Raw genomic sequence first — 56,957 nt, forward strand, 5'->3', positions numbered from 1 at the left:
GCAGTTCGGTCTGCGGGTTGATCTGCCAGCCTTCGTTGGCGGTGCGATTGAGGTGGATCGCCAGGTTCGGGATCACCGCGATCGGCAGCTTGAAGTCGATCAGCTGGCTCTCGACCTTGCCATCACGGCGGAAGGTGACCCGGCCGGCCAGCGACAGGTCGCGGTCGAACCATGGGGCGAGCAGGGCACCGCCGTACACTTCGACGCCCAGTTGCAGGAAGCCCTGGCGTTGCAGCTCGGGCTGCGGCTTGACCCGCAGGCACGGGCTGTCGGTGTGGGCGCCGACCATGCGGATGCCGCCCAGCAGCGGCGAGAGCTTGCCGAGCTTGATGGCGATGATCGAGGAATCGTTGCGGGTCACGTAGTAGCGACCACCGGGCACGGTGGCCCAGCTGTCGCGTTCGTCCAGGCGCTGGTAGCCAGCGGCCTCGAGGCGCTGCGCGAGGCTGGCGGTGGCATGGAAGGGCGTCGGGGAGGCCTTGAGGAATTCGATCAGGCCGGCATTCAGGGCGTCGCGCATAAGTCACTCCAGACAGCAGTGGCGCGAGTTTAGCGTAAATACTCGAAAATTTGTGTCGGCCCGCTCGCGAGGCATGGGAGCGGGCCTGTGTCTCAGAACGGCGCCGGACACTCGAACTTCAACCGCTCACCCGAAACTGGATGGGTAAAGCTCAGCATCGATGCATGCAGGCACAGCCGTTCATGGGCCGCCAGCGCTTCGGGGTTGGCATACAGCCGGTCGCCCAGCAGCGGGTGGCCGATCGACAGCATGTGCACGCGCAACTGGTGCGAGCGCCCGGTGATCGGTGTCAGCTCGACCCGGCAATGATCGGCGCAGCGTTCGACGATGCGCCAGAAGGTCAGGGCGTGCTTGCCCTGTTCGTGGTCGACCACATGGCGCGGCTTGGTCGGCGGGTCGTAGCGCAGCGGCAGGTCGATGCTGCCGCTGTCCAGGGTCGGTTGGCCCCAGCACAGCGCGGTATAGGCCTTTTCCGTCTCGCGGTCGTGGAACTGGCGCGACAGTTCGCGGTGGCTGTCGGCGTCGCGGGCGAGCAGGATGATCCCCGAGGTTTCCCAGTCCAGGCGGTGGACGATCAGGGCATCCGGGTAGCCGTTTTCCTGCAGGCGGGTGATCAGGCAGTCCTTGTTGTCCTCGGCGCGGCCCGGCACCGACAACAGCAGGGTCGGTTTGTTGATCACCAGGATGGCGGCGTCTTCGTGAAGGATCTGGATGTTCGACAGCGGCATGTTCAGGTGTTCTCTGCAAAGCATTGTGGGAGCGGGCTGGCCCCGCGATGGCCATTGAAGGCCATCGCGGGGCCAGCCCGCTCCCACAAGGTAACCCTGAGCTACTGAAAGATCAGCGCTCGGGCAGGGTGATATTCAGCTCCAGGATCGAGCAGCTGCCCTGGTTCTCCAGCGCCACCTGCACATCGTCGTTGCCGATGTTGACGTACTTGCGGATCACCTCGACCAGCTCCTTCTGCAGGGCGGGCAGGTAGTCCGGGGTGCTGCGCTGGCCGCGCTCGTGCGCCACGATGATCTGTAGACGCTCTTTCGCTACCGACGCGCTGGTCTGTTTCTGTCTGCCACGAAAGAAGTCAAAAAGGTTCATGGTTTACTTGCCTCCAAACAGACGCGCGAAGAATCCTTGCTTCTGCACGTCGATGAACCGCAGGGGCTTCTCTTTGCCCAGCAGACGGTCGACGGTGTCACTGTACGCCTGGCCGGCATCGCTCTGGTCGTCAAGGATGACCGGGATGCCCTGGTTGGAGGCCTTGAGAACGGCTTGCGACTCGGGAATCACACCCTTGAGCTTGATCGCCAGGATCTCTTCGACGTCGGCGATGCTGAGCATTTCGCCCTTCTCGACGCGCTCGGGGTGGTAACGGGTGATCAGCAGGTGTTCCTTGATCGGCTCCTCGCCGTTCTCGGAGCGGCGCGACTTGCTCGACAGGATGCCCAGCATGCGGTCGGAGTCGCGTACCGAGGACACCTCGGGGTTGGTCACGACGATGGCTTCGTCGGCGAAGTACATCGCCAGGTGCGCGCCTTTCTCGATACCGGCCGGCGAGTCGCAGATGACGTAGTCGAAGGTTTCCTTCAGCTCCATCAGGACCTTTTCCACGCCTTCCTGGGTCAGAGCGTCCTTGTCGCGGGTCTGGCTGGCGGCCAGCACGAACAGGTTCTCCAGGCGCTTGTCCTTGATCAGGGCCTGCTGCAGGTTGGCCTCGCCGTTGACCACGTTGACGAAGTCGTACACCACGCGGCGCTCGCAGCCCATGATCAGGTCGAGGTTACGCAGGCCGACGTCGAAGTCGACGATGACAGTCTTGTAGCCGCGCAGAGCGAGGCCGGTACCGATGGCGGCGCTGGTAGTGGTCTTGCCCACACCCCCCTTGCCGGAAGTGACGACGAGAATCTTGGCCAAGGTGTTTCACCCCTAAATAAACGGGACGCGGGTCCCTGCAAATACAAAAAACGGCAACGGGAAAAAAGTTGCGCTAAAAATGCCGGCAAGTATCCGTTAAAGACGGGTGATGTTCAACACGTCACCGGACAGGCTGACCTGCACGCCCGAGCCCCACAGCGGGTCGCGGCGCAGGTCCTCGCAGACCTTGTACTGGCCGGCGATGGAGACCATCTCCGCGGTCATCTGCTGGCAGAAGATGCGCGCCTTGGTGTTGCCCTTGATACCGGCCAGGGCGCGGCCGCGCATGGCGCCGTACACATGGATGTTGCCATCGGCGAGAAGTTCCGCGCCGGGGCTGACCGAGCCTGTCACCACCAGGTCGCCGCCCTGGGCGTAGATCTGCTGGCCGCCGCGCACCGGCGAGGTGATGATGCGGGTCGGGCGCACCTCGGGTTCGGCCGGCGCCGCTGGTGGAGCGGGTGCAGGCTCGGGCGTCCTCACTTCCGGCTCGGGTTCCAGCGGGCGTTCGCGGGCGCCGGACGGCGGCAGCACCGGCAGGTCGATGGCGATCGCCGCGGCGATGTCCTCGATGCGGCTGGCACGGATCGCCAGGGTGCGCAGGCCATGATGACGGCAGATGCGCATCAGCCCGGGCAGGTCGATGGCGCCCGAGTCATGGGGCAGCTTGTCCAGGGCCAGCACCAGCGGGGTGTTGCTGAAGAAATTCGGCGCCTGCGCCACCTTCGCCGCCAGCTGGCGGTCGAGGGATTCGAGGTCGTTGCGCGCCAGTTCCAGCACGGTGATGGCAAGCATGCTGCCCTTGAGCTGGAACACGGGGGCGTTGTCGGGTGTCTGGTTGGGGCTCATGGTCTGCATAGACGGCTTGTTGCGAAAAAAGTGCCCTGACTTATAGCGATAAGACCGATTGCCCGCAACCGATGTAGAATGCCGGGCTCATGTCTTGCCGGAAGCTTCAATGGAACGCCCGCGTTTTCGATCCTCTTTCCTCCACCCGCGATTCTGGGGCCTGTGGCTGGGCCTGGGCCTGCTGTGGCTGGTCGCCCAGCTGCCATACCGCGCCCTGCTGGGCCTGGGCCGCGCCCTGGGCGCGGTGATGTACCGGGTGGCCGGTGAGCGCCGGCGCATTGCCGCGCGCAACCTTGAACTGTGTTTCCCCGAACTGTCCGGCGACGAACGGCAACATCTGCTCAAGGAAAACTTCGCCTCCACCGGCATCGCCTTCTTCGAGATGGCCATGAGCTGGTGGTGGCCAAAGGCCCGGCTGGCGCGCCTGGCTCACATCGAAGGCATCGAGCACCTGCAGGCCGCCCAGCGCGAAGGCGAGGGCGCCATTCTCATGGCCGTGCACTTCACCACCCTGGAGATCGGCGCCGCGCTGCTGGGCCAGGCTCATACCATCGACGGCATGTACCGCGAGCACGGCAACGCGGTGTTCGACTTCATCCAGCGCCGCGGCCGCGAGCGCCACAACCCCGACTCGCTGGCCGTGGAGCGCGATGATGTGCGCGGCATGCTCAAGCTGCTGCGCAAGGGCCGGGCGATCTGGTATGCGCCGGACCAGGACTACGGCATCAAGCAGAGTATCTTCGTGCCGCTGTTCGGTATCCCGGCGGCCACCGTTACCGCCACCACCAAGTTCGCCCGGCTGGGCAAGGCCCGGGTGATTCCGTTCACCCAGCGGCGCCTGGAGGACGGCAGTGGCTATCGTCTGGTGGTGCATCCGCCGCTCGCGGACTTCCCCGGCGAAACCGAAGAGGCCGACTGCCTGCGCATCAACCAGTGGGTCGAAGGCGTGCTGCGCGAGTGCCCGGAGCAGTACCTGTGGGCGCACCGACGCTTCAAGTCGCGGCCCGAGGGCGAGCCACGGCTGTACGACAAGAAGAAAAAATGACGCTGGGGCCGCGTGGGAGCGGGCTGGCTCCGCGATAGGGCGGTCACTGGCAAGCACTGATTCCAGGGAGGAGCAATGACCTCAACCACCGGCCTGATCCTCTCTGGCGGCGGTGCCCGCGCCGCCTACCAGGTCGGCGTGCTGGCCGGCATCGCCGAACTGCTGCCCCCTGGGGCGGCGAACCCCTTCCCGGTGATCGTCGGCACCTCTGCCGGCGCCATCAACGCCGTCAAGCTGGCCAGCGGTGCCACGCGTTTCGCCGAATCGGTGCAGCACCTGACTGCCTTCTGGCAGAACTTTCGCAGCCACCTGGTGCTGCGCAGCGACTGGCCCGGGGTGATCCGCCAGGCCAGCCGCTTCGTTGGCCACAGCCTGCTGGGGCTCGGCGGCCAGGTGCCGGTGGCACTGCTCGACAGTCGCCCGCTGCGCCGCCTGCTGCATGAACACCTGGACCTGGACGGCATCGCCCATTCCCTGGCGGCCAATCAGCTGCGCGCCATCGCCGTGACCGCCTTCGGCTACGAGTCCGGCCAGGCGGTGACCTTCTACCAGGGCCGCGACACCATCGAACCCTGGCTGCGTCACCGGCGCATCGGCATGCCCACGCCGCTGACCATCGACCACCTGCTGGCCAGCTCGGCAATCCCGCTGCTGTTCGCGCCGGTGCGTCTGGGCGATGAGTTCTTCGGTGATGGCGCGGTGCGCCAATCGGCGCCGATCAGCCCGGCGCTGCACCTGGGCGCCAGCCGCGTGCTGGTGGTGGGGGTCAGTGGCAACCCCCAGCGACCGGCGCCGCCCTTGCCGACCCAGCGCGTGTTCAGCGGCCAGCAGCCGAGCCTTGCGCAGATCGGCGGGCACATGCTCAACAGCACCTTCATCGACAGCCTCGAGGACGATATCGAGTTGCTGCAGCGGCTCAACCACCTCAGCCACCTGATGCCGGCGCACCTGGACGCCCGGCGCCTGGGGCTGGCGCCGATCGAGGTGCTGGTGGTGGCGCCCAGCCAGCCGCTGGACGAGATCGCCGCCCGTCATCGGCGCGAGCTGCCGGCGGCGTTGAGGCTATTCTTGCGTGGGCCTGGCGCTACCAAGACCAGCGGCGCGGGGGTATTGAGCTACCTGCTGTTCGAGGCGAGCTACTGCAGCGAGCTGATCGAGCTGGGGCGCAAGGATGCGTTGGCCAAGAAGCGGGAGTTGTGTCAGTTCCTTGGGATTTGAGGTTTCCTGTACCGGCCCTTTCGCCGGCAAGCCGGCTCCCACAGGTACTGCGCCAGCCTCAAGGAATACGCTGCCCCTGTGGAAGCCGGCTTGCCGGCGAAAGGGCCGCGCAGCGGACCCTGCTTACTCGGCAATCTGCAACTTGCGCGCCTGGGTATACACGTAACGCAGCTTCTCGTACTCGAACGGCGAGTTGGTCTGCCCGTAGCGGAAGTTGGTGGTGTAGCGCTTGTCCACCGCCCGCAGCACGGTGAGCTCCGGATGGTCGCTGGCGGTGTCGGGCACGTTCAGGTAGTTGATCTCCTTCTCTCCCACATAGTCGACCACCAGACCGGTGGTATCGCGCAGGTTCGACGGCCCGAGGATCGGCAGCATCAGGTACGGCCCGTCCGGCACCCCGTAGAAGCCCAGGGTCTGGCCGAAGTCCTCGCTCTGGCGGGGCAGGCCCATCTTGGTCGCCGGGTCCCACAGGCCGCCGACACCGATGATGGTGTTGAACATCAGCCGCGCAGTGATCTCCGCTGAACGCTTGGGCTTGAGCTGCAGCACGCTGTTGAACAGGTTGGGCACGTCGCCCAGGTTGTTGAAGAAGTTGCTCACCCCGGTGCGCACGAAACCGGGCGTGACATAGCGGTAGCCGTCGACCACTGGCAGGAATACCCACTGGTCGAAGCGGTAGTTGAAGTGGTAGATGCGCCGGTTCAACGACTCCAGTGGGTCGTAGATGTTCAGCGCGGCCAGGGTCGAGCGTTCGAACTCGCGCTGGTCCAGGCCAGGGTTGAACTTGAGCTCGCGCAGCGGATCGACGAAACCGTCAGCCTCCACGGTGAGGGTTTCGGTCTTGTCGGCCTCGACCACGCTGGCACGCGGCGCGACTTCCTCGGCCAGGGCGCAGCCGCTGGCGAGCAGGGCGGTGACGAGCAGCAGTCTGTTAACCACGGAAGAACTCCAGCATGGCGTCGCTGTTGACGCGGTAGTTGAGGTTGCCGCAATGGCCGCCATGGGGGTAGAGCGTCAACCGTTCGCCGAACACCCGGCGCAGGAAACCGATGTCGCCGGGGCCGAGGATCACGTCGTCGGCGTTGTGCATCACGGCGATCTTGGGGCTGGCGCGCAGGTAGTCCTCCAGCGCGTACAGGCTCACTTGGTCGACCAGTTGCAGCAGGCTGTTGCCGTCGGTGCGTGCTCGCCACATGGGGATCACCTGCTCGGTCAGGTAGCAGTCGAAGTCGCATTGCAGCGCCCGTTTGAAGAAGGGCTCCAGGCTGCTGCCCTCGGTGATCGGGAATTTCGGCGGAATGATCAGGCCGCGGCGGTTGATCAGGTCGGAGGTGAAGGCGATGTCGGCGGCCGAGAAACGGAACGAGGTACCGATCAGCATGGCCATCTGCTCATTGGACAAGTGCTGGCGCGACTTCTGGAAGTCATACAGCAGCGCTTCGTTGAGGTCGATGTAGCCCTTGTCCTGGAAGTAACGGGTGAGTTTTTCCAGCATCAACTCATAGAAGGTGGTGCTGCGGTCGATGCCCTTGACCCGGGTCTGCACCAGCTTGTCCAGGTTGGTGATCGAGGTGTACAGGTTGACCGGCGGGTTGAGCAGCAGTACGCGCTTGAAGTTGAAGCTCTTTCGGGTCTCGTCGAGCTTGCTGACGAACGCCGCGTCCAGCGCCCCGAGGCTGTAGCCGGTGAGGTAGTACTCGCTGACCGGCAGGTGTGCCTGCTGGGCACGCACCGCCTGCATGACCCGGTACAGGTCCTTGGCATCTTCGCTGGTTACCCCGGGAGTGGCGAAGCGCGAGGCGGCGCTCATGAAGTCCCAGCTGGTTGGCGATGACAGCTGCACCACGTGGTAGCCGGCCTGGTAGAACAGCTTCTTCAGGTACTCGTTGATGCTGCTGGAATAGGGCGCGCCGGTACCGGCGATCAGGAAGATCAACGGCGCTTCGTGGTCCTGTTTGGCCAGGCGGTAGCGCAGTTTCTTCACCGACCAGAAGTTGTCGGGCAGGGTGAACTCGCGCTCCGGGCGCAGGGTAAGGCTGTAGTCGGCCTGGTCGATGTCGTCGTCGCTGGGCAGCGTCGGGCGCTGTTCCGGCGGCGTGGTGGCGATGGTCGCCTCGAACGGGTTGGTCAACGGATAGCCGTAGCTCGCCGCGTCGATATCCCGCGCCGATGCGGCCGCAGCCAGGAGCAGGCCGCCGAGCAGGGCGGCGAGGCGCAAAGATCGAAGCATGTAGTCCCCCAAGGAAAACGCAAGGTCGTGCAGTACGCAGGCTAGGACCACGGCATGTCGGACAAAGTTGCCCGTCGCCCTGTCGTTCGTCGCACAAGATGTTGCCGCGCCGGACAACGTTTGTCTTGTGCAACATAGCTGCAGGGCCATGATTTTGCCTTGTCGCGGCCCCTGGGCGATCATGCAACGTTTCGATTACCGCTATTGGAGATCCGCATGGCGCGTTGGTGGCCGGTCGTTGCCCTGTTGCTGTTCCTGCCGCTGTGGCTCGCGGCCAGTTATGGCGTGCGTTATGGGCTGATGGAAGATGCCCGGTGGGTCGGGCTGTGCAGCGTGCCGGGGGAAATTTGGCAATGCCAGGCGCGATCGCTGCTGGGCTTGGGGATACATTTCCAGGTCATCGCCTGGGGGGCTTTGGGGTTGGCGTTGCTCTGCCAGCTGGTGCCTCGCCGAGGCGGGTGGTGGCTGGCGGCGCTGGCGCTGCTGTTCGGGATTCCGGCGCTGGTGCTGTATACCGCCAGCATCGCGGTGTTTGCCGTGGTGCTGGCGGGGTTGCGGCTGGTGCGGCGATCATCTGTTGCCTGACAGGGCCCTATCGCGGGGCAAGCCCGCTCCCACGGGAGCGTGACAAATCTGTAGGAGCGGGCTTGCCCCGCGATAGGGCCATCAGGCTTTGCGCAAGCTTCGCCACAACGCGCCAACCATTAACACGCTGACCACCGTCCAACCCCAGGCCTGTCGATTCGCCAACCCTTCCTGGAACAACTGCGGTGCCACTCCAGCGCCCACGATAAAGGCCAGCAACGCCACTTCGGCCCGCCGCGCCGGCACCGGCCGCAGCAGATAGACCACCGCCGGCAGCAGCAACGCGGCGCTGGGGAAGCTGCGATAGCGCGGGTCGAACACCATCGCCAGCATGCTCACTGCCGCGGCGAATCCTGCGGCCAGCAACCATGTACCCGCATGCGCCTCGAGCCAGCTGAACAGCCGCTGGCGCCAGCCGTCTCGACGGGCCAGGGCCAGCGCGCCATGGGCCAGCACCAACAGGTTCAAGCCGGCCAGGGCCACCGCCCACAACCATTCCCCGGCAAAGCGGGCATTGGTGCGCATCATTTCCCCCCACAGCCCCAGGCTGCCGGCACCCAGGGCCGCCAGCAACGGCAGCAGCAGGGCGGCGCGGCGGCTTGCCGGGCGCCCGGCCAGGGCCAGGGTCGCCAGCATCAGCAACACGCTGGCCAGCAACCACTGCGGCCACAGCGCCAGGTTGCTCACCGCCCCTTCGAGCACGCCCTTGTCCTGGCGGTCGGCATCGTACAGCCCCCAGTAGCCGCCCACGGCGCCTTCACTGGCGCGCTTCCAGGGCTGGTCGAAGGCCTCGATCAGGTTGTAGCGCCAGCCGTTGGCCTCGGCCAGGGCGACGAAGCCACGGATGAAACGCGCCTCGTTGACCCGGCTCGGTTCCGCCGTCTCGCGCTGGCGTCCTTCGCTGGGCCAGCCGGTCTCGCCGATCAGGACGTCCTTGGGCGCGAAGCGGTTGCCGAACACCTGGCGCACCTCGGCCATATGGGCCAGCGCCGCATCGATGCCACGCGGGTCGTCTTCCCAGTAGGGCAACAGGTGGATGGTGAGGAAGTCCACTGCCGGTGCGATCTGCGGGTGTTGCAGCCAGAACTCCCAGACGTCGGCGTAGGTCACCGGCACCTTCACCTGGCTTTTCACTTTCTCGATCAGCCCGGCCAGGCGCTCGCCGGTGATTTCCTTGCGCAACAGCGCCTCGTTGCCGACGATCACCGCGCTGACCACGTCGGGGTTGGCGTTGGCCGCGGCGATAAGCAGTTCGATTTCCTTGTCGGTGTCCACGGGGCTTGCATTGACCCAGGCGCCGAGCATCACCTTCAGGCCGTGCTTGCGGGCCAGCGCCGGGATGGCCTCGAGGCCGGTCATCGAATAGGTGCGGATGCACTGGAATCGCTCGCTCAGCAGCGCCAGGTCGGCGTCCATGCGCGCCGGGCGCAGGCGAAACGGCTGGTCGAACGGCGACTGGTCCTTGTCGAACGGGGTGTAGGACGCGCACTGCAACTTGTGCGTCGGGCTCGCCGCATCGGGCAGGTGCACCGGCTTGCCGAGGCCGTACCAGAGCGCCCACAGCACGATGAGGGCGAGCAGGCAGGCGAGCAGGTAAGCAGGCAGGAGCAGTCGGGTGTTACTGGGCATCGGGCGGTCCGTCGGCAAGCACAAAGGGCTAGATGATAGCCGCAAATGACCGGCGCCAAGCCTTTGGCATGCAAGGATCGCGCAGGCCGCTCGGGTGGCATGACGTTAATGGCACAGTGCTGTCGCTGATCGTTCGCTGGAGGTCGCTGACAGAGCAGGTCGTGCGCGGGGGCAGGTCGATGATGCTCTCTCCAAGACCTGACGAGGGGATGCTTTGATGGCGACTTTTACAAGAGTACGACGTTTCCTGAGTGTGGGCGCCGCCCTGGTATTGACCATGAGCACTGCGCAGGCCATGGCCAAGGAAGTGAGCATCGGTTACGTGGATGGCTGGTCGGACAGCGTGGCCACCACCAACGTGGCCGCCGAGGTGATCAGGCAGAAGCTTGGCTACGACGTGAAGCTGCAGGCCGTGGCCACCGGGATCATGTGGCAGGGCGTGGCCACCGGAAAGCTCGACGCCATGCTCTCGGCCTGGTTGCCGGTGACCCATGGCGAGTACTGGGCCAAGAACAAGGACAACGTCGTCGACTACGGGCCGAACTTCAAGGATGCCAAGATCGGCCTGATCGTTCCCGAGTACGTCAAGGCCAACAGCATCACCGACCTCAAGACTGATACCAGCTTCAAGAACAAGATCGTCGGCATCGATGCCGGCTCCGGGGTCATGCTCAAGACCGAGCAGGCCATCAAGGACTATGACCTGACCGGCTACAAACTGACGGCCAGTTCCGGTGCGGCGATGACCGCCGAGCTGGGCCGCTCCTACGCCAAGCAGCAGTCCATCGCCGTGACCGGCTGGGTGCCGCACTGGATGTTCGCCAAGTGGAAGCTCAAGTTCCTCGAGGATCCCAAGGGCGTGTACGGCGCCGCCGAAACGGTCAACAGCATCGGCAGCAAGGAGCTGGCGAGCAAGGCGCCGGAAGTGGCCGAGTTCCTGAAGAAGTTCCAGTGGCAGTCCAAGGACGAGATCGGCGAAGTGATGTTGGCGATCCAGGAAGGCGCCAAGCCCGAGGCTGCGGCCAAGGACTGGGTGGCCAAGCATCCGGAGCGGGTCAAGGAGTGGACCGGCAAGTAATCGGCGCCATCGCGGGGCAAGTCGCATCGGCGCACCGCCGCTCCCACGGATTTCGAAGTCCTGCGTGGGAGCGGCGGTGCGCCGATGCGACTGGCCCCGCGATGCCTTGTGGTTGTTACGAAATCTGCAAAACACCGTTGCATCTAAGACTAAGGTCGTCTGGTTGGCGTCCAGCGGCAGCATAAAGTTGGAGTCGGGTTATCCCTACTCTGTGCTGCTAGGACAAAAACAATGAACGACAGCATTTACCAATCGATACAGAACAGTCCGCGCTTCAAGGAACTGGTCACCAAGCGCGAGCGCTTCGCCTGGATTCTCTCGGCGATCATGCTCGGCCTCTACTGCGCCTTCATCCTCCTCATCGCCTATGGCCCGCACGTGCTGGGCGCCAAGCTCAGCCCCGACTCGTCGATCACCTGGGGCATTCCCCTGGGCGTCGGTCTGATCCTCTCGGCCTTCGTGCTCACCGCGCTCTATGTGCGTCGCGCCAACGGCGAGTTCGATGAACTGAACAAGGCCATTCTCGAGGAGGCCAAGCAATGATCCGTCACGCCAAAACCCTGGCCGTCCTGGCCTGCGGTGCCTTCGCACCCGCCGTGTGGGCCGCCGATGCCCTGACCGGCGAGGTGCAGAAACAGCCGCTGAACGTCTCGGCGATCGCCATGTTCGTGGCCTTCGTCGCCTTCACCCTGGGCATTACCTACTGGGCCTCCAAACGCAACAAGTCGGCGGCCGACTACTACGCCGCCGGCGGCAAGATCACCGGCTTCCAGAACGGCCTGGCGATCGCCGGCGACTACATGTCGGCGGCCTCGTTCCTGGGTATTTCCGCGCTGGTGTTCACCTCGGGCTACGACGGCCTGATCTACTCCATCGGCTTCCTGGTCGGCTGGCCGATCATCCTGTTCCTGATCGCCGAGCGCCTGCGCAACCTGGGCAAGTACACCTTCGCCGACGTGGCCTCGTATCGCCTCGGGCAGAAGGAAATCCGCACCCTGTCGGCCTCCGGCTCGCTGGTGGTGGTGGCGTTCTACCTGATCGCGCAGATGGTCGGTGCCGGCAAGCTCATCGAGCTGCTGTTTGGCCTGGACTACCACGTGGCGGTGATCCTGGTGGGCATCCTGATGTGCCTGTACGTGCTGTTCGGCGGCATGCTCGCCACCACCTGGGTGCAGATCATCAAGGCGGTGCTGCTGCTGTCCGGTGCCAGCTTCATGGCGCTGATGGTCATGAAACACGTTGGTTTCGACTTCAACACCCTGTTCTCCGAGGCGATCAAGGTGCACGCCAAGGGCGAGGCGATCATGAGCCCGGGCGGCCTGGTGAAGGACCCGATCTCGGCATTTTCGCTGGGCCTGGCGCTGATGTTCGGCACCGCGGGCCTGCCGCACATCCTGATGCGCTTCTTCACCGTCAGCGACGCCAAGGAAGCGCGCAAGAGCGTGCTGTACGCCACCGGCTTCATCGGCTACTTCTACATCCTGACCTTCATCATCGGCTTCGGCGCGATCCTGCTGGTCAGCACCAACCCCGACTTCAAGGACGCCGCCGGCGCCCTGATCGGCGGCAACAACATGGCGGCGGTGCACCTGGCCGATGCCGTGGGTGGCAGCGTGTTCCTCGGCTTCATCTCGGCGGTGGCCTTTGCCACCATCCTGGCGGTGGTCGCCGGCCTGACCCTGGCCGGTGCCTCGGCGGTGTCCCATGACCTGTATGCCAGCGTCTGGCGCAAGGGCAAGGCCAACGACAAGGACGAGATCCGCGTGTCGAAGATCACCACCATCGCCCTGGGCGTGCTGGCGATCGGCTTAGGGATCCTGTTCGAGAAGCAGAACATCGCCTTCATGGTCGGCCTGGCCTTCTCCATCGCCGCCAGCTGCAACTTCCCGGTGCTGCTGCTCTCGATGTACTGGAAGAAACTGACCACCCGCGGCGCCATGATCGGCGGCTGGATGGGCCTGATCAGCGCGGTGGGCCTGATGATCCTCGGCCCGACCATCTGGGTGCAGATCCTTGGTCACGAGAAAGCCATCTACCCGTACGAGTACCCGGCGCTGTTCTCGATGATCATCGCCTTCGCCGGTATCTGGTTCTTCTCGGTCACCGACAAGTCCAAGGCTGCCGAGAGCGAGCGCGCGCTGTTCTTCCCGCAGTTCGTCCGATCGCAGACCGGCCTTGGAGCCAGCGGGGCGGTTTCCCACTGATCCTGGTTGCTGTCTGAACGACGCCCCGGCTTGCCGGGGCGTTTTCGTTCAACGGGGAGCCCGCTGCAATGCCTGGCTCAGATCCGACCGAGCAGCAACAGGATCAACAACACCACCAGCACCACGCCGATGATGCCGGATGGGCCGTAGCCCCAGCTGCGCGAGTGCGGGAAGACCGGTAAGCCACCGACCAGCAGCAGGATCAGGATGATGATGAGGATCGTGGTCATGATGGAGTCCTTGCGTGGTTGAGGGTCAAGGGCCTCGGAATGCTGGGCGCTTACTGTTCCGACTGTTGGCGGTGGGCAAAGATTCCATCGGTTGCGCAGGCCCCGGGTGGATGGATCCTCATTCAGCATTCTGATGCTGCACCGCTGTGGCCCGCGTTCTGGCTAGACTCCAGGCCAATCCCACTGTTCAAGGCAGCTGACCATGCACAATCGAATGATGATCACTGGCGCAGGCTCCGGCCTTGGCCGCGAGATCGCCCTGCGCTGGGCCCGTGATGGCTGGCGCCTGGCCTTGGCCGATGTCAATGAAGCGGGCCTGCGCGAGACCCTGGAGTTGGTGCGCGGTGCAGGCGGTGAAGGCTTCATCCAGCGCTGCGACGTGCGCGACTACAGCCAGCTCACCGCCTTGGCCCAGGCCTGCGAGGAGAGGTTCGGCGGCATCGACGTGATCGTCAACAATGCCGGGGTGGCCTCGGGTGGGTTCTTCGCCGATCTGTCCCTGGAGGACTGGGACTGGCAGATCGCGGTCAACCTGATGGGCGTGGTCAAGGGCTGCAAGGCGTTCCTGCCGCTGCTCGAACGCAGCCGTGGGCGGATCATCAACATCGCCTCGATGGCCGCCCTGATGCAGGGGCCGGGCATGAGCAACTACAACGTGGCCAAGGCCGGGGTGCTGGCCTTGTCCGAGAGCCTGCTGGTGGAGCTGCGCCAGGTCGAGGTGGCGGTGCATGTGGTGTGCCCGTCGTTCTTCCAGACCAACCTGCTCGACTCGTTCCGCGGACCGGATCCGGCGATGAAGGCACAGGTGGGCAAACTGCTGGAAGGCTCGCCGATCAATGCCGCCGATATCGCCGAGCATATCCATCAGCGGGTTGCGGCCGGCGAGTTCCTGATCCTGCCCCATGAAGCCGGGCGCCAGGCCTGGCAGCTCAAATGCCAGGCGCCTCAGCGGCTGTACGACGAGATGGCGGACATGGCGGTGAAAATGCGGGCGAAGGCACGCAAGACCGCGCATTGAGGGAAGTTTCTGTAGGTTTTTTTACCCTCGCCGGTAGGTTATGTCTATTTATCCGAAGAAGGATTGAGTAGGCCAAAGCTGGCGGGGCAGTCTCCGATTTTCCATTGAGCGGGAGGATCGGAGCATGCTGGTAATCGGACGAGAAGTGGGCGAGGTCATCGTCATTGCCGAAAACATCAGGATCCAGGTGATGTCCGTGGAGAACGGCCAGGTCCGTTTCGGTATTTGCGCGCCGCGCGAGGTGGAGGTGCACCGGGTCGAGGTGTACAAGCGCATCAAGGCGCTGGAGCTGGAGAAGCAACAAGCTTGAAGGCCTGCTACTCGAACAGCTCCTGCGGTACCTCATGTTTGGCCAGCAACTGGCACTGCTGGCTGTCCATGTCGAACAGGATGAAGGCCTGCCCCTTGGCCAGGGCCTGGCGCACCCGCAGCACGCGGGTTTCCAGCGGCGTGTCGTCGCCGTTGTCGGTCCCGTCGCGGGTGACGAAGTCTTCGATCAGGCGGGTCAGGGTTTCGGCTTCGAGTTGGTCGTAGGGGATCAGCATGGTCTGGGCGGCGGTTGTGGGAATGGGGGCATGCTACGTGAATTTGCGGTGCAATGCGCCCAGTCCCCTGTAGGAGCTTAGCCTTTGTTGCCTACCAGGCTGTCCACCGCCGGCACACGGGTGTCGCTTTCCATCTGCGCGTCGTGTTCCAGCTGGTGGCTGAAGCGCTCCAGTGAGGCATTGGCCGGCTGCGAGTCGCTGGCGAACACCGGCGGGCTGAGCAGGTAGGCGCCGAGCAGCCGGCTGAGCGCCGCCAGGCTGTCGATATGGGTGCGCTCGTAGCCATGGGTGGCATCGCAGCCGAAGGCCACCAGGGCGGTGCGGATATCGTGCCCGGCGGTCACCGCCGAATGGGCGTCGCTGAAGTAGTAGCGGAACAGGTCGCGGCGTACCGGCAAATCAGCATCGCCGGCCAGCTTCAGCAAGTGGCGCGACAGGTGATAGTCGTAGGGACCGGACGAATCCTGCATGGCCACGCTCACCGCGTGCTCGCTGGATGCCTGCCCCGGCGCCACCGGGGCGATGTCGATGCCGACGAACTCGCTGACGTCCCAGGGCAGGGCAGCCGCGGCGCCCGAGCCGGTCTCCTCGGTGATGGTAAACAAGGGGTGGCAGTCGATCAGTGGCTGGCGGCCGCTTTCCACCACGGCCTTGAGCGCCGCCAGCAAGGCCGCCACGCCGGCCTTGTCGTCCAGGTGGCGGGCGCTGATATGGCCGCTTTCGGTGAACTCCGGCAACGGGTCGAAGGCGACGCAATCACCGATGGCGATCCCCAGCGCTTCGCAGTCGGCGCGGGTGGCGCAGTAGGCGTCCAGGCGTACTTCCACATGTTCCCAGCTGATCGGCATCTGATCGATGGCAGTGTTGAACGCGTGCCCGCTGGCCATCAGCGGCAGCACGCTGCCGCGGTACACGCCGGTATCGGTGAACACGCTGACCCGGCTGCCCTCGGCGAAACGGCTCGACCAGCAACCCACCGGCGCCAGGGCCAGGCGACCGTTGTCCTGCAACTGGCGCACGCTGGCGCCGATGGTGTCCAGGTGCGCCGAGACGGCCCGGTCGGGCGAGTTCTGACGGCCCTTCAGCGTGGCGCGGATGGTGCCGCGACGGGTGAGCTCGAAGGGGATGCCCAGTTCGTCCAGGCGCTCGGCGACATAGCGCACGATGGTGTCGGTGAAGCCGGTGGGGCTGGGGATGGCGAGCATCTCCAGCAGTACACGTTTGAGGTAGTCGAGATCGGGTTCGGGGTGTTTCGCAGACATCAGGATTACTCCTTTGATTCGAGGGCCTCATCGCGGGGCCAAAGCCCGGCTATGCGGGAACAGCAGGTCGACGAAGCGCTCGGCGGTGGGCTGCGGTTCATGATTGGCCAATCCTGCACGCTCGTTGGCCTCGATGATCACGTAGTCCGGGTGCTCGGCATCGCGGACCATCAAATCCAGGCCCACTACCGGGATTTCCAGGGCGCGGGCGGCGCGTACGGCGGCATCGGCCAGTACCGGGTGCAGGCGCGCGGTAACATCCTCCAGGGTGCCGCCGGTGTGCAGGTTGGCGGTACGGCGCACGGCCAGCCGCTGCCCGGCGGGGAGGATGTCGTCGTAGCCAAGCCCCGCGTCCTTGAGCGTGCGCTCGGTTTCTTCGTCCAGCGGAATACGGCTCTCGCCACCCGTGGCCACCTGGCGGCGCCGGCTCTGGGCCTCGATCAGTGCGCGCAGGCTATGCCTGCCGTCGCCGATCACCTGGGCCGGATGACGGATCGCCGCGGCCACCACCTCGTAGCCGATCACCACGATGCGCAGGTCGACGCCTGCATGGAAGCTCTCCAGCAGCACGCGGCTGTCGAAGGCACCGGCTTGCTCCACGGCATGGTTCAGCGCTTCGAGGGTGGTGATATTGACCGCCACCCCCTGGCCCTGCTCGCCATCCACCGGCTTGACCACCACCGTGCCATGCTCGTCGAGGAACGCCTGGTTTTCATCGATGCTCCCCGCCAGTTGCTGCGCCGGTACCTGCAGGCCAGCGTTGTGCAAGGCCTGACGGGTCAGGCGTTTGTCCTGGCAGAGGGTCATGGTCACGGCGCTGGTCAGGTCGCTCAACGATTCGCGACAGCGGATGCGCCGTCCGCCCAGGCTCAGGGTGAACAGCCCGGCATCGGCGTCATCCACCTGCACCTCGATGCCTCGACGCAGCGCCTCGTCGACGATGATCCGCGCATAGGGATTGAGCCCGGCCTCGGGGCCCGGGCCGAGGAACAACGGCTGGTTGATGCCGTTCTTGCGCTTGATGGCGAAGGTCGGCAGAGTGCGGAACCCCAGCTTCTTGTACAGCCGCTTGGCCTGGCGGTTGTCGTGCAGCACCGACAGGTCGAGGCAGGCCAGGCCACGGCTCATGAAGTGTTCGATCAGGTGACGCACCAGCACTTCGCCGACGCCCGGGCGGGTGCAGTGCGGGTCCACCGCCAGGCACCACAGGCTGCAACCGTGCTCGGGATCATCGAACGCCTTGGCGTGGTCCAGGCCCATGACGCTGCCGATCACCGCATGGCTGTCTTCGTCCTCGGCCAGCCAGTACACCGGCCCGCCGAGGTGGCGTGGGGTGAGCAGCTCGGGATCGACCGGCAGCATGCCGCGGGCCTGGTACAGCGCATTGATCGCCTGCCAGTCCGCCGCACCTTGCGCCCGGCGAATGCGAAAACCGCGGAACACACGCTGCGCTGGGCGATAGTCGGTGAACCACAGGCGCAGGGTGTCCGACGGATCGAGGAACAGTTGTTGCGGCGCCTGGGCCAATACCTGCTGCGGGGCGGCGACGTACAGGGCAATGTCGCGCTCGCCGGCCTGCTCTTGCCGCAGCGCTTCGGCCAGGCTGAGCGGATCGGGGTAGGTATGCCCGATCAGCAGCCGCCCCCAGCCACAATGCACGGCCCTCGGCTGGTCGTGGGGCTCGCTGCCGTCGCCGGCCAGGCGTGCCTGCAGACGCTCGTAGGATGGCGCCTGGCCGCGCAGCAGGCGCTGGCCATAGGCGATCTCGTGGGCTTTCATCGGTCAGATTCCTTGTTCGCTGAGCCACAGGTTCAGGGCTGCCAGCTGCCACAGCTTGGAGCCGCGCAGCGGGGTGAGCTGGCCGTGGGGGTTGCTCAGCAGGCGGTCGAGCATGGCCGGGTCGAACAGCCCGCGATCCTGGCTGGGGTCGGTCAGCAGCTCGCGCACCCAGTCCAGGGTGGCGCCTTGCAGGTGCTTGAGGCCGGGCACCGGGAAGTAGCCTTTCTTGCGGTCGATCACCTCGTGTGGGATGACCCGGCGCGCCGCCTGCTTGAGCACCTGCTTGCCGCCGTCGGGCAGCTTGAAGCGCGCCGGGATGCGTGCCGACAGCTCCACCAGGCGGTAGTCGAGGAATGGCGTGCGCGCCTCCAGGCCCCAGGCCATGGTCATGTTGTCCACCCGCTTGACCGGGTCATCCACCAGCATCACCGTGCTGTCCAGGCGCAGGGCCTTGTCCACCGCGTCCGGCGCGCCGGGGCGGGCGAAGTGCTCGCGGACGAAGTCGCCGGCCGCGTCGTTGTCGAGGCGCCACGGCGCCTGCACGGTGTCGCGGTATTCGGCGTGGCTGCGGTCGAAGAACGCCTCGCGATAGGCAGCGAAGGCATCCTCGGCGCCGTTCACCTGCGGGTACCAGTGGTAGCCGGCGAACAGCTCGTCGGCGCCCTGGCCGCTCTGCACGCCTTTGCAATGCTTGGCCACTTCCCGCGAGAGCAGGTAGAAGGCGATGCAGTCATGGCTGACCATCGGCTCGCTCATGGCGCGGAAGGCCGCCGGCAACTGCTCGATGATCTCGTGCTCGGCAATGCGCAGCTTGTGGTGGCGGGTGTGGTAGTGCCTGGCGATCAGGTCGGAATACTGGAACTCGTCACCGCGCTCGCCGCCAGCGTCCTCGAAGCCGATGGAGAAGGTCGACAGGTCGTCCACCCCGGCCTCGCGCAGCAGGCCGACCAGCAGGCTGGAGTCGACGCCGCCGGAGAGCAGCACGCCGACATCCACCGCGGCGCGCTGGCGGATCGCCACGGCGTCGCGGGTGGCGTCGAGCACGCGGCTGGTCCAGCCTTCCAGGTCGAGCTCGCGCTCGTCCGGGTTCGGGCCGTAGTGCAGTTGCCACCAGGTCTGGCGCTCGACCTCGCCATGGCGGTCGATGCGCATCCAGGTGCCGGGCTCGAGCTTTTGCACATTGGCCAGCAGGGTGCGTGGCGCCGGCACCACGGCGTGGAAATTCAGGTAGTGGTTCAGTGCCACCGGGTCGATCATCGGGTCGATATCGCCACCCTTGAGCAGCGCCGGCAAGGTCGAGGCGAAGCGCAGGCGCTCGCCGTTGCGCGACAGGTACAGGGGCTTGACGCCCAGGCGGTCGCGGGCCAGGAACAGGCGCTGGTTGTCGCGCTCCCAGATGGCCAGGGCGAACATGCCGTTGAGCTTGGGCAGCAACGCCGCGCCCCAGGCGTGGTAGCCCTTGAGCAGCACCTCGGTGTCGCCGTCGGACCAGAAGCTGTAGCCCAGGGCCAGCAGCTCCTCGCGCAGCTCGGGGAAGTTGTAGATGGCGCCGTTGAAGGCCAGCGCCAGGCCCAGGATGCTGTCGACCATGGGCTGGGCCGAGCCGTCGGACAGGTCCATGATCTTCAGGCGCCGGTGGCCGAGGACGATCGGGCCCTGGCTATGGAAGCCCCAGGCGTCGGGGCCGCGGGGCGCCAGGTGGTGGGTAATGCGCTCCACCGCGGCGAGGTCCGCCGGGCGTGGGGCTTGGTCGATGGGGGTGAAACGCAACTCTCCTGCTAATCCGCACATAAGTCCTTACCGGTTTTGCCGTTGGGGAGGTGTGCCGCGAAGGTGGGCACTTAGGTAGTGACCGGGGTGGGTTGAGAGAGTTTTAGATCGATCTGTTATATAGGGCGAATGGCCCTCGGGACCGCGTTGCGGTCCTTTCGCCGGCAAGCCGGCTCCCACAGACGCTCGTGATGTTCCTGTGGGAGCCGGCTTGCCGGCGAAAGGGGCGCAACGCGCCCCCGGCGATATTGCTACTTGCCGCGAATCAGCCGGCGCAGCGCGAAACGGTTGGGATGACAGGCCTCGGCCACCGCCCTGGGCAGCGGCAAGGGCTCGCCGCTGGCCCAGGCGGCGATCAGCTCTCCAGACAGCGGTGCAGTAATCAAACCGCGCGAGCCATGCCCGCTGTTCACATACAGCCCATCCAGCCACGGGCAGGCCACCTCGGGTACCTGCCGCGCATCCTTGGCCAGCATGGCGTAGGCCTGGTTGAACGCCTCGGCATCGGCCAGCGGCCCGACGATGGGCAGGTAGTCCGGGCTGGTGCAACGGAACGCCGCGCGACCTTCCAGTTGCTCGACATCGAGCTTGCCGACGGCCAATCGCTCGGCCAGGTCCGTGGATATCTCGTCCAGCATTGCCAGGTTGCCCTGGTGCTCGGCTACGGTCGGTGTGGTGTCCTGGCTGTGGAAGTCGAAGCTGGCGCCCAAGGTGTGCTCATCGCCACGTGGCGGCGCCACATAGCCTTCGGCGCAGACCACCGTGCGCAGCTCCCGGCTGGCCACGGTGGCCGGCAGGCGGGTGATCTGCCCGCGAATGCGCTTGAGCGGCAGCCCGGCGCAGGCCGGGAAGTCACGGATATCGGCAGCCCCGGCCAACACCACCAGCGGCGCGCTGGCCAGCAGGCGCTCGCCGTCCCAGGCCTGCCACAGGCCGTCTGCCTTGCGCAGCGCGATGACGTTGGCGTGGCCGAGCAGGCGGATGCGCGGATGGTCCAGTTGCGCCTGGCACAGCGCCGGCGGGTGCACCCAGCCACCCTCGGGGTAGAACAGGCCGCCGCTGGCCAGCGCCACGCCCGCCACGGCTTCGGCCTGCACGCGGTCGAGCTGGCGCAGCAGGCTGTTGTCGAAGGCGCTCGCCAGCTTGGCCTGGCGTTCGCCTTCCTTGTCGTCGAAGGCCAGTTGCAGCACGCCGCAGGCGTCCCAGTCCTGGCCGCGTTGCAGGTGTTCGAGCCAGCGTCGGGTGTAGCCGAAGCCGGAAAGGATCATCTGCGACAGGGCGGTGCCATGGGCGGACAGCTTGAGGTACAGCACGCCTTGCGGGTTGCCCGAGGCCTCCTGGGCAGGCCCGTCGTGACGCTCCAGCACGCTGACCTGCCAACCCCGGGCCGCCAGGCTGCGCGCGGTGGCGCTGCCCGCCAGGCCGGCACCGATCACCAGCGCCTCGCGTGGCCCCGGCAAAGGCGCCGGGTGGGCGTACCAGGGCGCCGCGGGGGCGGCTGGCGCGCCGCTGTAGACGCCGTGCATCACTTCCCATTTCTTGCCGATACCGGGCACCTTCTTCATGGTGAAACCGGCCTCGATCAGCGACCGGCGCACCCAGCCGGTGGTGGTGAAGGTGCCGAGGGTGGTGCCGGGATACGACAGGCGTGCCAGCTGGGCGAACAGCTCCGGCGTCCACATGTCGGGGTTCTTCGCCGGGGCAAAGCCGTCGAGGAACCAGGCGTCGATGCGCGCGTCCAGTTGCGGCAGTTGCTCCAGCGCATCGCCGATCATCAGCGTAAGGGTGACGCGGCCGTCATCGAGGCTCAGTTGCTGGAAACCCGGATGGATCGCCACGTACTGATCGAGCAGGGGCCGGGTGAACGCCGCCAGCGCCGGCCACAGCCGCATGGCGCGCTCCAGGTCGTCGCGGCTCAGGGGGTACTTTTCCACGCTGACGAAATGCAGGCGCGCCTCGGTGTGGGCCAGCTCGGCGAACAGCTGCCAGGCGCAGAAGAAGTTCATGCCGGTGCCGAAGCCTGTTTCCCCGATCACCAGGCAGTCCCGCGGCGCCAGCTCGGCGAAGCGCTGGCGCAGGTGGTTCTGCTCGATGAACACGTGCAGGGTCTCGTCGATGCCTTCGTTGATGGCGAAATACACATCGTCGTATTGCCGGGAGTGAGGGCGGCCCTGGTCGTCCCAGTCAATCTGGGCGTGCTGGGGGAGGGTGGTGTCGGACATGGTCGGCTCGGTTGCAGCGGATGACGGATTTTAAGCGATCCGAGCGGCAAGTGTCGGCCTTATCGCAAGGCGCGACAGGATCGATACGGATGGCGCAAATCCGCTAATCTTGCTTATCCATTGAAGGAGCCCTCCATGTTCGAATCCGCCGAAATCGGTCACAGCATCGACAAGGACACCTACGAAGCGGAAGTCCCCGCCCTGCGCGAGGCGCTGCTCGAAGCCCAGTACGAACTCAAGCAGCAGGCGCGCTTCCCGGTGATCGTGCTGATCAACGGCATCGAGGGCGCCGGCAAGGGCGAGACGGTCAAGCTGCTCAACGAGTGGATGGACCCGCGGTTGATCGAAGTGCGCACCTTCGACCAGCAGACCGACGAGGAGCTGGCCCGGCCACCGGCCTGGCGCTACTGGCGGGCGCTGCCACCGAAGGGGCGGATGGGTGTGTTTTTCGGCAACTGGTACAGCCAGATGCTCGAAGGCCGTGTGCACGGCCAGTTCAAGGACGCCGTGCTCGACCAGGCCATCGCCGGCGCCGAGCGCCTGGAGCAGATGCTCTGCGACGAAGGCGCGCTGATCATCAAGTTCTGGTTCCACCTGTCCAAGAAACAGATGAAGGCGCGGCTCAAGGCGCTCAAGGAAGACCCGCTGCACAACTGGCGCATCAGCCCGCTGGACTGGCAGCAGTCGGAAACCTACGACCGCTTCGTGCGCTTCGGCGAGCGGGTGCTGCGCCGCACCAGCCGCGACTACGCGCCCTGGCATGTGATCGAGGGCGTCGACCCGCATTACCGCAGCCTGGCGGTGGGGCGCATCCTGCTGGAGAGCCTGCAGGCGGCCCTGGCCAACAACCCCAAGGGCAAGCATCAGGGCAACGTCGCGCCACTGGGGCGCAGCATCGACCAGAAGAGCCTGCTCGGTGCCCTGGACATGACCCTGCGCCTGGACAAGCACGACTACCAGGAACAGCTGGTCACCGAACAGGCGCGCCTGGCCGGCCTGCTGCGCGACAAGCGCATGCGCCGCCACGCCCTGGTGGCGGTGTTCGAAGGCAACGACGCGGCCGGCAAGGGCGGGGCGATCCGCCGCGTGGCGGCGGCGCTGGACCCGCGCCAGTACCGCATCGTGCCGATTGCCGCGCCCACCGAGGAAGAGCGTGCCCAGCCGTACCTGTGGCGGTTCTGGCGCCATATCCCGGCCCGCGGCAAGTTCACCATCTTTGACCGCTCCTGGTATGGCCGGGTGCTGGTGGAGCGGGTCGAGGGCTTCTGCAGCCCGGCGGACTGGATGCGCGCCTACGGCGAGATCAACGACTTCGAGGAGCAACTGAGCAACGCCGGGGTGGTGGTGGTCAAGTTCTGGCTGGCCATCGACCAGCAGACCCAGCTTGAGCGCTTCGAGGAGCGCGAGCAGATCCCGTTCAAGCGCTACAAGATCACCGAGGAGGACTGGCGCAACCGTGACAAGTGGGACGTCTATTCCGAGGCGGTGGGCGACATGGTCGACCGCACCAGCACCGAGATCGCGCCGTGGACCCTGGTGGAGGCCAACGACAAGCGCTGGGCGCGGGTAAAGGTGCTGCGCACGATCAACCAGGCGTTGGAGGCAGCGTTCGCCAAGGACAAGAAGTAAGCGAGTTCGTGGGAGCGGCGCACCGCCGCTCCCACGAAAGCCCGCCCACGCGTTGAGCATGCATCCAGGGAATGACCTGATGAAATCTTTTCCCGCCACATCCTCCCCGGCAAGCCTTTAGACTGCACCTTCCCCCACCAAGGCCCGACTCGAGGACACCATGCACATTTCTTCCGGACGCTGGGTCCAGGGCCTTCTGCTGGCGCTGTTGACCGCGTTGCTCTGGGGCATCCTGCCGATCAAGCTCAAGCAGGTGCTGCAGGTGATGGACCCGGTGACCGTCACCTGGTACCGCCTGAGCGTGTCCGGCGGCCTGTTGTTCGCCTGGCTGGCGGCCAATCGGCGGCTGCCGTCGTTCAGTCGTCTTGGAATGAAGGGCAAGGGCCTGGTGGCCGTCGCGGTGGCCGGCCTGGTCGGCAACTATGTGCTGTACCTGGTCGGCCTCAACCTGCTCAGCCCCGGTACCGCGCAGCTGGTGGTGCAACTGGGGCCGGTGCTGTTGCTGGTGGCCAGTGTGTTCGTGTTCAAGGAACGCTTCAGCCTGGGGCAGGGCCTGGGCCTGCTGGTGCTGCTGGCGGGGTTCGGGCTGTTCTTCAACCAGCGCCTGGAAGAGCTGCTCACTTCGCTCGGCACCTACACCACCGGTGTGTTGACCATCATCCTGGCGACCAGCATCTGGGTGTTCTATGCCCTGAGCCAGAAGCAGCTGCTGACGGTGTGGAACTCGCAGCAGGTGATGATGGTGATCTACCTGTGCTGCGCGCTGCTGCTCACGCCCTGGGTGCATCCGCTGGAGGCGTTGCAGCTCAGCCCGTTGCAGGGCTGGTTGCTGCTGGCCTGCTGCCTGAACACGCTGGTGGCCTATGGCGCGTTCGCCGAGGCGCTGGCGCATTGGGAGGCCTCGCGGGTCAGCGCGACCCTGGCGCTGACGCCGCTGGTGACCTTCGTCGCGGTGGCGCTGGCGGCCTGGCTGTGGCCGGATTACGTGCATGCCGAGCAGATCAATGGCCTGGGCTATGTCGGGGCGGTGACGGTGGTGCTGGGGTCGGCGTTGGTGGCGTTGGGGCCGTCGCTGATCGCTGGGTGGAAGGTACGTCGGGTGCGGGTTGATTGATAATTTCATCGCGGGGCAAGCCCGCTCCCACGCTGCGTTTGGTGGCTGGCGTGGGAGCGGGCTTGCCCCGCGATGAGGCCACCGGATCAGCCCTTGCCGCCAGGCGCCAGCATGTTCTCTGGCCTTACCCACTGGTCGAACTGCTCGTTGGTCAGGTACTTCAGCTCCAGCGCCGCTTCGCGCAGGGTCTTGCCTTCGCTGTAGGCCTTCTTGGCGATTTCCGCCGCCTTGTCGTAGCCAATATGCGGGTTCAGCGCCGTCACCAGCATCAGCCCGCGCTCCAGGTGCGCGGCCATCTGCCCGGCATCCGGCTCGATGCCGGCCACGCAGTGCTGCTGGAAGTTGCGACAGCCATCGGCCAGCAGCTCGATCGACTGCAGCAGGTTGTGGATGATCACCGGCTTGAACACGTTCAACTGCAGGTGGCCCTGGCTTGCGGCAAAGCCGATCGCCGCGTCGTTGCCCAGCACCTGGCAGGCCAGCATCGACAACGCCTCGCATTGGGTCGGGTTGACCTTGCCAGGCATGATCGAGCTGCCCGGCTCGTTGGCCGGCAGGCGTATCTCGGCAAGCCCCGCGCGCGGACCGGAGCCCAGCAGGCGCAGGTCGTTGGCGATCTTCATCAGGGCCACGGCCAGGGTCTTCAGTGCGCCGGCCAGGCTGGTCAGCGGCTCGTGGCCGGCGAGGGCGGCGAACTTGTTCGGCGCGGTGACGAACGGCAGGCCGGAAAGCGCCGCCAGCTCCGCGGCAATAGCTTCGGCAAAGCCGTGCGGGGCGTTGAGGCCGGTGCCCACGGCGGTGCCGCCCTGGGCCAGCTCGCAGACCGCCGGCAGCGTCGCGCGGATGGCGCGCTGGGCATAGTCGAGCTGGGCGACGAAGGCCGAGACCTCCTGGCCGAAGGTGATCGGCGTGGCGTCCATCATGTGCGTGCGCCCGGTCTTGACCAGGTGCGTATGGCGCGCCGACAGCTCGGCCAGCCCCGCCGACAGCTCGGCGATCGCCGGCAGCAGCTTGTCGTGCACGGCCTGGGCTGCGGCGATGTGCATGGCGGTGGGGAAGCAGTCGTTGGAGCTCTGCGAGCGATTGACGTGATCGTTGGGGTGTACCGGCAGCTTGCCACCGCGGCCCTTGCCGGCCAGCTCGTTGGCACGCCCGGCGATCACTTCGTTGACGTTCATGTTGCTCTGGGTGCCGCTGCCGGTCTGCCACACCACCAGCGGGAACTGGTCGTCGTGGTCGCCGGCAAGCACTTCGTCGGCGGCCTGTTCGATCAGCCGGGCGATGTCGGCGGGCAGGTCGCCGTTGCGGTCGTTGACCCGGGCAGCGGCTTTCTTGACCAGTGCCAGGGCGTGCAGCACCGCCAGCGGCATGCGCTCCTTGCCAATGGCGAAGTTGATCAGCGAACGCTGGGTCTGCGCACCCCAGTAGGCGTCCTCTGGAACTTCGACCGGGCCCAGGCTGTCTGTCTCGATACGGCTCATGCTGCGCTCACTCCTTTGTAGTCCGAAATCGCAGTTTAGGCCCTGATTCGACACAGCGGTTCAGTCGCTCGTCGTGCCACTTGAGCACTTCGCCATCACGGCGCAGAATGCTCTACCCTGAGGTACTCGCCTCCCTTTCTTGAAGGAAATGCAATGACCCGTCTTCGTGTCCTCTGTGCCGCCGTTGCCCTGGCCTGCGCCAGCGGCCAGGTACTCGCAGCCACCCCAGCCCACAACGCTGCCGCCGAGAAATTCCTGACCCTGGCCAATGCCGACAAGTTGGGCACTCCGGTGTACATGCAGGTCCAGCAGATGTTCGCCCAGCGTTTCGAACAGACCAAGGCGCCGGCTGCCAAGAAAACCGTGCTCGACAGCTACCAGGCCAAGGCCAACGCTGCCCTGGACAACGCCATTGGCTGGAAGAAGCTCAAGCCGAAGATGGTCGACCTGTACACCGCGACCTTCACCGAGGCCGAGCTGAACGACCTGGTCAAGTTCTACGAGTCGCCGCTGGGCAAGAAAGTCCTGCGCGAGATGCCCAAGGTCACCCAGCAGTCGGCCCAGCTGACCCAGCAGAGCCTGGAGCCGGCGGTACCGGTGGTCAACAAGCTGCTCGACGACATGACCAAGGAACTCGACCCGAGCGCCGGCAAGGCAGCCGCTCCGGCGAAGAAGTGAGCCTGACGCGATGAACATGCAGCAACGCATCGAACAGCAGCTGGCGCCGCTGGGCACCGACCACCTCGAAGTGCACAACGAAAGCCACATGCACAGCCGTGGCCAGGAAACGCACTACAAGGCGGTGCTGGTCAGCGAGCAGTTCGCCGGGCTGAACAGCGTCAAGCGCCACCAGAAGGTCTACGCCACCATGGGTGAGCTGATGGGCGAGATCCACGCCCTGGCGATCCACACCTACACGCCCGAGGAATGGGCGGCGGTCGGCGTGGCGCCGGCCTCGCCGGTGTGCGCCGGCGGCGGCAAGCACTGAATCCTTTCCGGGATTCTGGTAGACTGCACGCCTCACAGACATCCTGTCGACGCCATCGCGGGGCAAGCCCGCTCCCACGCCAGCCACTGAGCGCAGCGTGGGAGCGGGCTTGCCCCGCGATGGCGTCGCCATGATTGCATTTGTCATTCCGGTCCGCCCCTTACGAGGGTGACCACCTGGAGATTCAACGCAATGACCCAACCGATCGTCGTGGCGGCGCTGTACAAGTTCGTCACCCTGGAAGACTACGTCGAACTGCGCGAGCCGCTGCTCAAGGTCATGGCCGACAACGGCGTCAAAGGCACCCTGCTGCTGGCCAACGAAGGCATCAACGGCACCGTCTCGGCCACCCGTGAAGGCATCGACGCGCTGCTGGCCTGGCTGCGCAGCGACCCACGCCTGGTGGATGTCGACCATAAAGAATCGTACTGCGACGAGCAGCCGTTCTACCGCACCAAGGTCAAGCTCAAGAAAGAGATCGTCACCCTTGGCGTGCCGGGCGTTGACCCGAACAAGGCGGTCGGCACCTACGTCGATCCGAAAGACTGGAACGCGCTGATCAGCGACCCGGAAGTGCTGCTGATCGACACCCGCAACGACTACGAAGTGGCCATCGGCACCTTCAAGGGCGCCATCGACCCGAAGACCGAGACCTTCCGCGAGTTCCCCGACTACATCAAGGCCAACTTCGACCCGAGCAAGCACAAGAAGGTCGCCATGTTCTGCACCGGTGGCATCCGCTGCGAGAAGGCCTCCAGCTACATGCTCGGTGAGGGCTTCGAAGCCGTCTATCATCTTAAGGGCGGCATCCTGAAATACTTCGAGGAAGTAGCCCAGGAAGAAAGCCTCTGGGACGGCGACTGCTTCGTCTTCGACAACCGGGTCACCGTGCGTCACGACCTGACCGAGGGCGAGTACGACCAGTGCCACGCCTGCCGCCACCCGATCGACGTGAAGGACCGGGAGTCGGAGCACTATTCGCCAGGCGTGAGCTGCCCGCATTGCTGGGACAGCCTGAGCGAGAAGACCCGGCGCAGCGCCATCGACCGCCAGAAGCAGATCGAACTGGCCAAGGCGCGCAACCAGCCACACCCGATCGGCTACAACTACAAAGCCGAGGCTTGATGCATGTCCGCACGCCTGCTCTATGTGATGGACCCGATGTGTTCCTGGTGCTGGGGTTTCGCCCCGGTGGCCGAGGCGCTGATCGCCCAGGCCCGCGAGGCGGGTGTCGTCACCCGCCTGGTGCCCGGCGGCCTGCGCAGCGGCGGCAGCGCCCTGGATGCCTCGACCCGCAAGTACATCCTCGAGCACTGGCAGGCGGTGCATGACGCCACCGGGCAGCCGTTCCTTTTCGACGGCGCGATGCCCGACGGCTTCGTTTACGACACCGAGCCTGCGTGCCGCGCGCTGGTCGCGGCGCGTGAGCTGGACGATGAACGGGCCTGGACGCTGCTCAAGCTGATCCAGCGCTCGTTCTACGAGCAGGGGCTGGATGTCACCCGCGCCCCGCAGCTGGTGGAGCTGGCCGAACAGGCCGGTTTCGACCGCGAGCAGTTCTCGCAGCGCTTCACCAGCGCCGATACCCGCGCCGCCACCAGCGCCGACTTCGGCTGGGTACAGGACCTGGGCATTGCCGGTTTTCCCACGCTGCTGGCCGAGCGCAATGGCCAGCTGGCGTTGCTGACCAACGGCTACCAGTCGCTGGACAGCCTGCAGCCGCTGCTCGGCCGTTGGCTGCAGCAGGCCGCCTGTGCTTGACCTGCCAGGGTCGCCAGACCCTGTGCCAGGGAAGTCCCCCGCTGTGCCCGATCGCCTGAGCTGGGCGGAAATCCGCCGTCTGGCCCTGCACCACAAGAAGGCTTTGTGGACCGCCAACCTGGTGGCCGTGCTCGCCGCCCTGTGCAGTGTGCCCATCCCCTTGCTGCTGCCGCTGCTGGTGGACGAAGTGCTGCTGGGCCATGGCGATGCTGCGCTGAAGTGGATGAACAACTTCCTGCCCTCGGGCTGGCAGGTGGCCGCGGGCTATATCGGCCTGATGCTCTGCGCGACCCTGGGCCTGCGCCTGGCGGCGCTGGCGTTCAACGTGGTCCAGGCCAAGCTGTTCGCCGGTCTGGCCAAGGACATCGTCTACCGTCTGCGCATCCGCCTGATCGAGCGGCTCAAGCGTATTTCGCTCAAGGAATACGAAAGCCTGGGCAGCGGTACGGTGACCACCCACCTGGTCACCGACCTGGACACCCTCGACAAGTTCGTCGGCGAAACCCTGAGCCGTTTCCTGGTGGCGGTGCTGACGTTGACCGGCACCGCCGCCATCCTGATCTGGATGCACTGGCAGCTGGCGCTGTTGATCCTGCTATTCAACCCGCTGGTGATCTTCTTTACCGTGCAGCTGGGCAAGCGCGTCAAGCACCTGAAGAAACTCGAGAACGACAGCACCGCGCGTTTCACCCAGGCGCTGACCGAGACCCTCGACGCGATCCAGGAGATCCGTGCCGGCAACCGCCAGGGCTACTTCCTCGGCCGTCTGGGCCTGCGTGCCCGCGAGGTGCGCGACTACGCGGTGGCCTCGCAGTGGAAGAGCGACGCCAGTGGCCGGGCCAGTGGCCTGTTGTTCCAGTTCGGCATCGACATCTTTCGTGCCGCGGCGATGCTCACCGTGCTGTTCTCCGACCTGTCGATCGGCCAGATGCTGGCGGTGTTCAGCTACCTGTGGTTCATGATCGGCCCGGTGGAGCAGTTGCTGAACTTGCAATACGCCTACTACGCCGCAGGCGGCGCGTTGAGCCGCTTGAACGAGTTGCTGGCACGGGCCGACGAGCCGCAGTACCCGGCGGCCAGTGATCCGTTCGCCGGGCGTGACACGGTCGGCATCGAGGTGCGCGACCTGCGCTTCGCCTATGCCGACGAGCCGGTGCTCGACCAGCTGAACCTGGCCATCGCCCCGGGCGAGAAGGTGGCCATCGTCGGCGCCAGCGGCGGTGGCAAGAGTACCCTGGTGCAGTTGCTGTTGGGGTTGTACAGCGCCCAGGCCGGGACCATCCGCTTCGGCGGCGCCAGCCTGCAGGAGATCGGCCTGGAGACCCTGCGCGAAAACGTCGCGGTGGTACTGCAGCACCCGTCGCTGTTCAACGACAGCGTGCGCGCCAACCTGACCATGGGCCGCGATTGCAGCGACGATGCCTGCTGGCAGGCGCTGCGTATCGCCCAGCTGGATGCCACCATCGCCGCGCTGCCCCAGGGCCTGGACAGCATCGTCGGGCGCTCCGGCGTGCGCCTGTCCGGCGGCCAGCGCCAGCGCCTGGCGATCGCCCGCATGGTGCTGGCCGAGCCTAAGGTGGTCATCCTCGACGAGGCCACCTCGGCGCTGGACGCCGCCACCGAGTACAACCTGCACCAGGCCCTGGCGCGGTTCCTCAGTGGCCGCACCACGCTGATCATCGCCCACCGCCTGTCGGCGGTGAAGCAGGCCGACCGCGTGCTGGTGTTCGACGGCGGCCATGTGGCCGAGGACGGCGGCCACCAGCAACTGATCGCCGAGGGCGGTCTGTACGCTAAACTCTACGGTCACCTGCAGCAGACCTGACTCACCTACAGGCGCTGCGCCCCTTTCCCCGTCATCAAAAACCACGCCACAGGCATGGCAAATGGCCTACGCTGTGCTTGTCTAGGTCGATTCGTGCCTTATCTGCCGCCATGACAGGGATTACATGAAGGGAAATCGGACTCTCGAAGCGCCAAGGCTGCTGGGCATCATCTGGCCCTTCGTCGCGGTTGTGGTTTTCCAGGTGCTGCTGGGCAGTCTGAGCCTTTATGCATTGTCCGCCGTGCGCGCCTACGTGGCGGGCGAGAGCCTGTGGTCCAAGGCACAGAAGGACGCCATCTATTATCTTAATCTCTATGCCGACGACCGCGATCCGCTGACCTACGCCCGCTACCGCCGGGCGATCCTGGTGCCCCAGGGCGATCACAACCTGCGCCTGGCCCTGGACCGACCTGAACCGGACCTGGAAGCAGCGCGCCAGGGGGTGCTGCAGGGTGGCAACCATCCGGAGGACGTCGCCCGGATCATCTGGTTCTACCGCAATTTCCGTCATATCAGCTATATGGAAACCGCCATCGATTACTGGGACATCGGTGACGATTACCTGCGCCAGCTCGACGTGCTGGCCCAGCAGATGCGCGAAGGCTTCGCCAGCGGCGTGATCGACCCGCACCAGGTGGCCAACTGGAAGGCGCGCATCGTCGCCATCAATGACGGTGTGACCCCCGCCGCCAAGGCGTTCAGCGATGCCCTGGGCGAAGGCTCACGGATGCTGCTCAAGGTGCTGATGCTCACCAACCTGGCCACTGCGCTGTTCCTGATCGCCATGGCCTGGCGCCGTTCGAGCAAGCTGCTGGCCCAGCGCCAGGCGTTCGCCAGTGCGCTGCAGGAGGAGAAGGAGCGGGCGCAGATCACCCTTGAGTCGATTGGTGACGCGGTGATCACCGCCGATGTCGACGGTTGCATCAGCTACATGAACCCGGCCGCCGAGCAGTTGACCCACTGGCAGGCGGTGCAGGCCCAGGGCTTGCCGCTGGCCGCGCTGTTCAGCCTGCTCGACGAGAACGCCGAGGGCGACAGCCTGACGCTGGTCGAGCAGGTGCTCAGCGGCAGCCTCAAGGGCGGCGCCGAGCATGCCCGGCTGATCCAGCGCCTGGACGGCAGCACGGTGTCGGTCAACCTGGTGGGCTCGCCCATCCTCACCGAAGGGCAGGTCAGTGGCATCGTCGTGGTGCTGCACGACATGACCCAGGAGCGCCAGTACATCGCCAACCTGTCCTGGCAGGCCACCCATGACGCCCTGACCGGGCTGGCCAACCGCCGGGAGTTTGAGTATCGCCTGGAGCAGGCGCTCAACGGCCTGGCCCGCCAGGCCGGGCGCCATTCGCTGATGTTCCTCGACCTCGACCAGTTCAAGCTGGTCAACGATACCTGCGGCCATGCCGCCGGCGACGAGCTGCTGCGGCATATCTGCGCGGTGCTGCAGTCGGGCCTGCGCGAGGGCGACACCCTGGCGCGCCTGGGCGGCGACGAGTTCGGCGTACTCCTGGAAAACTGCCCGCCGGAGCAGGCCGAGCGGATTGCCGAGCAGTTGCGCCAGGCCGTGCAGAGCCTGCATTTCGTGTGGAAGGGGCGCCCCTTCGTGACCACGGTCAGTATCGGCCTGGTGCATATCGCCCAGGTGCCCAGCACCCTGGAAGCGTCGTTGCGCGCGGCGGACATGGCCTGCTACATGGCCAAGGAGAAAGGCCGCAACCGGGTCCAGGTGTATCACGCCGACGACAGCGAGTTGTCCATGCGCTTTGGCGAAATGGCCTGGATCCAGCGATTGCACGTGGCGCTGGAGGAAAACCGCTTCTGCCTCTACGCCCAGGAGATCGCGCCCTTGCACCCCCACGAGGGGGCGGGGCATATCGAAATCCTCCTGCGTCTGCACGACGAAAGCGGGCGCACCATCCTCCCCGACAGCTTCATTCCCGCAGCGGAGCGCTATGGCCTGATGACTGCGCTCGACCGCTGGGTGGTGCGCAGCGTGTTCCAGGTGATCCGCCAGTGCCTGGACGAGGGCCGGGAGGGCCCCCTGGCGATGTGCGCCATCAATTTATCGGGCTCGAGCATCGGCGATGACAAGTTCCTCGAGTACCTGCAACGCCTGTTCGGCGAGTTCGACATCCCGCCACGGCTGATCTGTTTTGAAATTACTGAAACCAGCGCCATCGCCAATCTGGGCAGCGCGATCCGATTCATCAATGAATTGAAAGGACTGGGCTGCAGATTCTCCCTCGACGACTTCTGCGCCGGAATGTCGTCATTCGCCTATTTGAAGCATTTGCCTGTAGACTTCCTGAAGATCGACGGAAGTTTCGTCAAGGACATGCTCGATGACCCGATCAACCGAGCGATGGTCGAAGTGATCAATCACATCGGCCACGTCATGGGCAAGCGGACCATTGCCGAGTTCGTCGAGACGCCGCTGATCGAGCAGGCTTTGCAGGAGATCGGCGTGGACTACGCCCAGGGATACCTCATCGAACGCCCGCAGGTCTTCACCTGCGACAGCCTGCAGCGCCAACGGATTGCCGCGAGGCCCCTTCTGCACCGGGCGCCGGGGACCTTTCGCTGAACAACGCCCGGAAATCACAGGGAATCAAGGAGCTGACAGTGATCGACGCGTTCGTAAGGATCGGACCATTGATGGATCCGGCCAGTTATCCGCAGTGGGCCCAACAACTGATAGAGGATTGCCGCGAAAGCAAGCGCCGGGTGGTGGAACATGAGTTCTACCAGCGACTGCGCGATGGCCAGCTCAAGCAGTCGACCATCCGCCAGTACCTGATCGGCGGCTGGCCGGTGGTCGAGCAGTTCTCCCTCTACATGGCCCACAACCTCACCAAGACCCGTTACGCCCGGCACCCCGGCGAAGACATGGCGCGCCGCTGGCTGATGCGCAACATCCGGGTCGAACTCAACCATGCCGACTACTGGGTGCACTGGTGCCAGGCGCACGGTATCCACTTGCATGAACTGCAGTCCCAGGAGGTGCCGCCGGAGCTCAACGGCCTCAACGACTGGTGCTGGCGAGTGTGCGCCACCGAGTCGCTGGCCATCGCCATGGCAGCCACCAACTACGCCATCGAAGGTGCCACCGGCGAGTGGTCGGCAGTGGTCTGCGCCGAGGACACCTACGCCCAGGGCTTCCCCGAGGATACCCGCAAGCGCGCCATGAAGTGGCTGAAGATGCATGCGCAGTACGATGACGCGCATCCGTGGGAGGCGCTGGAGATCATCTGCACCCTGGCAGGCGAGAGCCCGACACTGGGGCTGCGCACCGAACTGCGTCGGGCGATCTGCAAGAGCTACGACTGCATGTTCCTGTTCCTGGAGCGTTGCATGCAGCTCGAAGGGCGTCAGCAGGGGCGTCTGCGTCCGGCGTTGGCGGCGGGCTGAAACCCTCGCGAGGCAAGCTCGCTCCCACGCCAACCCTGCAAGGCGGCGTGGGAGCGGTGGTGCGCCAATGCGACTGGCCCCGCGATGGGGCTTATTGCGCGTTCAGCGCCTGCCCGTTCACATCCTTGCTGTCCGGCCCCATCAGGTACAGGTACACCGGCATGATGTCCTCGGGCAGCGGGTTGTTCTGCGGGTTTTCGCTCGGGTAGGCCTGGGCGCGCATCGCTGTGCGCGTGGCGCCCGGGTTGATGCTGTTCGAGCGCACCGGTGCCACGCCCTCCAGCTCGTCGGCCAGGGTCTGCATCAGTCCCTCGGTGGCGAACTTCGACACGCCATAGGCGCCCCAGTAGGCCCGGCCCTTGCGCCCGACGCTGCTGGAGGTGAACACCACCGAGGCGTCCTCGGACAGTTTCAGCAGTGGCAGCAGGGTGCTGGTCAGCATGAAGGTGGCGTCGACGTTGATGTGCATCACGCGCATGAAGTTGTCGCCCGACAGCTGCTCCAGCGGCGTGCGCGGGCCGATGATCGAGGCGTTGTTGAGCAGTCCGTCGAGGCGGCCGAACTGCTCCTCGATCATCACCGCCAGTTCGTCGTACTGGTGCGGCAGGGCGGTTTCCAGGTTGAATGGGATCACCACCGGCTGCGGGTGGCCGGCGGCCTCGATCTGGTCGTAGACCTCGTTGAGGTTGGCCTCGGTCTTGCCCAGCAGCAGCACGGTGGCGCCCAGGGCAGCGTAGGCCTTGGCGGCGGCGGCGCCGATGCCGCGGCCGGCGCCGGTGACCAGGATGATCCGGCCCTTGAGCAGGTCGGGGCGGGCGGTGTAGTCGAACATAACGGGTTCCCTGTTGATGGCATAGCTCCGTGGGAGCGGGCTTGCCCCGCGATGGCGTCAGGGCGGACACCATCATTGTCTGGACGGGCAGCCTCGCGGGGCAAGCCCGCTCCCACGGGCGTCTATGACTGTTGGTTCTTCAGCAGCCGCACAGCGCGCTGTCGATCACCTTGCGCAGTTCCAGCGGGTGGTCCACCACCACGTCGGCGCCCCAGTTGTTGGGGTTGTCCTCTGGGTGAATATAGCCGTAGCGCACCGCCGCAGTGCGGGTGCCGGCGTCGCGGCCGGACTCGATGTCGCGCAGGTCGTCGCCGACGAACAGCACGCTGGCCGGGTCCAGGTCCAGGGTCTTGCACGCCAGGATCAGCGGCTCGGGGTCGGGCTTGCTGTTCTTCACGTGGTCCGGGCAGATCAGCAGGGCCGAGCGCTCGGCCAGGCCCAGGCGCTGCATGATCGGCTCGGCGAAACGCACCGGCTTGTTGGTGACCACGCCCCACAGCAGGTTGCCTTTCTCGATGTCGGCCAGCAGCTCCGGCATGCCGTTGAACAGCTTGCTGTGCACCGCGCAGTCGCGCTGGTAACGCTCGAGGAACTCCAGGCGCAGGGCCTCGAAGCCGTCGGCCTCGGGGTCCATGGCGAAGGTCGCGGCGACCATGGCGCGGGCGCCGCCGGAGATCACTTCGCGGATGCGCGCGTCGTCGATGGCCGGCAGGCCGCGGTCGGCGAGCATCGCCTGGCAGATGGCGATGAAGTCGGGCGCCGTGTCCAGCAGGGTGCCGTCCATGTCGAAGAGTACTGCTCGCAGGCGCATGCTCATTCCTCGCGCAGGGTCTGGATCATATAGTTGACGTCGACGTCGTTGTTCAGCTTGTAGTGCTTGGTCAGCGGGTTGTAGGTCAGGCCGATGATGTCCTTGACCTCGAGGCCCGCGGCGCGGCTCCAGGCACCCAGCTCGGAGGGGCGGATGAACTTCTTGAAGTCATGGGTGCCGCGCGGCAGCATCTTGAGGACGTACTCGGCGCCGATGATCGCCAGCAGGTAGGCCTTGGGGTTGCGGTTGATGGTCGAGAAGAACACCTGGCCGCCCGGCTTGACCATGCGGTAGCAGGCACGGATCACCGACGAAGGATCGGGTACGTGCTCGAGCATCTCCAGGCAGGTGACCACGTCGAACTGCTCGGGCATCTCCTCGGCCAGGGCCTCGGCGGTGATCTGCCGGTATTCCACTGCCACGCCGGACTCCAGCTGATGCAGTTGGGCCACCGCCAGTGGCGCCTCGCCCATGTCGATACCGGTCACGGTGGCGCCGCGCTGGGCCATCGCCTCGCTGAGGATGCCGCCGCCGCAGCCGACGTCCAGCACCTTCTTGCCGGCAAGGGCGACGCGCTCGTCGATCCAATTGACCCGCAGCGGGTTGATGTCGTGCAGTGGCTTGAATTCGCTCTCGCGGTCCCACCAGCGGTGGGCCAGGGCTTCGAACTTGGCGATTTCGGCGTGGTCGACGTTGCTCATCTGAACAGTCCTCTGAAGCTTCTATGAAAGTGTCACGGGGCGCCAGCCGTGGCTGGCACCCGGTTATTCGTTGCGCCCGCCGATGCGGGCTCCCCAGGCGCGGGCATTGGCGGCCAGGGCCTGCTCGTCCATCCGCGTCAGGCGGTGGTCCAGCACCAGGGCGTGGCCGGCGACCCAGACGTCCTTCACGCAATCGCGGCCGGTGGCGTAGATCAGTTGCGAGACCGGGTCGTGCACCGGCTGCTGCGCCAGTCCCGACAGGTCGAAGGCGACCAGGTCGGCGGCCTTGCCCACCTCGAGCGAGCCGGTCGTCGCCTCCAGGCCCAGCGCCCGGGCGCCGTTGAGCGTGGCCATGCGCAGCGCCCGGTGGGCGTCCAGGGCGGTGGCCGAGCCAGCGACGGCCTTGGCCAGCAGCGCGGCGGTACGGGTTTCGCCGAGCAGGTCGAGGTCGTTGTTGCTGGCGGCGCCGTCGGTGCCTACCGCCACGTTCACCCCGGCCTGCCACAGGCGCTCCACCGGGCAGAAGCCGCTGGCCAGCTTGAGGTTGGACTCGGGGCAGTGGACCACGCTGGTGTTGCTTTCTACCAGCAGGGCCAGATCCTCGTCGCTGACCTGGGTCATGTGCACCGCCTGCAGGTTCGGCCCCAGCAGGCCCAGGCGGGCGAGGCGGGCCAGCGGGCGCTCGCCGTTGTCCTTGAGTGCCTGCTCGACTTCGCCGGCGGTCTCGTGGATATGCATGTGCAGCGGTGCGTCGAGCTGGTCGGCGATCACCCGGATCTTCTCCAGGTTCGCATCGCTGACCGTGTACGGCGCGTGCGGGCCGAGGGCGATGGTAATGCGCGGGTGGTGGCGCAGGTCGCCGAACAGCTCGATGGCCAGGTGCAGGCCCTCGTCCGGGGTGCGCGCGCCGGGGATCGGGAAGTCCAGCAGCGGCACGGCGATCTGCGCGCGGATGCCGCTGTGGTGCACGCGGTCGCAGGCCTCGCGGGGGAAGAAGTACATGTCGGCGAAGCAGGTGATGCCGCCCTTGAGCTGCTCGGCGATGGCCAGGTCGGTGCCGTCACGCACGAAGGCCTCGTCCACCCAGCGGCCCTCGGCCGGCCAGATGTGCTCCTGTAGCCAGGTCATCAGCGGCAGGTCGTCGGCCAGGCCGCGGAACAGGGCCATGGCGGCGTGGCCGTGGGCGTTGACCAGCCCGGGCGTCAGCACGCAGTCGCGTAGCTCGCGCACTTCTCGGGCCCGGGGCGCCCGCTCGCGGGGGCCGAGCCAGGCGATCCGGCCGTCCAGTACGCCCAGCGCATGGCCTTCGAGCACCACGCCGGCCGGCTCCACGGGGACCAGCCAGTCCGGCGCAAGCAACAGGTCGAGGAGGGGAGTGGCGGTGGGCATGCGCGGCATATACCTGGGTCGGTTCGACTAAACGCGCAGTATACCCGAGCGCCCGCGGCTGAGGGTCGCTATAATCGCCGGCTTTTGATGCCAGGGCGACGGGGAGAGGCGATGCGCGAGCAACTGATGGCGGCGGAGACGGTGACGGGCATCGAATGGCGCGATGGCGTGCTGCACCTGCTCGACCAGCGCCTGCTGCCGCTGGAGCAGTGCTGGCTGGCCTGTACCGAGGCGTACGAGGTAGCCGAGGCGATCAGCGACATGGCCGTGCGCGGCGCCCCGGCGATCGGCATTTGCGCCGCCTATGGCCTGGTGCTGGCATTGCGCCGGCGGCTGGCCGAGGGCGACGGTTGGGAGGAGTCTCTCGAAGAGGACTTCATGCTGCTGGGCGAGGCGCGTCCGACCCCGGCCAACCTGTTCTGGGCGCTCAACCGCATGCGCGAACGCCTGCAGCGCCTGCGTCCCGGCGAGGACGTGCTGGCGGTGATGGAGGCCGAGGCGGTGGCGATCCACGAAAGCGACCGCGAGGCCAACCTGACCATGGCCCAGTTCGGCGTCGAGCAGATCCGCCGCCACCAGGGCAGCGAGCAGGCCCTGCTTACCCACGGCAATGCCGGCGCCCTGGCCACCGGTGGCTTCGGCACCGCCCTGGGGGTGATCCGCGCCGCCACCCTTGAAGGCATGGTCGAGCAGGTGTATGCCTGCGAGTCGCGGCCCTGGCTGCAGGGCTCGCGCCTGACTGCCTGGGAGCTGGCCGCCGACGGCGTGCCGGTGACCGTGGTCGCCGACGCGGCCATGGGGCACCTGATGAAGACCAAGGGCATCACCTGGGTGGTGGTCGGCGCTGACTGTATCGCCGCCAATGGCGATGTGGCGGCGAAGATCGGCACCTACCAGATGGCGGTGAACGCCATGCACCACGGTCTGCGCTTCATGGTGGTGGCGCCGAGCACCAGCATCGACCTGAACCTGGCGACCGGCGAGGATATCCCGCTGGAGACCCGCGGCGAAGAAGAGCTGCTGGAAGTGGCGGGCATCCAGGTGACGGCCGACGTCGAGGCGTACAACCCGGTGGTCGATGTCACCCCGGCGGACCTGATCGACGTGATCGTCACCGAGAAGGGCGTGGTCGAACGCCCGGACACGGCGAAAATCGCCCAGTTGATGTGCCGCAAACGCCTCCATTGAGGCGTTTTTTCACCCGTTTGGATGGCGCTGCAAGGCAACCTGCCACATCTCCCATGCGTCCCGTGTTTGTGATACCATCCGGCAGTTTCCAAGGCTGCTCTTTGCGGTGGCCTTCATTGCGCAGATCCATGGCACAACTCATTGATTTGTCGTAAGTCGTCGCACCCTATATGCGCTGCGGCGGCGAGCTTCGTTCGTCCTTCGAGGGATCAGGCGAAGTTTCACCAGAAAAAGGAATCAGGCTTCTCATGGGCGAACTGGCCAAAGAAATCCTCCCGGTCAATATCGAAGACGAACTGAGACAGTCTTACCTCGACTACGCGATGAGCGTTATTGTCGGGCGAGCGCTGCCCGATGCGCGTGACGGCTTGAAGCCCGTGCATCGTCGCGTTCTGTATGCGATGAGCGAACTGGGCAACGACTGGAACAAGCCGTACAAGAAATCCGCCCGTGTGGTCGGTGACGTGATCGGTAAGTACCACCCGCACGGCGACACTGCCGTGTACGACACCATCGTGCGCATGGCCCAGCCTTTCTCGCTGCGCTACCTGCTGGTCGATGGCCAGGGCAACTTCGGTTCGGTGGACGGCGACAACGCCGCGGCCATGCGATACACCGAAGTGCGCATGGCCAAGCTGGCCCACGAGCTGCTGGCCGACCTGCACAAGGAAACCGTCGACTGGGTGCCCAACTACGACGGCACCGAGCAGATCCCGGCGGTCATGCCGACCAAGATCCCCAACCTGCTGGTCAACGGTTCCAGCGGTATCGCCGTGGGCATGGCCACCAACATCCCGCCGCACAACCTCGGCGAAGTGATCGATGGCTGCCTGGCGCTGATCGACAACTCCGACATCACGGTCGATGAGCTGATGCAGTTCATCCCGGGTCCGGACTTCCCTACCGCCGGCCTGATCAACGGTCGCCAGGGCATCATCGAGGCCTATCGCACCGGCCGTGGCCGCATCTATATGCGTGCCCGTTCCGAAATCGAGGACATCGACAAGGTCGGTGGCCGCCAGCAGATCGTCGTCACCGAGCTGCCGTACCAGCTGAACAAGGCGCGTCTGATCGAGAAGATCGCCGAGCTGGTCAAAGAGAAGAAGATCGAAGGCATCACCGAGCTGCGCGACGAGTCCGACAAGGACGGCATGCGCATCGTCATCGAGCTGCGCCGCGGCGAGGTGCCGGAGGTGGTGCTCAACAACCTCTACCAGCAGACCCAGCTGCAGAGCGTGTTCGGCATCAACATCGTCGCCCTGATCGACGGTCGCCCGCGCCTGCTGAACCTCAAGGACCTGCTCGAGGCGTTCGTTCGCCACCGTCGCGAAGTGGTTACCCGCCGCACCGTGTTCGAGCTGCGCAAGGCCCGCGAGCGTGGCCACATCCTTGAAGGCCAGGCGGTCGCGCTGTCCAACATCGACCCGGTCATCGCCCTGATCAAGGCTTCGCCGACCCCGTCCGAAGCCAAGGAAGCACTGATCAGCACCGCCTGGGAGTCCAGCGCGGTGCAGGTCATGGTCGAGCGCGCCGGCGCCGAATCCTGCCGTCCGGAAGACCTGCCGGAGCAGTACGGCCTGCGTGAAGGCAAGTACTACCTGTCGCCGGAGCAGGCCCAGGCCATCCTCGAGCTGCGCCTGCACCGCCTGACCGGCCTGGAGCACGAGAAGCTGCTGGCCGAGTACCAGGAGATCCTCGAGCAGATCGGCGAGCTGATCCGCATCCTCAGCAGCGCCGAGCGCCTGATGGAAGTGATCCGCGAAGAACTTGAAGCGATCCGTGCCGAGTACGGCGATGCCCGCCGCACCGAGATCCTCAACGCCAGCCACGACCTCAACTACGGCGACATGATTCCGGAAGAAGAGCGCGTGGTGACCATCTCCCACGGTGGTTACGCCAAGACCCAGCCATTGTCCGCCTACCAGGCCCAGCGCCGCGGCGGCAAGGGCAAGTCGGCTACCGGTGTCAAGGACGAGGACTACATCGAGCACCTGCTGGTCGCCAACAGCCACGCCACCCTGCTGCTGTTCTCCAGCAAGGGCAAGGTGTACTGGAAGAAAACCTACGAAATCCCCGAGGCCTCCCGCGCCGCCCGCGGTCGTCCGCTGGTCAACCTGCTGCCGCTGGAGGAAGGTGAGCGCATCACCGCCATGCTGCAGGTCGACCTGGAAGCGCTGCAACAGCACGCAGATCCCGACGAGGAGCTGGAAGACAGCGACGACAGCGTGATCGAAGGCGAGCTGGTGGAAGTCGAAGAGATCGACGAGGAGGATGGCGACACCCCTGAGTGGGCCGCTGAGCCGACCGGCGCCTACATCTTCATGGCCACCGCCTCCGGCACCGTGAAGAAGACCCCGCTGGTGCAGTTCGCCCGTCCGCGCTCCAACGGCCTGATCGCCCTGAAGCTCAAGGAAGGTGACACCCTGATCGCCGCGGCCATCACCGACGGCGCCAAGGAAGTCATGATGTTCTCCGACGCCGGCAAGGTGATCCGCTTCGCCGAGAGCGTGGTGCGCGAAATGGGCCGTACCGCCCGTGGCGTGCGCGGCATGAAACTGGGCAAGGGCCAGCAGATCATCTCCATGCTGATTCCCGAGTCCGGTGCGCAGATCCTCACCGCCTCCGAGCGTGGCTTCGGCAAGCGCACCCCGCTGTCCAAGTTCCCGCGTCGCGGTCGTGGTGGCCAGGGCGTGATCGCCATGGGCACCAAGGGGCGCAACGGCTTGCTGATCGGCGCCATCCAGGTGCAGGAAGGCGAGGAGATCATGCTGATTTCCGACCAGGGCACCCTGGTGCGCACGCGGGTCGGCGAAGTGTCCAGCCTGAGCCGTAACACTCAAGGCGTTACGCTGATCAAGCTGGCCACCGACGAAACGCTGGTAGGCCTGGAGCGTGTCCAGGAGCCATCCGAGGAAGAGCTCGACGACCTGGTCGAGACGGACGAGGAGGGCGCCCCGCTCGATGCGGTGGACGAGGACAACGCAGGCGCCGAAGAGGCACCTCAGGAATAACCGAAGCAACAACCCGAACGGGGCGACCAAGGTCGCCCCGTTTGACTGATTGGAACAGGCAACGCCCGCTTCCTGTAGGGGCGGCCTTGTGTCGCGAAAGGGGCGCGAAGCTGCCCCGAGGTTTCAGCGGCGCTGCAAAATGTCGGGGGCTGCTGCGCAGCCCTATCGCGACACGAGGCCGCTCCTACACGGGGTTGGCGGGGTCTGTGAGTTACGATTTGTTCTATTTGGCAGAGCGAGAGTGGATGTGAGCAAACGAGCCTTTAACTTCTGCGCCGGCCCCGCCGCGCTTCCCGATGCTGTCCTGCAGCGTGCCCAGGCCGAAATGCTGGACTGGCGCGGCAAGGGCCTGTCGGTGATGGAAATGAGCCATCGCAGCGACGACTACGTGGCCATTGCCGAAAAGGCCGAGCAGGACCTGCGCGACCTGCTGTCCGTCCCCTCCAACTACAAGGTGTTGTTCCTGCAGGGCGGCGCCAGCCAGCAGTTCGCCGAGATCCCGCTGAACCTGCTGCCGGAGAACGGCACCGCCGACTACATCGAGACCGGCATCTGGTCGAAGAAGGCCATCGAGGAAGCGCGTCGCTTTGGTAACGTCAATGTCGCCGCCAGCGCCAAGCCCTACGACTACCTGGCCATCCCGGGCCAGAACGAGTGGAATCTGACCAAGAACGCGGCCTACGTCCACTATGCGTCCAACGAGACCATCGGCGGCCTGCAGTTCGACTGGGTGCCCGAGACCGGCGATGTACCGCTGGTGGTCGACATGTCCTCCGACATCCTCTCGCGTCCGACCGACGTGTCGCAGTTCGGCATGATCTACGCCGGCGCGCAGAAGAACATCGGCCCCAGCGGCCTGGTGGTGGTGATCGTCCGTGAAGACCTGCTGGGCCACGCCCGCAGCAGCTGCCCGACCATGCTCGACTACAAGATCGCGGCCGACAACGGCTCGATGTACAACACCCCGGCCACTTATTCCTGGTACCTCTCGGGCCTGGTGTTCGAATGGCTCAAGGAGCAGGGTGGCGTCGAGGCCATGGAGCAGCGCAACCGCGCCAAGAAGGACCGCCTGTACGGCTTCATCGACGGCAGCGAGTTCTACACCAACCCGATCAGCCACAACGCCCGTTCGTGGATGAACGTGCCGTTCCGCCTGGCCGACGAGCGCCTGGACAAGGCCTTCCTGGCCGGCGCCGACGCCCGTGGCCTGCTGAACCTCAAGGGGCACCGCTCGGTCGGCGGCATGCGTGCCTCGATCTACAACGCCCTGGGCCTGGAGGCCGTCGAGGCGCTGGTGCAGTACATGGCTGAATTCGAGAAGGAGCACGGCTGATGTCCGACCAGGAACTCAAGGCCCTGCGCGTGCGCATCGACAGCCTCGACGAGAAGATCCTCGAGCTGATCAGCGAGCGCGCCCGTTGCGCCCAGGAAGTGGCCAAGGTCAAGACCGCGTCGCTGGCCGAAGGCGAGGCGCCGGTGTTCTATCGCCCCGAGCGTGAAGCCGCGGTGCTCAAGCGCGTCATGGAGCGCAACAAGGGGCCGCTGGACAACGAAGAGATGGCGCGGCTGTTCCGCGAGATCATGTCCTCCTGCCTGGCCCTGGAAGAGCCGCTGAAGGTTGCCTACCTCGGTCCGGAAGGCACCTTCACCCAGGCGGCGGCCATGAAGCACTTCGGTCACGCCGTGGTCAGCCGTCCGATGGCGGCCATCGACGAGGTGTTCCGCGAAGTGGCGGCCGGTGCCGTCAACTTCGGCGTGGTGCCGGTGGAAAACTCCACCGAAGGCGCGGTCAGCCATACGCTGGACAGCTTCCTCGAGCACGACATGGTCATCTGCGGCGAGGTGGAGCTGCGTATCCACCACCACCTGCTGGTGGGCGAGAACACCAAGACCGACAGCATCACCCGCATCTACTCCCATGCCCAGTCGCTGGCCCAGTGCCGCAAGTGGCTGGACGCCCATTATCCGAACGTCGAGCGCGTGGCTGTCTCCAGCAACGCCGAGGCGGCCAAGCGGGTCAAGGGCGAGTGGAATTCGGCGGCGATCGCCGGTGACATGGCGGCCAACCTGTACGGGCTGACCCGCCTGGCCGAGAAGATCGAGGACCGCCCGGACAACTCCACGCGCTTCCTCATGATCGGCAGCCAGGAAGTGCCGCCGACCGGCGACGACAAGACCTCGATCATCGTCTCCATGAGCAACAAGCCGGGCGCGCTGCATGAACTGCTGGTACCGTTCCACGAGAACGGCATCGACCTGACGCGCATCGAGACCCGTCCGTCGCGCAGTGGCAAGTGGACCTACGTGTTCTTCATCGACTTCGTCGGCCATCACCGCGATCCGCTGATCAAGGCGGTGCTGGAGCAGATCAGCCAGGAGGCTGTGGCGCTGAAGGTGCTGGGGTCGTACCCGAAGGCGGTGCTTTGATTTGAGATTGCCGGGGCCGCTTCGCGCCCCATCGCGACACAAGGCCGCTCCCACAGGTATTGTGCAGGCCTTGAAGCTGTACCGGGTCCTGTGGGAGCGGCCTTGCGTCGCGATGGGCTGCAACGCAGCCCCAGTGGGTCTCGCAGATTGCCTAGATTTCTGAACAGGGTTCGCACTCGTGGTTGATGCTGTAACAAACAAATCCGCACCGATTGTCGGTCGCCTGGTCGTGGTCGGTCTCGGCCTGATCGGCGGCTCCTTCGCCAAGGGCTTGCGTGAGAGCGGCCTGTGCCGCGAAGTGGTCGGCGTCGACCTGGATGCCGAGTCGCGCAAGCAGGCCGTGGCGCTGGGCGTGGTCGACCGTTGCGAGGCCGACCTGGCCGCCGCCTGCGTCGGCGCCGACGTCATCCAGCTGGCGGTGCCGATCCTGGCCATGGAGAAAGTCCTGGCCTGCCTGGCCCAGCTCGACTTGGGTGACGCAGTGATCACCGACGTGGGCAGTGCCAAGGGCAACGTCGTGCGCGCAGCGCGCGAGGCTTTCGCCGAGCGCCTGCCGCGCTTCGTGCCTGGGCATCCGATCGCCGGTTCCGAGCAAAGCGGCGTGGAAGCCTCCAATGCCGCGCTGTTCCGTCGCCACAAGGTGATCCTCACGCCGCTGGCGGAAACCGATCCGCAGGCGCTGGCCCTGGTCGACCGCCTCTGGCGCGCGCTGGACGCCGATGTCGAACACATGCCGGTGGAGCGCCATGACGAAGTCCTGGCCGCCACCAGCCATCTGCCGCACCTGCTGGCCTTCGGCCTGGTCGATTCGCTGGCCAAGCGCAATGAAAACCTGGAGATCTTCCGGTACGCTGCGGGGGGCTTTCGCGATTTCACGAGAATCGCCGGCAGCGACCCGATCATGTGGCACGACATCTTCCTCGCCAACCGCGAGGCGGTCCTGCGCACTCTCGATACATTTCGCAGCGACCTCGACGCCTTGCGCGACGCGGTCGATGCTGGGGACGGGCACCAACTGCTGGGTGTGTTCACCCGCGCCCGGGTTGCCCGCGAGCATTTCAGTAAAATCCTGGCCCGCCGGGCCTATGTGGACGCTATGAACGCCAACGATCTGATTTTCCTGGCCCAACCGGGTGGCCGCGTGTCCGGACGGATCCGCGTACCTGGCGACAAGTCGATTTCCCACCGCTCGATCATGCTCGGCTCGCTGGCCGAAGGCACCACCGAGGTGGAAGGTTTCCTCGAGGGCGAGGACGCCCTGGCCACCTTGCAGGCCTTCCGTGACATGGGCGTGGTCATCGAAGGCCCGCACCACGGCCGCGTGACCATCCATGGCGTTGGCCTGCACGGCCTCAAGCCGCCACCCGGGCCGCTGTATGTCGGCAACTCCGGCACCTCGATGCGCCTGTTGTCCGGCCTGCTGGCGGCGCAGTTGTTCGACACCACCATGACCGGCGACGCCTCGCTGTCCAAGCGCCCGATGAATCGCGTGGCCAATCCGCTGCGCGAAATGGGCGCGGTGGTCGAGACCGGCCCTGAAGGCCGTCCGCCGCTGACCATTCGTGGTGGCCACAAGCTCAAGGCGCTGAACTACACGCTGCCGATGGCCAGTGCCCAGGTCAAATCCTGCCTGCTGCTGGCCGGCCTGTACGCCGAGGGCACCACCACTGTCACCGAACCTGCGCCGACCCGTGACCACACCGAGCGCATGCTGCGCGGCTTCGGCTATGCGATCGAGTCGAACGGTCCGGTGGCCTCCCTGCAGTCCGGTGGCAAGCTCACCGCTACCCGCATCGAAGTGCCGGCGGACATTTCCTCCTCGGCGTTCTTCCTGGTGGCAGCGTCCATCGCCGAAGGTTCCGAGCTGGTCCTGGAGCACGTCGGCATCAACCCGACCCGCACCGGCGTGATCGACATCCTGCGCCTGATGGGCGGCGACATCACCCTGGAAAACCAGCGTGAAGTCGGCGGCGAACCTGTGGCTGACCTGCGCGTGCGTGGCGCCAAGCTCAAGGGCATTGATATCCCCGAGCACCTCGTGCCGCTGGCCATCGACGAGTTCCCGGTACTGTTCGTCGCCGCCGCCTGCGCCGAAGGGCGCACCGTGCTGCGTGGCGCCGAAGAGCTGCGGGTCAAGGAGTCGGACCGCATCCAGGTGATGGCCGACGGCCTGATCGCCCTGGGCGTGAAGTGCGAGCCGACCCCGGATGGCATCATCATCGACGGCGGCCAGATCGGCGGCGGCGAAGTGCACGGCCACGGCGACCACCGTATCGCCATGGCCTTCAGCATCGCCTCGCTGCGTGCCAGTGCGCCGATCGTGATCCATGACTGCGCCAACGTCGCCACGTCGTTCCCCAACTTCCTGGCGCTGTGCAAGGAAGTCGGCATCCGCGTCGCCGAAGAGGGCAAGTCGTGAATTCGCAAGCACCGGTCATCACCATCGACGGGCCGAGCGGCTCGGGCAAGGGTACCGTGGCGGGCCTGCTGGCCCGCGAGCTGGGCTGGCGCCTGCTCGATTCCGGCGCCCTGTACCGCCTGCTGGCGTTCAATGCCAGCAACCATGGCGTCGACCTGACCAACGAAGAGCTGCTCAAGGCCCTGGCCGCCCATCTGGATGTGCAGTTCATCGCCGCCGAGCCGGGCAAGCTGCAGCAGATCATTCTCGAGGGTGAGGATGTGAGTCACGTCATCCGTACCGAGACCGTCGGCGCCGGCGCCTCGATGGTCGCCTCGCTGCCGGCCGTGCGCGAAGCGCTGCTGCAGCGCCAGCGCGCCTTCCGCGAAGCCCCGGGTTTGATCGCCGACGGTCGCGACATGGGTACCGTGGTGTTCCCCGACGCGCCGCTCAAGGTGTTCCTCACCGCCAGTGCCGAGGAACGTGCCCGTCGCCGTTACCTGCAGTTGAAGGGCAAGGGTGAAGATGTTAGTCTGTCAAGTCTGCTAGATGAGATACGTGCGCGCGATGAGCGTGACACCCAGCGCGCAGTGGCCCCGCTCAAGCCGGCGGCCGATGCCATTCAGCTGGATTCCACGGAGTTGTCCATCGAGCAGGTGCTGCAACGCATCAGAAGCGAGCTCGCCCTGCGCGACCTGGCCTGATGGAGAGGAGAGCGGGCAGGGGCACCAGTCAACGTCCTGTCAGCGCTTCTTAACTTAACGAAACCCACATTGTCTGGAATGTGGCTATGGGCGTCTTTTTCGCCCGAATCTACAGGAATTAAAATGAGCGAAAGCTTTGCAGAACTCTTTGAAGAAAGCCTGAAAACCCTCAATCTTCAGCCGGGTGCAATCATCACCGGTATCGTTGTCGACATCGACGGCGACTGGGTTACCGTACACGCTGGCCTGAAGTCCGAGGGTGTCATCCCGCTCGAGCAGTTCTACAACGAAACTGGCGAACTGACCATCAAGGTCGGTGACGAAGTTCACGTTGCGCTGGACGCGGTCGAAGACGGCTTCGGCGAAACCAAGCTGTCCCGTGAGAAAGCCAAGCGCGCCGAGTGCTGGATTGTTCTGGAAGCTGCTTTCGCTGCTGAAGAAGTGGTCAAGGGCGTTATCAACGGTAAGGTTAAAGGCGGCTTCACTGTCGACGTTAACGGCATCCGTGCGTTCCTGCCGGGCTCCCTGGTTGATGTCCGCCCAGTGCGCGACACCACCCACCTCGAAGGCAAAGAGCTGGAATTCAAGGTCATCAAGCTGGACCAGAAGCGCAACAACGTTGTCGTTTCCCGTCGCAGCGTCCTGGAAGCCGAAAACAGCGCCGAGCGCGAAGCTCTGCTGGAATCGCTGCAGGAAGGCCAGCAGGTCAAAGGTATCGTCAAGAACCTCACCGACTACGGTGCGTTCGTTGACCTGGGCGGCGTCGATGGTCTGCTGCACATCACCGACATGGCCTGGAAGCGTATCAAGCACCCGTCGGAAATCGTCAACGTTGGTGACGAGATCGACGTCAAGGTCCTGAAGTACGATCGCGAGCGCAACCGCGTTTCGCTGGGTCTGAAGCAACTGGGCGAAGACCCATGGGTTGCTATCAAAGCCCGTTACCCAGAGAGCACTCGCGTGACTGCTCGCGTCACCAACCTGACCGACTACGGCTGCTTCGCTGAGCTGGAAGAAGGCGTTGAAGGTCTGGTGCACGTTTCCGAAATGGACTGGACCAACAAGAACATCCACCCGTCGAAAGTCGTTCAGGTTGGCGACGAAGTGGAAGTCATGGTTCTGGACATCGACGAAGAGCGTCGTCGTATCTCCCTGGGTATCAAGCAGTGCAAATCGAACCCATGGGAAGACTTCTCCGGCCAGTTCAACAAGGGTGACAAGATCACCGGTACCATCAAGTCGATCACCGACTTCGGTATCTTCATCGGCCTGGACGGCGGCATCGACGGTCTGGTTCACCTGTCCGACATCTCCTGGAACGAAGCCGGCGAAGAAGCCGTGCGTCGCTTCAAGAAGGGCGACGAGCTGGAAACCGTCATCCTGTCGGTTGACCCAGAGCGCGAGCGCATCTCCCTGGGCATCAAGCAGCTGGAAGACGATCCGTTCTCCAACTTCGTTGCTGTCAACGACAAGGGCGCTATCGTCAAGGGTATCGTCAAGGAAGTTGACGCCAAGGGCGCTATCGTGACCCTGGCCGACGACATCGAAGCTACTCTGAAAGCTTCCGAAATCAGCCGTGACCGCGTTGAAGACGCCCGTAACGTGCTGAAGGAAGGCGAAGAGATCGAAGCCAAGATCATCAGCGTCGACCGCAAGTCCCGCGTTATCAGCCTGTCCATCAAATCGAAGGACGACGCTGAAGAGCGCGAAGCCATCCAGAGCCTGAAAAACGCTCCGGAAGCGGCTGCCGACACCACCATGGCTGCGCTGCTGCGCGAAGCAATGGCCAAGCAGAACTGAGTTCTGTTTGATCGGTAAAAAGGGCGACCCTCGGGTCGCCCTTTTTTGTACCTGCGATTTGCCTGGCTGGGCCAAAGCAGCTTGTTCCTACAGGATTTGTAGCTATTTCTGAGGTCGTGCGTGGTGTGTGGGCGGTAGGCTTTCCCGCTCGCCTGCAAAGTCGCGCCGCAGTGCGGTGTCGTTCGTGTGAGGCGGGGTTCGTCTGGGCTGTGGCCTACCTTGAATTTTTTTGTTTAGTCAAGAACCACCCTGTTCAAATCCACCGGAGCGTGCTACAAACTGATTAAGCAATGATCTAGCTGCTTGATAACGAAGGGAAAAATATGACGAAGTCGGAGCTGATCGAACGTATTGTCACCCATCAGGGGCTGCTCTCGTCCAAGGACGTCGAGCTGGCCATCAAGACCATGCTTGAGCAGATGTCACAGTGCCTGGCGACCGGGGATCGTATCGAGATCCGTGGCTTTGGCAGCTTTTCCCTGCACTACCGCGCACCGCGGGTAGGGCGCAATCCCAAGACCGGCCAGTCGGTCAGCCTCGAGGGCAAGTACGTGCCGCACTTCAAGCCCGGCAAGGAGTTGCGTGATCGGGTCAATGAAGAAGAGCACGAGCACCCTTGAATGCAGGAGCAGTCTGATGCGTAACCTTAAGCGCGCCCTGGCGGCGCTGTTCGTGCTGCTGCTGGCGGCTGTGGTGTTGTTCTTCGTGTTGGAGAACCAGCAGGCGGTTTCATTGGTGATGTTCGGCTGGACTGCTCCGGCTTTGCCTGTCGCTGTATTGGTGTTGGTGGCGCTGGTTGTCGGGCTGGCAATCGGGCCTCTGCTGGGGGCATATGGCCTGGCGCGTGGCAAGCGCAGGATTCGGGCCTCGATCCGACAAGCAGTCTCGACCAAAGGTTAGCGCATCTGCGGTGATGCCGCAGTACGGGTTGGTCTATTGCTCGATGTCGGTTGATCGTTGCTCAGGGCAGCTATTTGATTGGCGCTGATCTGCATGTTCCGATATGTATTCGGATGGTGTGGTGGTCGGCATTACGAAGTTGCTCGTTTCACGCCTAGTCCATTTTTCTGAATGTTGGCGATAGCCTTTGCGATTCTGTTAGTCGATAGATGTTTCAATGTTGCTTGTTCGTGGTCTGGGTGGTCGCGCGCTGTGTGCTAGTTTCCTCGCTGTTAGATGAGTAGTTGCCTAACGATATTTCGTGATTCCCGGCGTCCGTTTTTCGGGATTCGACTCTCAGGCGTTCTGTGGATTTTTGGCGGCTATCAACAAGACTTGTCGCGCCGACTCATTCTTTCATGTGTCTCTCTGCCCGCCTGTTTGCGGGGGTTGGAGGCGCTATGATGTTATTCTGATGGCTGCAGGGGGGGCGGTCTGTCCGGCGTCCGGCGGTCCCTGGAGGCCTGCCCGGGGCTATGCTATCGGGGCTCGATCCATTACTATTCGTAAGATGTCAGAAACTGTGCCCGGGCTGGAGTCCGGGCGTGAGCGGCAAAAGTTAAAGCTGCATTATCGGAGCCATGCATGTTTGATCAGACCCAAGCCAGTATCGAGAGATTCAAAAGTAAGGAAGCCATCATTGGTATCGTGGGTCTGGGGTATGTTGGCCTGCCGCTGATGTTGCGTTATAACGCCATCGGCTATCGTGTTCTGGGTATTGATATCAATACCGTAAAAGTTGATATGCTCAATGCAGGCCAGAGTGATATCGAACATATTTCGCACGACAGCGTCGCCCAGGCGCGCGCCAGCGGTTTCGAAGCAACCGCCGACTTTACCCGCGTCAGCGAATGTGATGCGTTGATCCTGTGCGTTCCTACGCCGCTCAACAAATATCGCGAACCGGACCTGAGTTTCGTGATCGACACCACCAACGCAATCAAGCCGTACCTGCGTGCCGGTCAGGTCGTTTCGCTGGAAAGCACCACCTACCCAGGTACCACCGAGGAAGAACTGCTGCCTCGGGTACAGGAGGGTGGTCTGAAGGTGGGCGAGGATATCTTCCTGGTCTATTCCCCTGAACGCGAAGATCCGGGCAACCCCAACTTCGAGACCCGCACCATTCCGAAGGTCATTGGCGGGCACACGCCGAACTGCCTGCGCGTGGGCGTTGCATTGTACGAGCAGGCGATCGATCAGGTCGTACAGGTCAGTTCCACCAAGGCAGCCGAACTCACCAAGCTGCTGGAAAACATTCACCGCGCGGTCAACATCGGCCTGGTCAACGAAATGAAAATCGTTGCCGACCGCATGGGTATCGATATCTTCGAAGTGGTCGATGCCGCCGCGACCAAGCCGTTCGGCTTTACCGCCTACTATCCGGGGCCTGGCCTGGGTGGCCACTGCATTCCAATCGATCCGTTCTACCTGACCTGGAAGGCTCGCGAATACGGTCTGCATACCCGCTTCATCGAGTTGTCGGGCGAGATCAACAAGGCCATGCCGGAGTACGTTGTCGGCAAGCTGGTGAACGGCCTCAACGAGCAAGGCAAGGCGCTCAAGGGCAGCCGTGTGCTGGTTCTGGGCATCGCCTACAAGAAGAACGTGGATGACATGCGTGAGTCGCCCTCGGTCGAGATCATGGAGCTGCTTGAGGCCAAGGGCGCCGTGGTGGCCTACAGCGATCCGCATGTGCCCACTTTCCCGGAAATGCGCGAGCACCACTTCGATCTGTCCAGCGAGCCGCTGACCGCCGCCAACGTCGCCACCTTCGATGCGGTGGTACTGGCAACCGATCATGACAAGTTCGATTACGCCCTGGTCCAGGCCAATGCCCGACTGCTGGTCGACAGCCGCGGTAAGTACCGTACACCGGCGGCGAACATCATCAAGGCCTAATCCGATTGGAGACGCCCGGCGAATTGCCGGGCGTCTCCGCTCTGCTCAACCGTCTTCTCGAGATCTGCCATGAAACGTTTTGCCTTAGTCGGTGCCGCGGGCTACATCGCGCCGCGCCACATGCGCGCCATCAAAGATACCGGTAACGAACTGGTCAGTGCCTACGACATCAATGATTCGGTCGGTATCATCGACAGCCTGTCCCCACAGAGCGAGTTCTTCACCGAGTTCGAGCGCTTCTACGATCATGCCTGGCGCCTGAAGCGCGATCCGGCACAAGCGCTGGACATCGTCTCGATCTGCTCGCCCAACCATCTGCACCACCCGCACATCACCGCCGGCCTGCGCCTGGGTTGTGATGTGATCTGCGAAAAGCCGCTGGTGCCCACTGCTGCAATGCTCGATGACCTGGCGCTGACCGAGCGCGAAACCGGCAAGCGCCTGTGGAACATCCTGCAGCTTCGCCATCACAAGGCGATCATCGACCTCAAGCAGCAGGTGCAGGGCAGCGCCCAGCCGCACAAGCATGACGTCGAACTCACCTATATCACCAGCCGCGGCAAGTGGTACATGGAGAGCTGGAAGGGCGACCCACGCAAGTCCTTCGGTGTGGCCACCAATATCGGTGTGCATTTCTACGACATGCTGCACTTCATCTTCGGCAAGCTGCAGCGCAATGTCGTCCACTTCGCCAACGAGTCCAAGGCGGCCGGCTACCTGGAGTACGAAAACGCCCGTGTGCGTTGGTTCCTGTCCATCGACGCCAACGACCTGCCTGACTCGGTCAAGGGCAAGAAGCCAACCTATCGCTCGATCACCTGCGACGGTGCCGAGATCGAGTTCTCCGAAGGCTTCACCGACCTGCATACCGTCAGCTACCAGGCCATTCTCGACGGCAAGGGCTACGGTATCGAGGACGCCCGTCATTGCGTGGAAACCGTCGAGACCATTCGCACCATGGCTCCAGTGGTTGCGAGCAATGGCGAAGGTCATCCCATCCTGGCACGGCTGTTGGGTTGAATCATGAGCTACTTCCAGCATTCAAGCGCCATCGTCGACGAGGGCGCCCAGATCGGTGACGGGTCGCGTGTCTGGCATTTCGTTCATGTCTGCGGCGGTGCGCGCATCGGTGCGGGCGTGTCGCTCGGACAGAACGTGTTCGTCGGCAACAAGGTTGTGATTGGTGACAATTGCAAGGTCCAGAACAACGTGTCGGTCTATGACAACGTGACTCTGGAAGAGGGAGTGTTCTGCGGCCCCAGCATGGTGTTCACCAATGTCTACAACCCGCGTTCGCTGGTCGAGCGCAAGGATGAGTACCGCGATACGCGGGTCAAGCGCGGCGCGACGCTGGGTGCCAACTGCACCATCGTCTGTGGTGTCACCATCGGCGAATTTGCCTTTGTCGGTGCCGGCGCTGTTATCAACAAGGACGTGCCCGCTTATGCCCTGATGGTTGGCGTGCCTGCGCGCCAGATCGGCTGGATGAGCGAATTTGGCGAACAGCTGGAGCTGCCCCTGGAGGGCACCGGCCGCGCTGTGTGCATTCACACAGGGGCGTACTATGTCCTCAATGGCCGCACGTTGAGCAAGGAGAGCATTCAGTGATCGAGTTCATCGACCTTAAGACCCAGCAGTCGCTGCTTCGCGAGAAGATCGAGGCAGGCATCTCACGCGTACTTGCGCACGGCCAGTACATCCTTGGCCCGGAAGTGGCGGAACTTGAAGATAAGCTGGCCGCTTTCGTTGGCGCGAAACACTGCATCAGTGTCGCCAACGGTACCGACGCGCTGCAGATTGCGCAGATGGCGTTGGGGATCGGCCCGGGCGATGAGGTGATCACGCCCGGCTTCACCTACATCGCGACTGCCGAAACCGTCGCACTGCTGGGGGCCAAGCCGGTGTACGTGGATGTCGATCCGCGCACCTACAACTTGGACCCGCAGTTGCTCGAGGCGGCGATAACGCCGCGCACCAAGGCCATCATTCCGGTGTCGCTGTACGGCCAGTGCGCGGACTTCGACGCGATCAACGCGATTGCCGCCCGGCACGGTATTCCAGTGATCGAGGATGCGGCGCAGAGTTTTGGCGCAACCTACAAAGGGAAGCGCTCCTGCAACCTGACCACGATTTCCTGCACCAGCTTCTTCCCGAGCAAGCCGCTGGGTTGCTACGGCGATGGCGGGGCGATCTTCACCAATGATGACGAGCTGGCGGTTGTGCTGCGGCAGATCGCCCGACATGGGCAGGATCGACGCTATCACCACATCCGGGTCGGGGTGAACAGCCGGCTGGATACGTTGCAGGCGGCGATTCTGTTGCCCAAGCTGGAGATCTTCGAGGAGGAGATCCTGAAGCGACAGAAGGTTGCGCAGCAGTATGAGCGGGAGCTGAAGGCGGCAGGTTATCTGGAGGCGCCCTATATTGCTCCAGATAATATGAGTGTTTTTGCGCAGTATACCGTCCAGGTGAATGATCGTGATGCTGTCCAGGCCAAGTTGAAGGCCTCAGGAATTCCGACGGCGGTCCATTACCCGATTCCGCTGAATCGGCAGCCAGCAGTAAAAGACGACCGTATGGTTCTACCAGTGGGAGACACGGTTGCTGAACGAGTGATGAGTCTACCGATGCACCCTTACCTGGATGAAGAGAGTGTCTGTCGTATCGTAAAAGCGCTTTCTTGAGACGACATGATTCAAAGGCAGTCAGCACTGCTGGGTGAGCCGGGGCAGGGGGTAAGGTAGGATCAATGAGTATTCAACCTGATTTGCCAATGTTTTGGATCACAGCTGTGTAGGCTGCTGTCGTGTCGGTTCGACCTGGTGGTGGGGCTGTTCTGCTGGCTTAGGGGGCACTTTCGTGATGTCGGTTTATCTTGTGCCTGACTTGAGTGTCATTTTGCGATGCTTTGGCTGGATGCCGCACCGTAGCCTTGCTGTATTCAATGCCCGACTTGGACTTTCGTGAGGCGACCCCTTTTGTGAGGTTGTCAAATGATAGTCCTTGCGGAGGGCGGCGTTCAGGGCGGTGTTCAGGGGGGGCGTATGCCTAATGCGACAGGCAGGTTAGGTTTGCTTGGATTCTGCAGGCGCTGAAGTTGTTAAGGTTTTGATTTTTTGCCAGCGTGTTCGTTCTAATTTGATAGCTGCCCCGTTTGTGCGGCAGGGGTCAGACATGATTGTGCGCGGTCAAGGTCCGGATGAGCAAGGATGATGGAGTAACGCAGTGCGCAGATTCATTCCTCAAAGCCACTATGCGCGTAATGTCATTACTCTGATGACAGGTACCAGTGTGGCGCAAGCTATCCCCATCGCCGTAAGTCCGATACTGACCAGACTTTATACGCCCGAGCAGTTTGGCGTTTTTGCGTTGTTCATGGCTGTCGCATCTATTGCCGCGGTGGTGGTTACCGGGCGATACGAGCAGGCCATACTTTTGCCTAAAGAAGATACTGATGCGATGCAGGTGGTCGCTCTTTCCTCCTTTCTCAGTGTATTTCTAAGCCTTTTTCTGCTTTTGATCGTGTGCCTTTTCAATGCACCGATATCGGCCCTTCTGGGGAGTCAGGAAGTAGGGCCGTGGCTGTACTGGGTGCCGCTTTCCACCTCGTTGATTGGGGTTTACCAGAGCCTCAATTATTGGTGTAACCGTAAGAGTCAATATAAACGTCTTGCCATAAGTCGGACGCTGCAGAGTGGTTTTTCTTCCGGAGGGCAGCTCGCAGGCGGTACGGCGGGAGTGGGGCTGGCGGGGCTTGTGGGGGGGCAAGTGGCTGGTCAATTGCTCGCCTTGTTGGCGCTGGGGCGTATGGTCTGGCGAGAGGATCGGTCTGATGTGCGCTCTGTCAGTAGGCGCGGAATGCTGGAGTGGGCGGTGAAATATATAAACTTCCCTAAGTTCTTGATTGTTGCACATGCTTTCAATACGGCTTCAAGTCAGATGCCGGTTATGTTGCTGAGTGCGTTGTTCAATGCCAGCAGTGCAGGTTTCTATACATTGACCCAGCGAGTGTTGGGGGCGCCGATCTCGCTTGTGGCGGGGGCTTTGGGGGATGTATTCAGGCAGGAGGCCAGTCGTGATTATGCCGATCTTGGAAACTGCAAGTTTGTCTATCTGCAGACGCTCAAGCGCCTGGTGGTTATTTCGTTGCTGCCATTTTTAGTGTTTTTTTTCATCGCGCCTGATTTTTTTGGGCTGGTGTTTGGCGAGGAGTGGCGGGTGGCGGGAGAGTATGCAAGAGTCCTCATGCCGATGTTCTTTCTGCGATTTGTTGCTAGTCCACTGAGTATTGTTTTTGTGGTGGCAGAGGCTCAGCGCCTCGACTTGGCCTGGCAGGTTCTGCTTTTCGTTCTGGTCGTGCTTGCGTTTTTGTCTGGATATTATTTTTCTGGTGCTGGGCTTGCCTTGGTGTTGTTCTCTGCGGCCTATTCGGTTCTATTCTTGATTAATTTGTATATTTCCTACCGTTTGGCTTGTGGTGTCAGGTACTAGCCTTAGGGTGTCTTGATTTTGAGGTGATAGATGATCTCAAGGATAAAACTATTTCTTCTTGGTCTGCCT

51 protein-coding genes (2 of these 51 only partly in view) are annotated in these 56,957 nt (G+C 64.4%); 32 read left to right on the forward strand and 19 right to left on the reverse strand.

From position 1 onward, the window contains the following. The 5 genes from HU751_RS00955 to minC form a co-directional block, all read right to left on the reverse strand. Positions 1–520: the 5' end (the start) of a M18 family aminopeptidase gene (locus HU751_RS00955; protein ID WP_028690868.1), read on the reverse strand. 770 nt of this gene lie to the left of the window's left edge; the window shows 520 of its 1,290 coding nt (coding positions 1–520); it begins with the start codon at positions 518–520; its stop codon lies beyond the left edge, outside the window. A gap of 92 nt (positions 521–612) precedes the next feature. Beyond that, a complete protein-coding gene (locus HU751_RS00960) occupies positions 613–1,248 on the reverse strand; it encodes an RluA family pseudouridine synthase (RefSeq protein WP_028690867.1) in 636 nt (211 codons plus the stop codon). 112 nt (positions 1,249–1,360) lie between these two features. Further along, positions 1,361–1,615, reverse strand: coding sequence for a cell division topological specificity factor MinE (gene minE / locus HU751_RS00965; protein ID WP_011532731.1), 255 nt, complete (start codon positions 1,613–1,615; stop codon positions 1,361–1,363). A gap of 3 nt (positions 1,616–1,618) precedes the next feature. Then, the gene (minD, locus tag HU751_RS00970) at positions 1,619–2,431 is read right to left on the reverse strand and encodes a septum site-determining protein MinD (RefSeq protein WP_028690866.1); all 813 of its coding nucleotides are present in this window, start codon (positions 2,429–2,431) and stop codon (positions 1,619–1,621) included. Between the two features lie 96 nt (positions 2,432–2,527). Next, a complete protein-coding gene (gene minC, locus HU751_RS00975; RefSeq protein ID WP_186733772.1) occupies positions 2,528–3,289 on the reverse strand; it encodes a septum site-determining protein MinC in 762 nt (253 codons plus the stop codon). A 100-nt stretch (positions 3,290–3,389) separates the two neighbouring features. Here minC and HU751_RS00980 point away from each other — a divergent pair, with 100 nt between their 5' ends. Together HU751_RS00980 and HU751_RS00985 are read left to right on the forward strand one after the other, a co-directional pair. Continuing rightward, on the forward strand, positions 3,390–4,325 hold the full coding sequence (locus tag HU751_RS00980) for a lipid A biosynthesis lauroyl acyltransferase (protein ID WP_186733771.1): 936 nt from the start codon (positions 3,390–3,392) through the stop codon (positions 4,323–4,325). 75 nt (positions 4,326–4,400) lie between these two features. Continuing rightward, on the forward strand, positions 4,401–5,543 hold the full coding sequence (locus HU751_RS00985) for a patatin-like phospholipase family protein (RefSeq protein ID WP_186733770.1): 1,143 nt from the start codon (positions 4,401–4,403) through the stop codon (positions 5,541–5,543). Positions 5,544–5,666: 123 nt separating this feature from the next. Here HU751_RS00985 and HU751_RS00990 read toward each other — a convergent pair whose 3' ends face one another. After that, a complete protein-coding gene (locus tag HU751_RS00990) occupies positions 5,667–6,482 on the reverse strand; it encodes an MlaA family lipoprotein (RefSeq protein ID WP_050704582.1) in 816 nt (271 codons plus the stop codon). Continuing rightward, positions 6,475–7,773 (reverse strand): alpha/beta fold hydrolase family protein, encoded by a 1,299-nt coding sequence (locus HU751_RS00995; RefSeq protein WP_186712776.1) that lies wholly within the window; start codon positions 7,771–7,773, stop codon positions 6,475–6,477. The genes HU751_RS00990 and HU751_RS00995 overlap by 8 nt, the downstream gene beginning before the upstream one ends. 216 nt (positions 7,774–7,989) lie before the next feature. Here HU751_RS00995 and HU751_RS01000 point away from each other — a divergent pair, with 216 nt between their 5' ends. After that, a complete protein-coding gene (locus tag HU751_RS01000; RefSeq protein WP_186733769.1) occupies positions 7,990–8,358 on the forward strand; it encodes a hypothetical protein in 369 nt (122 codons plus the stop codon). Positions 8,359–8,439: 81 nt separating this feature from the next. Here HU751_RS01000 and HU751_RS01005 read toward each other — a convergent pair whose 3' ends face one another. Next, on the reverse strand, positions 8,440–9,987 hold the full coding sequence (locus tag HU751_RS01005) for a glycoside hydrolase family 17 protein (protein ID WP_186733768.1): 1,548 nt from the start codon (positions 9,985–9,987) through the stop codon (positions 8,440–8,442). Positions 9,988–10,204: 217 nt separating this feature from the next. On the opposite strand from HU751_RS01005, the gene HU751_RS01010 reads away from it, so the two are divergent. From HU751_RS01010 to HU751_RS01020, 3 genes are all read left to right on the forward strand, one after another. Next, complete coding sequence (locus HU751_RS01010) at positions 10,205–11,065, forward strand: glycine betaine ABC transporter substrate-binding protein (RefSeq protein ID WP_186733767.1); 861 nt, start codon at positions 10,205–10,207, stop codon at positions 11,063–11,065. Positions 11,066–11,296: 231 nt separating this feature from the next. Next, on the forward strand, positions 11,297–11,608 hold the full coding sequence (locus HU751_RS01015; protein ID WP_186733766.1) for a DUF485 domain-containing protein: 312 nt from the start codon (positions 11,297–11,299) through the stop codon (positions 11,606–11,608). Continuing rightward, positions 11,605–13,269 (forward strand): cation acetate symporter, encoded by a 1,665-nt coding sequence (locus HU751_RS01020; RefSeq protein WP_186733765.1) that lies wholly within the window; start codon positions 11,605–11,607, stop codon positions 13,267–13,269. The genes HU751_RS01015 and HU751_RS01020 overlap by 4 nt, the downstream gene beginning before the upstream one ends. A gap of 77 nt (positions 13,270–13,346) precedes the next feature. On the opposite strand, the gene HU751_RS01025 is transcribed toward HU751_RS01020, so the two are convergent. Next, positions 13,347–13,499, reverse strand: coding sequence for a DUF3309 family protein (locus HU751_RS01025; RefSeq protein WP_082337667.1), 153 nt, complete (start codon positions 13,497–13,499; stop codon positions 13,347–13,349). Between the two features lie 202 nt (positions 13,500–13,701). On the opposite strand from HU751_RS01025, the gene HU751_RS01030 reads away from it, so the two are divergent. Beyond that, positions 13,702–14,517 carry an SDR family oxidoreductase gene (locus HU751_RS01030; protein ID WP_186733764.1) on the forward strand — a complete coding sequence of 272 codons (816 nt, stop codon included), beginning with the start codon at positions 13,702–13,704 and terminating at the stop codon, positions 14,515–14,517. Between the two features lie 124 nt (positions 14,518–14,641). Further along, positions 14,642–14,827: a carbon storage regulator gene (locus tag HU751_RS01035; protein ID WP_050704589.1), complete on the forward strand. Its 186-nt coding sequence runs from the start codon at positions 14,642–14,644 to the stop codon at positions 14,825–14,827. A 7-nt stretch (positions 14,828–14,834) separates the two neighbouring features. Here HU751_RS01035 and HU751_RS01040 read toward each other — a convergent pair whose 3' ends face one another. The 5 genes from HU751_RS01040 to mnmC form a co-directional block, all read right to left on the reverse strand. After that, positions 14,835–15,062: a YheU family protein gene (locus HU751_RS01040; protein ID WP_050704590.1), complete on the reverse strand. Its 228-nt coding sequence runs from the start codon at positions 15,060–15,062 to the stop codon at positions 14,835–14,837. Between the two features lie 77 nt (positions 15,063–15,139). Further along, positions 15,140–16,324 (reverse strand): osmoprotectant NAGGN system M42 family peptidase, encoded by a 1,185-nt coding sequence (locus HU751_RS01045; RefSeq protein WP_186733763.1) that lies wholly within the window; start codon positions 16,322–16,324, stop codon positions 15,140–15,142. A gap of 27 nt (positions 16,325–16,351) precedes the next feature. Next, positions 16,352–18,103 (reverse strand): N-acetylglutaminylglutamine synthetase, encoded by a 1,752-nt coding sequence (gene ngg / locus HU751_RS01050; protein WP_186733762.1) that lies wholly within the window; start codon positions 18,101–18,103, stop codon positions 16,352–16,354. Positions 18,104–18,106: 3 nt separating this feature from the next. After that, positions 18,107–19,894, reverse strand: coding sequence for an N-acetylglutaminylglutamine amidotransferase (locus HU751_RS01055; RefSeq protein ID WP_186733761.1), 1,788 nt, complete (start codon positions 19,892–19,894; stop codon positions 18,107–18,109). 230 nt (positions 19,895–20,124) lie between these two features. Then, positions 20,125–22,095, reverse strand: a complete 1,971-nt coding sequence (gene mnmC, locus HU751_RS01060) for a bifunctional tRNA (5-methylaminomethyl-2-thiouridine)(34)-methyltransferase MnmC2/FAD-dependent 5-carboxymethylaminomethyl-2-thiouridine(34) oxidoreductase MnmC1 (RefSeq protein ID WP_186733760.1) — start codon at positions 22,093–22,095, stop codon at positions 20,125–20,127. A 135-nt stretch (positions 22,096–22,230) separates the two neighbouring features. Here mnmC and pap point away from each other — a divergent pair, with 135 nt between their 5' ends. Together pap and HU751_RS01070 are read left to right on the forward strand one after the other, a co-directional pair. Next, on the forward strand, positions 22,231–23,724 hold the full coding sequence (gene pap, locus HU751_RS01065) for a polyphosphate:AMP phosphotransferase (RefSeq protein ID WP_186712785.1): 1,494 nt from the start codon (positions 22,231–22,233) through the stop codon (positions 23,722–23,724). A gap of 160 nt (positions 23,725–23,884) precedes the next feature. After that, complete coding sequence (locus tag HU751_RS01070; protein ID WP_186733759.1) at positions 23,885–24,838, forward strand: DMT family transporter; 954 nt, start codon at positions 23,885–23,887, stop codon at positions 24,836–24,838. An 86-nt stretch (positions 24,839–24,924) separates the two neighbouring features. Here the strand turns inward: HU751_RS01070 and HU751_RS01075 are convergent, their stop codons facing one another. Continuing rightward, the gene (locus HU751_RS01075; protein WP_186733758.1) at positions 24,925–26,319 is read right to left on the reverse strand and encodes a class II fumarate hydratase; all 1,395 of its coding nucleotides are present in this window, start codon (positions 26,317–26,319) and stop codon (positions 24,925–24,927) included. 153 nt (positions 26,320–26,472) lie between these two features. On the opposite strand from HU751_RS01075, the gene HU751_RS01080 reads away from it, so the two are divergent. From HU751_RS01080 to HU751_RS01110, 7 genes are all read left to right on the forward strand, one after another. After that, complete coding sequence (locus HU751_RS01080; RefSeq protein WP_186733757.1) at positions 26,473–26,997, forward strand: DUF2059 domain-containing protein; 525 nt, start codon at positions 26,473–26,475, stop codon at positions 26,995–26,997. 10 nt (positions 26,998–27,007) lie between these two features. Then, positions 27,008–27,307, forward strand: a complete 300-nt coding sequence (locus tag HU751_RS01085) for a BolA family protein (RefSeq protein WP_186733756.1) — start codon at positions 27,008–27,010, stop codon at positions 27,305–27,307. A gap of 192 nt (positions 27,308–27,499) precedes the next feature. Continuing rightward, positions 27,500–28,432 (forward strand): oxygen-dependent tRNA uridine(34) hydroxylase TrhO, encoded by a 933-nt coding sequence (gene trhO, locus HU751_RS01090; protein ID WP_186733755.1) that lies wholly within the window; start codon positions 27,500–27,502, stop codon positions 28,430–28,432. Between the two features lie 3 nt (positions 28,433–28,435). Continuing rightward, positions 28,436–29,068: a DsbA family protein gene (locus HU751_RS01095; protein WP_186733754.1), complete on the forward strand. Its 633-nt coding sequence runs from the start codon at positions 28,436–28,438 to the stop codon at positions 29,066–29,068. Further along, positions 29,061–30,893 (forward strand): ABC transporter ATP-binding protein, encoded by a 1,833-nt coding sequence (locus HU751_RS01100; RefSeq protein ID WP_186733753.1) that lies wholly within the window; start codon positions 29,061–29,063, stop codon positions 30,891–30,893. The genes HU751_RS01095 and HU751_RS01100 overlap by 8 nt, the downstream gene beginning before the upstream one ends. A gap of 124 nt (positions 30,894–31,017) precedes the next feature. After that, positions 31,018–33,474: an EAL domain-containing protein gene (locus tag HU751_RS01105; protein ID WP_186733752.1), complete on the forward strand. Its 2,457-nt coding sequence runs from the start codon at positions 31,018–31,020 to the stop codon at positions 33,472–33,474. 38 nt (positions 33,475–33,512) lie between these two features. Then, positions 33,513–34,298: an iron-containing redox enzyme family protein gene (locus HU751_RS01110; protein WP_046856627.1), complete on the forward strand. Its 786-nt coding sequence runs from the start codon at positions 33,513–33,515 to the stop codon at positions 34,296–34,298. A 91-nt stretch (positions 34,299–34,389) separates the two neighbouring features. On the opposite strand, the gene HU751_RS01115 is transcribed toward HU751_RS01110, so the two are convergent. From HU751_RS01115 to HU751_RS01130, 4 genes are all read right to left on the reverse strand, one after another. Next, positions 34,390–35,130, reverse strand: a complete 741-nt coding sequence (locus tag HU751_RS01115; protein WP_050704605.1) for a YciK family oxidoreductase — start codon at positions 35,128–35,130, stop codon at positions 34,390–34,392. Positions 35,131–35,269: 139 nt separating this feature from the next. Beyond that, a complete protein-coding gene (gene mupP, locus HU751_RS01120; protein WP_186733751.1) occupies positions 35,270–35,941 on the reverse strand; it encodes an N-acetylmuramic acid 6-phosphate phosphatase MupP in 672 nt (223 codons plus the stop codon). A 2-nt stretch (positions 35,942–35,943) separates the two neighbouring features. Beyond that, on the reverse strand, positions 35,944–36,642 hold the full coding sequence (gene ubiG, locus HU751_RS01125) for a bifunctional 2-polyprenyl-6-hydroxyphenol methylase/3-demethylubiquinol 3-O-methyltransferase UbiG (protein ID WP_186733750.1): 699 nt from the start codon (positions 36,640–36,642) through the stop codon (positions 35,944–35,946). Positions 36,643–36,705: 63 nt separating this feature from the next. Beyond that, positions 36,706–38,031 (reverse strand): TRZ/ATZ family hydrolase, encoded by a 1,326-nt coding sequence (locus HU751_RS01130; RefSeq protein WP_186733749.1) that lies wholly within the window; start codon positions 38,029–38,031, stop codon positions 36,706–36,708. A gap of 111 nt (positions 38,032–38,142) precedes the next feature. Between HU751_RS01130 and mtnA the strand changes: the two genes are divergently transcribed. The 15 genes from mtnA to HU751_RS01205 form a co-directional block, all read left to right on the forward strand. Next, positions 38,143–39,219 (forward strand): S-methyl-5-thioribose-1-phosphate isomerase, encoded by a 1,077-nt coding sequence (gene mtnA, locus HU751_RS01135; protein WP_186733748.1) that lies wholly within the window; start codon positions 38,143–38,145, stop codon positions 39,217–39,219. 248 nt (positions 39,220–39,467) lie between these two features. After that, on the forward strand, positions 39,468–42,230 hold the full coding sequence (gyrA, locus tag HU751_RS01140; RefSeq protein WP_186733747.1) for a DNA gyrase subunit A: 2,763 nt from the start codon (positions 39,468–39,470) through the stop codon (positions 42,228–42,230). 247 nt (positions 42,231–42,477) lie between these two features. Then, on the forward strand, positions 42,478–43,563 hold the full coding sequence (gene serC / locus HU751_RS01145) for a 3-phosphoserine/phosphohydroxythreonine transaminase (RefSeq protein WP_186733746.1): 1,086 nt from the start codon (positions 42,478–42,480) through the stop codon (positions 43,561–43,563). Continuing rightward, on the forward strand, positions 43,563–44,657 hold the full coding sequence (gene pheA, locus HU751_RS01150) for a prephenate dehydratase (protein WP_028690825.1): 1,095 nt from the start codon (positions 43,563–43,565) through the stop codon (positions 44,655–44,657). Before serC ends, pheA begins: the two co-directional genes overlap by 1 nt. Before the next feature lie 211 nt (positions 44,658–44,868). Further along, positions 44,869–47,076 carry a bifunctional prephenate dehydrogenase/3-phosphoshikimate 1-carboxyvinyltransferase gene (locus tag HU751_RS01155; protein ID WP_367616951.1) on the forward strand — a complete coding sequence of 736 codons (2,208 nt, stop codon included), beginning with the start codon at positions 44,869–44,871 and terminating at the stop codon, positions 47,074–47,076. Then, on the forward strand, positions 47,073–47,759 hold the full coding sequence (cmk, locus tag HU751_RS01160) for a (d)CMP kinase (RefSeq protein ID WP_028690823.1): 687 nt from the start codon (positions 47,073–47,075) through the stop codon (positions 47,757–47,759). The genes HU751_RS01155 and cmk overlap by 4 nt, the downstream gene beginning before the upstream one ends. 123 nt (positions 47,760–47,882) lie before the next feature. Beyond that, on the forward strand, positions 47,883–49,559 hold the full coding sequence (gene rpsA, locus HU751_RS01165; RefSeq protein WP_046856619.1) for a 30S ribosomal protein S1: 1,677 nt from the start codon (positions 47,883–47,885) through the stop codon (positions 49,557–49,559). Positions 49,560–49,882: 323 nt separating this feature from the next. Continuing rightward, positions 49,883–50,179, forward strand: coding sequence for an integration host factor subunit beta (ihfB, locus tag HU751_RS01170; RefSeq protein WP_186733744.1), 297 nt, complete (start codon positions 49,883–49,885; stop codon positions 50,177–50,179). A 16-nt stretch (positions 50,180–50,195) separates the two neighbouring features. After that, on the forward strand, positions 50,196–50,459 hold the full coding sequence (locus HU751_RS01175; protein WP_186733743.1) for a lipopolysaccharide assembly protein LapA domain-containing protein: 264 nt from the start codon (positions 50,196–50,198) through the stop codon (positions 50,457–50,459). Positions 50,460–51,083: 624 nt separating this feature from the next. Then, positions 51,084–52,397, forward strand: a complete 1,314-nt coding sequence (gene wbpA, locus HU751_RS01180; RefSeq protein WP_186733742.1) for a UDP-N-acetyl-D-glucosamine 6-dehydrogenase — start codon at positions 51,084–51,086, stop codon at positions 52,395–52,397. Between the two features lie 69 nt (positions 52,398–52,466). Beyond that, positions 52,467–53,417, forward strand: coding sequence for a Gfo/Idh/MocA family protein (locus HU751_RS01185; RefSeq protein ID WP_186733741.1), 951 nt, complete (start codon positions 52,467–52,469; stop codon positions 53,415–53,417). Between the two features lie 3 nt (positions 53,418–53,420). Continuing rightward, a complete protein-coding gene (gene wbpD, locus HU751_RS01190) occupies positions 53,421–54,005 on the forward strand; it encodes a UDP-2-acetamido-3-amino-2,3-dideoxy-D-glucuronate N-acetyltransferase (protein ID WP_186733740.1) in 585 nt (194 codons plus the stop codon). Beyond that, a complete protein-coding gene (locus tag HU751_RS01195; protein WP_186733739.1) occupies positions 54,002–55,081 on the forward strand; it encodes a DegT/DnrJ/EryC1/StrS family aminotransferase in 1,080 nt (359 codons plus the stop codon). Before wbpD ends, HU751_RS01195 begins: the two co-directional genes overlap by 4 nt. A 541-nt stretch (positions 55,082–55,622) precedes the next feature. Next, positions 55,623–56,888, forward strand: a complete 1,266-nt coding sequence (locus tag HU751_RS01200) for a lipopolysaccharide biosynthesis protein (RefSeq protein WP_186733738.1) — start codon at positions 55,623–55,625, stop codon at positions 56,886–56,888. A 30-nt stretch (positions 56,889–56,918) separates the two neighbouring features. Beyond that, positions 56,919–56,957, forward strand: the start of a protein-coding gene (locus HU751_RS01205; protein WP_186733737.1) for a GNAT family N-acetyltransferase. 543 nt of this gene lie beyond the right edge of the window; 39 of the gene's 582 nt are visible here — the first part of the coding sequence; the start codon lies at positions 56,919–56,921; its stop codon lies off the right edge, out of view.

The sequence above is a fragment of the Pseudomonas peradeniyensis genome (assembly GCF_014268935.2).
GTDB lineage: Bacteria > Pseudomonadota > Gammaproteobacteria > Pseudomonadales > Pseudomonadaceae > Aquipseudomonas > Aquipseudomonas peradeniyensis.

Bases quoted from the DNA above. Each gene is read 5' to 3' on its own strand.
- HU751_RS00960 (WP_028690867.1), bottom strand. From the start codon at position 1,248: ATGCCGCTGTCGAACATCCAGATCCTTCACGAAGACGCCGCCATCCTG.
- minE (WP_011532731.1), bottom strand. From the start codon at position 1,615: ATGAACCTTTTTGACTTCTTTCGTGGCAGACAGAAACAGACCAGCGCG.
- minC (WP_186733772.1), bottom strand. From the start codon at position 3,289: ATGCAGACCATGAGCCCCAACCAGACACCCGACAACGCCCCCGTGTTC.
- HU751_RS00980 (WP_186733771.1), top strand. From the start codon at position 3,390: ATGGAACGCCCGCGTTTTCGATCCTCTTTCCTCCACCCGCGATTCTGG.
- HU751_RS00985 (WP_186733770.1), top strand. From the start codon at position 4,401: ATGACCTCAACCACCGGCCTGATCCTCTCTGGCGGCGGTGCCCGCGCC.
- HU751_RS00995 (WP_186712776.1), bottom strand. From the start codon at position 7,773: ATGCTTCGATCTTTGCGCCTCGCCGCCCTGCTCGGCGGCCTGCTCCTG.
- HU751_RS01000 (WP_186733769.1), top strand. From the start codon at position 7,990: ATGGCGCGTTGGTGGCCGGTCGTTGCCCTGTTGCTGTTCCTGCCGCTG.
- HU751_RS01005 (WP_186733768.1), bottom strand. From the start codon at position 9,987: ATGCCCAGTAACACCCGACTGCTCCTGCCTGCTTACCTGCTCGCCTGC.
- HU751_RS01010 (WP_186733767.1), top strand. From the start codon at position 10,205: ATGGCGACTTTTACAAGAGTACGACGTTTCCTGAGTGTGGGCGCCGCC.
- HU751_RS01015 (WP_186733766.1), top strand. From the start codon at position 11,297: ATGAACGACAGCATTTACCAATCGATACAGAACAGTCCGCGCTTCAAG.
- HU751_RS01020 (WP_186733765.1), top strand. From the start codon at position 11,605: ATGATCCGTCACGCCAAAACCCTGGCCGTCCTGGCCTGCGGTGCCTTC.
- HU751_RS01025 (WP_082337667.1), bottom strand. From the start codon at position 13,499: ATGACCACGATCCTCATCATCATCCTGATCCTGCTGCTGGTCGGTGGC.
- HU751_RS01030 (WP_186733764.1), top strand. From the start codon at position 13,702: ATGCACAATCGAATGATGATCACTGGCGCAGGCTCCGGCCTTGGCCGC.
- HU751_RS01035 (WP_050704589.1), top strand. From the start codon at position 14,642: ATGCTGGTAATCGGACGAGAAGTGGGCGAGGTCATCGTCATTGCCGAA.
- HU751_RS01040 (WP_050704590.1), bottom strand. From the start codon at position 15,062: ATGCTGATCCCCTACGACCAACTCGAAGCCGAAACCCTGACCCGCCTG.
- HU751_RS01045 (WP_186733763.1), bottom strand. From the start codon at position 16,324: ATGTCTGCGAAACACCCCGAACCCGATCTCGACTACCTCAAACGTGTA.
- ngg (WP_186733762.1), bottom strand. From the start codon at position 18,103: ATGAAAGCCCACGAGATCGCCTATGGCCAGCGCCTGCTGCGCGGCCAG.
- HU751_RS01055 (WP_186733761.1), bottom strand. From the start codon at position 19,894: ATGTGCGGATTAGCAGGAGAGTTGCGTTTCACCCCCATCGACCAAGCC.
- mnmC (WP_186733760.1), bottom strand. From the start codon at position 22,095: ATGTCCGACACCACCCTCCCCCAGCACGCCCAGATTGACTGGGACGAC.
- pap (WP_186712785.1), top strand. From the start codon at position 22,231: ATGTTCGAATCCGCCGAAATCGGTCACAGCATCGACAAGGACACCTAC.
- HU751_RS01070 (WP_186733759.1), top strand. From the start codon at position 23,885: ATGCACATTTCTTCCGGACGCTGGGTCCAGGGCCTTCTGCTGGCGCTG.
- HU751_RS01075 (WP_186733758.1), bottom strand. From the start codon at position 26,319: ATGAGCCGTATCGAGACAGACAGCCTGGGCCCGGTCGAAGTTCCAGAG.
- HU751_RS01080 (WP_186733757.1), top strand. From the start codon at position 26,473: ATGACCCGTCTTCGTGTCCTCTGTGCCGCCGTTGCCCTGGCCTGCGCC.
- HU751_RS01085 (WP_186733756.1), top strand. From the start codon at position 27,008: ATGAACATGCAGCAACGCATCGAACAGCAGCTGGCGCCGCTGGGCACC.
- trhO (WP_186733755.1), top strand. From the start codon at position 27,500: ATGACCCAACCGATCGTCGTGGCGGCGCTGTACAAGTTCGTCACCCTG.
- HU751_RS01095 (WP_186733754.1), top strand. From the start codon at position 28,436: ATGTCCGCACGCCTGCTCTATGTGATGGACCCGATGTGTTCCTGGTGC.
- HU751_RS01105 (WP_186733752.1), top strand. From the start codon at position 31,018: ATGAAGGGAAATCGGACTCTCGAAGCGCCAAGGCTGCTGGGCATCATC.
- HU751_RS01115 (WP_050704605.1), bottom strand. From the start codon at position 35,130: ATGTTCGACTACACCGCCCGCCCCGACCTGCTCAAGGGCCGGATCATC.
- mupP (WP_186733751.1), bottom strand. From the start codon at position 35,941: ATGCGCCTGCGAGCAGTACTCTTCGACATGGACGGCACCCTGCTGGAC.
- ubiG (WP_186733750.1), bottom strand. From the start codon at position 36,642: ATGAGCAACGTCGACCACGCCGAAATCGCCAAGTTCGAAGCCCTGGCC.
- HU751_RS01130 (WP_186733749.1), bottom strand. From the start codon at position 38,031: ATGCCCACCGCCACTCCCCTCCTCGACCTGTTGCTTGCGCCGGACTGG.
- mtnA (WP_186733748.1), top strand. From the start codon at position 38,143: ATGCGCGAGCAACTGATGGCGGCGGAGACGGTGACGGGCATCGAATGG.
- gyrA (WP_186733747.1), top strand. From the start codon at position 39,468: ATGGGCGAACTGGCCAAAGAAATCCTCCCGGTCAATATCGAAGACGAA.
- pheA (WP_028690825.1), top strand. From the start codon at position 43,563: ATGTCCGACCAGGAACTCAAGGCCCTGCGCGTGCGCATCGACAGCCTC.
- rpsA (WP_046856619.1), top strand. From the start codon at position 47,883: ATGAGCGAAAGCTTTGCAGAACTCTTTGAAGAAAGCCTGAAAACCCTC.
- ihfB (WP_186733744.1), top strand. From the start codon at position 49,883: ATGACGAAGTCGGAGCTGATCGAACGTATTGTCACCCATCAGGGGCTG.
- HU751_RS01175 (WP_186733743.1), top strand. From the start codon at position 50,196: ATGCGTAACCTTAAGCGCGCCCTGGCGGCGCTGTTCGTGCTGCTGCTG.
- wbpA (WP_186733742.1), top strand. From the start codon at position 51,084: ATGTTTGATCAGACCCAAGCCAGTATCGAGAGATTCAAAAGTAAGGAA.
- HU751_RS01185 (WP_186733741.1), top strand. From the start codon at position 52,467: ATGAAACGTTTTGCCTTAGTCGGTGCCGCGGGCTACATCGCGCCGCGC.
- wbpD (WP_186733740.1), top strand. From the start codon at position 53,421: ATGAGCTACTTCCAGCATTCAAGCGCCATCGTCGACGAGGGCGCCCAG.